37 protein-coding genes and 4 tRNA genes are annotated in these 41,614 nt (G+C 73.2%); 14 read left to right on the forward strand and 27 right to left on the reverse strand.

Features of this window, described 5'->3' with window-relative positions; genetic code table 11:
- Positions 1–132: 132 nt before the first annotated feature.
- From ACFY32_RS32750 to ACFY32_RS32760, 3 genes are all read right to left on the reverse strand, one after another.
- A complete protein-coding gene (locus tag ACFY32_RS32750) occupies positions 133–2,070 on the reverse strand; it encodes a galactose oxidase-like domain-containing protein (RefSeq protein ID WP_390676221.1) in 1,938 nt (645 codons plus the stop codon).
- Positions 2,067–3,944, reverse strand: coding sequence for a glycosyltransferase family 2 protein (locus tag ACFY32_RS32755; RefSeq protein ID WP_390676222.1), 1,878 nt, complete (start codon positions 3,942–3,944; stop codon positions 2,067–2,069). The genes ACFY32_RS32750 and ACFY32_RS32755 overlap by 4 nt, the downstream gene beginning before the upstream one ends.
- A gap of 273 nt (positions 3,945–4,217) precedes the next feature.
- Positions 4,218–4,291, reverse strand: a tRNA-Lys gene (locus tag ACFY32_RS32760).
- 186 nt (positions 4,292–4,477) lie between these two features.
- On the opposite strand from ACFY32_RS32760, the gene ACFY32_RS32765 reads away from it, so the two are divergent.
- The 3 genes from ACFY32_RS32765 to ACFY32_RS32775 all read left to right on the forward strand — a co-directional run bounded on the left by ACFY32_RS32765 (position 4,478) and on the right by ACFY32_RS32775 (position 7,689).
- A complete protein-coding gene (locus ACFY32_RS32765; RefSeq protein ID WP_390676223.1) occupies positions 4,478–5,773 on the forward strand; it encodes a peptidoglycan-binding protein in 1,296 nt (431 codons plus the stop codon).
- A gap of 45 nt (positions 5,774–5,818) precedes the next feature.
- Positions 5,819–6,949: an SPFH domain-containing protein gene (locus ACFY32_RS32770; protein ID WP_390676224.1), complete on the forward strand. Its 1,131-nt coding sequence runs from the start codon at positions 5,819–5,821 to the stop codon at positions 6,947–6,949.
- A 131-nt stretch (positions 6,950–7,080) separates the two neighbouring features.
- Positions 7,081–7,689, forward strand: coding sequence for a lytic polysaccharide monooxygenase (locus ACFY32_RS32775; protein ID WP_359192409.1), 609 nt, complete (start codon positions 7,081–7,083; stop codon positions 7,687–7,689).
- 65 nt (positions 7,690–7,754) lie between these two features.
- Here the strand turns inward: ACFY32_RS32775 and ACFY32_RS32780 are convergent.
- The 5 genes from ACFY32_RS32780 to ehuB all read right to left on the reverse strand — a co-directional run bounded on the left by ACFY32_RS32780 (position 7,755) and on the right by ehuB (position 11,015).
- Positions 7,755–7,828, reverse strand: a tRNA-Lys gene (locus ACFY32_RS32780).
- 143 nt (positions 7,829–7,971) lie between these two features.
- Positions 7,972–8,757 carry an ectoine/hydroxyectoine ABC transporter ATP-binding protein EhuA gene (gene ehuA / locus ACFY32_RS32785; RefSeq protein WP_390676225.1) on the reverse strand — a complete coding sequence of 262 codons (786 nt, stop codon included), beginning with the start codon at positions 8,755–8,757 and terminating at the stop codon, positions 7,972–7,974.
- Positions 8,747–9,397: an ectoine/hydroxyectoine ABC transporter permease subunit EhuD gene (gene ehuD, locus ACFY32_RS32790; RefSeq protein WP_359192399.1), complete on the reverse strand. Its 651-nt coding sequence runs from the start codon at positions 9,395–9,397 to the stop codon at positions 8,747–8,749. The genes ehuA and ehuD overlap by 11 nt, the downstream gene beginning before the upstream one ends.
- Positions 9,394–10,098, reverse strand: a complete 705-nt coding sequence (gene ehuC / locus ACFY32_RS32795; protein ID WP_390676226.1) for an ectoine/hydroxyectoine ABC transporter permease subunit EhuC — start codon at positions 10,096–10,098, stop codon at positions 9,394–9,396. Before ehuC ends, ehuD begins: the two co-directional genes overlap by 4 nt.
- Positions 10,095–11,015, reverse strand: a complete 921-nt coding sequence (gene ehuB, locus ACFY32_RS32800; protein WP_359192393.1) for an ectoine/hydroxyectoine ABC transporter substrate-binding protein EhuB — start codon at positions 11,013–11,015, stop codon at positions 10,095–10,097. The genes ehuC and ehuB overlap by 4 nt, the downstream gene beginning before the upstream one ends.
- A gap of 273 nt (positions 11,016–11,288) precedes the next feature.
- Here ehuB and ACFY32_RS32805 point away from each other — a divergent pair, with 273 nt between their 5' ends.
- The 3 genes from ACFY32_RS32805 (at position 11,289) to ACFY32_RS32815 (ending at position 14,604) form a co-directional block, all read left to right on the forward strand.
- Positions 11,289–12,020, forward strand: a complete 732-nt coding sequence (locus ACFY32_RS32805) for an aspartate/glutamate racemase family protein (protein WP_359192390.1) — start codon at positions 11,289–11,291, stop codon at positions 12,018–12,020.
- 326 nt (positions 12,021–12,346) lie between these two features.
- Positions 12,347–13,156, forward strand: coding sequence for a hypothetical protein (locus tag ACFY32_RS32810; protein WP_359192387.1), 810 nt, complete (start codon positions 12,347–12,349; stop codon positions 13,154–13,156).
- A gap of 311 nt (positions 13,157–13,467) precedes the next feature.
- Complete coding sequence (locus ACFY32_RS32815) at positions 13,468–14,604, forward strand: LLM class flavin-dependent oxidoreductase (protein WP_359192384.1); 1,137 nt, start codon at positions 13,468–13,470, stop codon at positions 14,602–14,604.
- Here the strand turns inward: ACFY32_RS32815 and ACFY32_RS32820 are convergent.
- Positions 14,580–16,427 (reverse strand): bifunctional diguanylate cyclase/phosphodiesterase, encoded by a 1,848-nt coding sequence (locus tag ACFY32_RS32820; RefSeq protein ID WP_359192380.1) that lies wholly within the window; start codon positions 16,425–16,427, stop codon positions 14,580–14,582. The genes ACFY32_RS32815 and ACFY32_RS32820 overlap by 25 nt on opposite strands.
- Positions 16,428–16,807: 380 nt before the next feature.
- Between ACFY32_RS32820 and ACFY32_RS32825 the strand changes: the two genes are divergently transcribed.
- Positions 16,808–18,106: a M6 family metalloprotease domain-containing protein gene (locus tag ACFY32_RS32825; RefSeq protein ID WP_390676235.1), complete on the forward strand. Its 1,299-nt coding sequence runs from the start codon at positions 16,808–16,810 to the stop codon at positions 18,104–18,106.
- Between the two features lie 66 nt (positions 18,107–18,172).
- On the opposite strand, the gene ACFY32_RS32830 is transcribed toward ACFY32_RS32825, so the two are convergent.
- The 7 genes from ACFY32_RS32830 to ACFY32_RS32860 all read right to left on the reverse strand — a co-directional run bounded on the left by ACFY32_RS32830 (position 18,173) and on the right by ACFY32_RS32860 (position 24,397).
- Positions 18,173–18,246, reverse strand: a tRNA-Lys gene (locus ACFY32_RS32830).
- Positions 18,237–18,803, reverse strand: a complete 567-nt coding sequence (locus tag ACFY32_RS32835; protein ID WP_359192377.1) for a hypothetical protein — start codon at positions 18,801–18,803, stop codon at positions 18,237–18,239. The genes ACFY32_RS32830 and ACFY32_RS32835 overlap by 10 nt, the downstream gene beginning before the upstream one ends.
- Positions 18,804–18,916: 113 nt before the next feature.
- Positions 18,917–19,285, reverse strand: coding sequence for a hypothetical protein (locus tag ACFY32_RS32840; RefSeq protein ID WP_359192375.1), 369 nt, complete (start codon positions 19,283–19,285; stop codon positions 18,917–18,919).
- A 118-nt stretch (positions 19,286–19,403) separates the two neighbouring features.
- The gene (locus tag ACFY32_RS32845) at positions 19,404–20,768 is read right to left on the reverse strand and encodes an AAA domain-containing protein (protein WP_390676227.1); all 1,365 of its coding nucleotides are present in this window, start codon (positions 20,766–20,768) and stop codon (positions 19,404–19,406) included.
- The gene (locus ACFY32_RS32850; protein WP_359192369.1) at positions 20,765–22,372 is read right to left on the reverse strand and encodes a hypothetical protein; all 1,608 of its coding nucleotides are present in this window, start codon (positions 22,370–22,372) and stop codon (positions 20,765–20,767) included. Before ACFY32_RS32850 ends, ACFY32_RS32845 begins: the two co-directional genes overlap by 4 nt.
- A complete protein-coding gene (locus tag ACFY32_RS32855; protein ID WP_390676228.1) occupies positions 22,363–23,535 on the reverse strand; it encodes a hypothetical protein in 1,173 nt (390 codons plus the stop codon). Before ACFY32_RS32855 ends, ACFY32_RS32850 begins: the two co-directional genes overlap by 10 nt.
- Positions 23,432–24,397 carry a phosphatase PAP2 family protein gene (locus ACFY32_RS32860; RefSeq protein ID WP_390676229.1) on the reverse strand — a complete coding sequence of 322 codons (966 nt, stop codon included), beginning with the start codon at positions 24,395–24,397 and terminating at the stop codon, positions 23,432–23,434. Before ACFY32_RS32860 ends, ACFY32_RS32855 begins: the two co-directional genes overlap by 104 nt.
- A gap of 192 nt (positions 24,398–24,589) precedes the next feature.
- Here ACFY32_RS32860 and ACFY32_RS32865 point away from each other — a divergent pair, with 192 nt between their 5' ends.
- Positions 24,590–25,186 (forward strand): histidine phosphatase family protein, encoded by a 597-nt coding sequence (locus ACFY32_RS32865; RefSeq protein ID WP_359192363.1) that lies wholly within the window; start codon positions 24,590–24,592, stop codon positions 25,184–25,186.
- Positions 25,187–25,199: 13 nt separating this feature from the next.
- Here the strand turns inward: ACFY32_RS32865 and ACFY32_RS32870 are convergent, their stop codons facing one another.
- Entirely contained in the window at positions 25,200–26,603 is a 1,404-nt protein-coding gene (locus ACFY32_RS32870) for a hypothetical protein (protein WP_390676230.1), read from the reverse strand.
- Positions 26,604–26,903: 300 nt separating this feature from the next.
- Here ACFY32_RS32870 and ACFY32_RS32875 point away from each other — a divergent pair, with 300 nt between their 5' ends.
- Together ACFY32_RS32875 and ACFY32_RS32880 are read left to right on the forward strand one after the other, a co-directional pair.
- Entirely contained in the window at positions 26,904–27,293 is a 390-nt protein-coding gene (locus tag ACFY32_RS32875) for a hypothetical protein (RefSeq protein ID WP_359192666.1), read from the forward strand.
- 33 nt (positions 27,294–27,326) lie between these two features.
- Positions 27,327–28,196, forward strand: a complete 870-nt coding sequence (locus tag ACFY32_RS32880) for a fused MFS/spermidine synthase (RefSeq protein ID WP_359192357.1) — start codon at positions 27,327–27,329, stop codon at positions 28,194–28,196.
- A 4-nt stretch (positions 28,197–28,200) separates the two neighbouring features.
- Here the strand turns inward: ACFY32_RS32880 and ACFY32_RS32885 are convergent, their stop codons facing one another.
- Positions 28,201–28,731: a hypothetical protein gene (locus tag ACFY32_RS32885; protein ID WP_359192353.1), complete on the reverse strand. Its 531-nt coding sequence runs from the start codon at positions 28,729–28,731 to the stop codon at positions 28,201–28,203.
- A 98-nt stretch (positions 28,732–28,829) separates the two neighbouring features.
- Here ACFY32_RS32885 and ACFY32_RS32890 point away from each other — a divergent pair, with 98 nt between their 5' ends.
- Both ACFY32_RS32890 and ACFY32_RS32895 read left to right on the forward strand, forming a co-directional pair.
- Complete coding sequence (locus ACFY32_RS32890; RefSeq protein ID WP_390676231.1) at positions 28,830–29,534, forward strand: response regulator transcription factor; 705 nt, start codon at positions 28,830–28,832, stop codon at positions 29,532–29,534.
- The gene (locus ACFY32_RS32895) at positions 29,531–30,943 is read left to right on the forward strand and encodes an ATP-binding protein (RefSeq protein ID WP_390676232.1); all 1,413 of its coding nucleotides are present in this window, start codon (positions 29,531–29,533) and stop codon (positions 30,941–30,943) included. Before ACFY32_RS32890 ends, ACFY32_RS32895 begins: the two co-directional genes overlap by 4 nt.
- Before the next feature lie 118 nt (positions 30,944–31,061).
- Here ACFY32_RS32895 and ACFY32_RS32900 read toward each other — a convergent pair whose 3' ends face one another.
- The 4 genes from ACFY32_RS32900 to ACFY32_RS32915 form a co-directional block, all read right to left on the reverse strand.
- On the reverse strand, positions 31,062–32,504 hold the full coding sequence (locus ACFY32_RS32900) for a GH1 family beta-glucosidase (RefSeq protein WP_390676233.1): 1,443 nt from the start codon (positions 32,502–32,504) through the stop codon (positions 31,062–31,064).
- Positions 32,505–32,630: 126 nt separating this feature from the next.
- Positions 32,631–33,542 carry a carbohydrate ABC transporter permease gene (locus ACFY32_RS32905; RefSeq protein ID WP_359192341.1) on the reverse strand — a complete coding sequence of 304 codons (912 nt, stop codon included), beginning with the start codon at positions 33,540–33,542 and terminating at the stop codon, positions 32,631–32,633.
- Between the two features lie 12 nt (positions 33,543–33,554).
- Positions 33,555–34,565 carry a sugar ABC transporter permease gene (locus ACFY32_RS32910; protein ID WP_359192664.1) on the reverse strand — a complete coding sequence of 337 codons (1,011 nt, stop codon included), beginning with the start codon at positions 34,563–34,565 and terminating at the stop codon, positions 33,555–33,557.
- Positions 34,566–34,570: 5 nt separating this feature from the next.
- Positions 34,571–35,896 (reverse strand): extracellular solute-binding protein, encoded by a 1,326-nt coding sequence (locus tag ACFY32_RS32915; protein ID WP_359192338.1) that lies wholly within the window; start codon positions 35,894–35,896, stop codon positions 34,571–34,573.
- A 352-nt stretch (positions 35,897–36,248) separates the two neighbouring features.
- Between ACFY32_RS32915 and ACFY32_RS32920 the strand changes: the two genes are divergently transcribed.
- Positions 36,249–37,304 carry a LacI family DNA-binding transcriptional regulator gene (locus ACFY32_RS32920; protein WP_359192335.1) on the forward strand — a complete coding sequence of 352 codons (1,056 nt, stop codon included), beginning with the start codon at positions 36,249–36,251 and terminating at the stop codon, positions 37,302–37,304.
- Between the two features lie 329 nt (positions 37,305–37,633).
- On the opposite strand, the gene ACFY32_RS32925 is transcribed toward ACFY32_RS32920, so the two are convergent.
- Positions 37,634–37,849 carry a helix-turn-helix domain-containing protein gene (locus tag ACFY32_RS32925; protein WP_390676234.1) on the reverse strand — a complete coding sequence of 72 codons (216 nt, stop codon included), beginning with the start codon at positions 37,847–37,849 and terminating at the stop codon, positions 37,634–37,636.
- 105 nt (positions 37,850–37,954) lie between these two features.
- Positions 37,955–38,596: an HAD family hydrolase gene (locus ACFY32_RS32930; RefSeq protein ID WP_359192329.1), complete on the reverse strand. Its 642-nt coding sequence runs from the start codon at positions 38,594–38,596 to the stop codon at positions 37,955–37,957.
- Positions 38,597–38,731: 135 nt separating this feature from the next.
- Between ACFY32_RS32930 and ACFY32_RS32935 the strand changes: the two genes are divergently transcribed.
- Positions 38,732–39,271, forward strand: a complete 540-nt coding sequence (locus ACFY32_RS32935) for a flavoprotein (RefSeq protein ID WP_359192326.1) — start codon at positions 38,732–38,734, stop codon at positions 39,269–39,271.
- Positions 39,272–39,367: 96 nt separating this feature from the next.
- Here ACFY32_RS32935 and ACFY32_RS32940 read toward each other — a convergent pair.
- The 3 genes from ACFY32_RS32940 to ACFY32_RS32950 form a co-directional block, all read right to left on the reverse strand.
- A tRNA-His gene (locus tag ACFY32_RS32940) sits at positions 39,368–39,440 on the reverse strand.
- A 97-nt stretch (positions 39,441–39,537) separates the two neighbouring features.
- A complete protein-coding gene (gene orn, locus ACFY32_RS32945) occupies positions 39,538–40,140 on the reverse strand; it encodes an oligoribonuclease (protein ID WP_359192323.1) in 603 nt (200 codons plus the stop codon).
- A gap of 130 nt (positions 40,141–40,270) precedes the next feature.
- Positions 40,271–41,512, reverse strand: a complete 1,242-nt coding sequence (locus ACFY32_RS32950) for a helix-turn-helix domain-containing protein (protein WP_359192320.1) — start codon at positions 41,510–41,512, stop codon at positions 40,271–40,273.
- Between the last annotated feature and the right edge of the window lie 102 nt (positions 41,513–41,614).

Below are 41,614 nucleotides of genomic sequence, written 5' to 3' on the forward strand. Positions count from 1 at the left end.
CACGATCCACGGCCGCGACTCCCGCTTCCCCACGACCCGACCAACGAGCAGACAGGCTGATGGTTACTTGATCAATAACTTCTGTTAGGACCTCTTAGGGGGCGAACCGCGCACCGGAACGGCCGTGCCCCGCTAGGGAACCTCCACCCACCGCGCCTCGCTGGGCACCCCGTCCTCGTCCGTCACGAACAGCATGTACCACCCGGACCGCACCAGGTTCCTGTTCCGGGGCACCGTCACGGACACCTGGTCCCCGGACACCTCGAAGTCCAGCGCGACGGACCGCTGGTCCACGTCGGTGACATGTGTGGACACGCTCGGCCGGATCAGCCGCACCCTGTCGATGGACGCCGCCGCCTTCGACGTGAAGGTCCCCGACTCCCCGCGGGAGATGGTCCGCGGCCCGCCCGAGAGGTCCGGCCGCTTTCCGCCGTACAGGTACGGCGGCGTGTAGATCTCGATCCGCTGCTCGAACTTCCCCGGCCGGGTGTTCGCCTTGTCCCCGTACAGGGAGTCCGATCCGAAGAACATCACCCGCCCGTCGGGCAGCAGGACCGACCCGGAGTGGTAGTTGCGCCCCACCAGCGGATCGGCGACCCGCTCGAACGTGTTGGTCGCGGGCTCGTACAGCCGCGCCTGGCGGATGTCGGAGCCGCCGCGCCCCCGGTAGTCCTCGGAGCCCCCGGACACCAGCACACTGTCGTCCGGCAGCACGGACGCCTGCGGATACCGCGTGCCCTTCTCCAGGGCCGGCCCGTCCACGAACCCGGGGTCGTCGGCCTTGAGGTCGACGATCCGGGTGCGGTTGCTCGACGCCTTGGACTCGCCGACCCCGCCCCCGCCGATCACCATGTACTTCTCGTCCTGCGCCGGGGGCAGCGGCACCGTGCCGGAGGTCTCCATCAGGTGCGGGTCGCTCAGCCCGGGGACCTCGGTGAACTCGTTGGTGGCGACGTCCCAGACGCCCGGGTCCCGCCCGACGTCGTGCTGTCCGTACCCGGCGTTCGACCCCGAGTAGAAGACCTTGCCGTTCTGCATCAGGAACAGCGCCGGATACGTCGGGAACCGGCGGATCGTGTCCAGGTAGGACCACTTCTTGGTGTCCGGGTCGTAGACCTCGTTCTTGCCCGGCACCAACTGCCCGATGTCGTCGAGCCCGGAGACGCTGAGCACTCGGCCGTCGCTCAGCGTGGTGAGTGTCGGGTACCAGCGGGCCTCGTGCATCGGGTCGACCTTGATGTACTTCTCGGCGACCGGGTCGAACTCGTAGGCGTCCCGGATGCCTTGGAAGTCCTTCTTGTCCAGGGCCAGTTTCTCCGCGATGCCGTACGTGTTCTCCGCCTCGGCGCCCTTCAGGCCCTGGACGCGGTAGTTGTCCTGCGTGCCCGTCTCGTACTCGGCGCCGCTGCGCTGGGCCTCGACGTAGATCCGGCCGATGCCGGGGTCGTTGCGCAGGAACGCGCCGGTCCTCTTGTCGAAGACCTTTTCGGCCCGGGGGACCAGGACCGGGTCCTTGGAGACGAACGTCCGGCCGTTCTCCTTGCCGGTGAACTCGGTGCCCGCGGGCAGGGTGACCGGCTTGTCCGGGTTCTCGTTGTGCACCACCATCAGGCCGCCGGCCTTGGTGACATCGCCCTTGAGCTTCTCGTACCGCTTGGTGCCGCCCGCGATCAGCAGATTGCCGTCGGCGAGCTGGGTGTGGCCGGTGCAGAACAGGTCGGTGGGCGTCGGCACCTTCTTGACGGTGCCCTCGACCGGGTCCCAGACCCGGGTGTCGAACCGCTTGGCGTCGAAGTTCCCCGGGTTGTTGCCCGACCCGGCGACGAGCAGCACCTTGCCGGTGCGCAGCAGCGCCGCGTGAATGGTGTTCTGCCGGTACTCCTCCGGGAAGTCGACGATCTCCCAGTGGCCGTTCGCCGCCTTGTACCGCGGGCGGTCGATCGAGTACTGGTGGTATTTCTCGGTGCCGAAGCGGTACAGCCACGGCCCGTTCATCCCGGCCAGCGCGAGGACCACCACCGCGCCGATCGTGAGCCGACGGGCACGACGGCGGCCGGCCTGGTGCTTCATTCCTCACGTCCCCCCGGTCCGCCAAGGGCGATCCGCGTGGCCGGGTCGTCCTCCCGGTCGGCCGCCGCACGGTCGGGCCGCCGCCTCGTCCTGCGCAGCTCGTGCCGCCAGGCGGCCATCGGCGAGGCCGTGACCAGCAGCGCGAACGCCGCCCAGACGATCATCGCGGGATGCGAGTGGCCGTAGACGGAACCGGCGGCGATCGACGCACCGAAGATCCCGATGAAGTACCAGTGGTACCGGAAGGTGCCGAACAGCGTGTCCGGGCTGGCGGAGTCGCCCTTGGGCGTCACCACGAACCCGCTCCCGCGGCGCAGCACGGCGTCGATCAGGGCCTTGGCGTACAGCGGCGCCGACAGCGCGGACATGATCATGCCGGCCACCCCGCCGGAGCCCTCGGGCTCGTGCGGGGAGATGTTGTGCCGGCGGTTCCAGAGGTAGAGGCCGATCTGGAGCGCGGAGGCGTTGCCGTAGAGCATCAGCCAGACCGCCGGGTCGATGTCGACGCCGGAGGCGCCCAGGCCCAGGAAGAGCGCGCAGCTCAGGGCCGCGAGAATCCAGTTCAGGGCCGACATCGGATAGAATATGATCATCATCGTGTAGTTGAAGAGCCTGCCCGGCGGCAGCGAGCGGAAGCCCTTCCAGTACTGCGTGAGGATCGTCTCGTACGTCCCGCGCGACCAGCGCATCTGCTGGGTGAAGAAGTCCGTCCAGGCGCTGGGGCCCTCGCCGACGGCGAGCACGTCGGGGGTGTAGACCGAGCGCCACCGGCGTTGCGTGGCGGGGTTGCGGTGCCGGTGGATCTCGAACCCGGTCGCCATGTCCTCGGTGATCGAGTCGTACAGCCCGCCGATCTGCTTCAGCGCCCTGATCCGCACCGCGTTGGAGGTGCCGACGAACATGGGGGCGCCGTAGCGGTTGCCGGCCCGCTGGATCAGGGCGTGGAAGAGGAACTGCTGGGACTCGGCGGCCTTGGTGACGGGGTTGTCGTAGTTGCCGTAGACCTGCGGGCCGATGACGAAGGCGACGTCGGGGTCGCGGAAGAAGCCGAGCATCCGCTCCAGGTAGTTCGGCAGCGGTACGTGGTCGGTGTCGACGGAGGCGAAGAAGTCGTAGTCGTCGCCGTGGGCGTCCAGCCAGGCGTTGTAGTTGCCGTGCTTGGTCCTGGCGCGGTGCGGTCCCTCGGGCCGGTTCCACCTGGCGACGCCCTTGCGGGAGAAGTGGCGCACGCCGAGCCGCTCGCAGACCGCCCTGACCCCGGGGTCGTCGCCCTCGTCGAGGAGCCAGACGTGCAGCACGCCCCGGTGCCGGACCCGGACGGCCGCCTCCAGGGTCCTGGTCACCATGGCGAGGGGCTCCTTGCCGGGGACGAAGGAGGTCAGGAAGGCGACCCGGGTGCCGGTCTCGGGGACCACCGGGACCGGGTCGCGGGCGACCAGGGTGGCGTGCGCGTTGGACAGCACGTTCAGACAGCGGAACAGCTCGATCAGGCCGATCGAGACGAGCATCACGACGTCCAGCGCGGGCAGCCAGTCGAAGGCCGGGTAGTCGCGCTCGGTCCAGTGCGCGGGCTGGAGCAGCCAGACCAGCAGCGACACGGAGAGCAGCGGGGCCGCGGCCAGCATCAGGGCGACCCGGAAGCGGTGCGGCTCCCGGGATATCAGCGAGCGGTAGCGCACCCGGTACGGCCGGTCGGGGTCGGGCCGGGTGAGGGGGCCCGCGAGCCGGCTGTGGTGCTCGTAGTCGTACCGCGGCAGGGCCGTCCTGATCCGGCTGAACGCGCCGGCGGTGCTCATCCGGTGGGCGGGCACCCTGAGCTGGGTGTTCCGGGACGGATCGAAGTCCGGCCCGGCGCCGTCCGGCGTCGACGTCATCACTCATCCCCCCACACGCGGCGAGCGCGTGTCTCCGTCGCTTGCGCCGCCCGCTCCCCGGCTCCCTCGACCGGGTCGCGGACAGTGTCCCTTCGGTGGCTGACCGTCACCACGCCACCCACCCTATAGACACGGGAAGGGGCACCTCCGGTTGCGGCCGTCCGGTCCTTCCCCCGCAACTCGGCCAGGGTTCTGCGGCGTTCGGCGTGATCGCAACACGGTGCCGGATACACCGAAGGCCCCCCGCGTGAACGGGGGGCCTTCGGTTGTCGGTGCGCCGCCAGGGACTCGAACCCCGGACCCGCTGATTAAGAGTCAGCTGCTCTAACCAACTGAGCTAGCGGCGCCTGCTGACACGGAGAACTCTACCGGACCCCGGGGAGTGCTCCGGACCACCCGGGGCGGGCCCCGGGGGACGCTCCGGGGCGGCGTACATCATTCGGACCGTCAACATGCGCGCGGACAAGACGGTTGAGAAACTGACCGATGTGTACCGCCGCGGACATTTCCACCTGGAGTGTGAGGGGAATCTCATGGAGACGCCGGTATTCGAGGAAATCGACCCGGCGGACGACTGCGACTGCCCCGGCTGCCAGTACCGCCGACGCCCCCCGCCGTACCCGCCGGCCGGGCGCCCCGCTCCCGGCCACCGCGCCCTCGCCGTGACGGCCGCGACCGCCGCCGCGCTCGGCGCGGGCTCCGCCGGAGCCCTCCCGGCCGCCGCCCACGCACCCGGCCGCCCGGGTGTCACCGCAGGTGAGGAGCCCGACACCCCGCAGGGCAAGAGGTCCCCGCTGCACGGCCCCGACGGCCGGCCGTTGCCCGACACCGCCCCCGACCCGCTGCCCGGCATCACCCGCGCGGAGATCATCGACCGCGCGCAGACCTGGGTCGACGCGAAAGTCCCGTACAGCCTGACGGAGTACTGGTCCGACGGTTACCGGCAGGACTGCTCGGGTTATGTCTCGATGGCCTGGAAACTGCCCGGCAACGAATGGACGGGCAGTCTCGCCTCGTACGCGGACCGCATCACGAAGGAGGAACTCCAGCCCGGCGACATTCTGCTGTTCCACAATGCGGCCGACCCGGAGAAAGGCTCCCACGTGACGATTTTCGGCGGCTGGACGGACTCCGCGCGGACCGAGTACACCGCCTATGAGCAGACCCCGCCGCACACCCGTCGGCAGGCCACGCCGTACGCCTACTGGAGCAATTCCGCGAGTTTTCTGCCCTACCGCTACAAAGGCGTGACGACCGGTGCGGCCGGGGCGCCGCGGGGCGGCGACCGGCCGGGGGAGAGCACCTTCCCGGGGGCGGCGGCCTTCGGGCCGGGCGCGGACAGCGCGGACGTCACCCGGCTCGGCCGCCTGCTCGTCCGGCGCGGCGGCGCCCGCTTCTACCGCGAGGGCCCCGGCCCGCGCTGGACGGACGCGGACCGCAGGGCGACCCGGGCGTTCCAGCGGGCCCAGGGCCGGCGGGGCGCGGAGGCCGACGGGCTGCCGGGCCCGCACACCTGGGCGCTGCTGGTCACCGGCGGGGGCCGGGACATCCCGCCCGGCCGGGAATCCGCGGCACCCTCCTCGCACGGGGTGCCCGGCTACCCGGGCCGCGCGCTGTTCCGGCCGGGCGCGGTGAACGACCACGTCACCCGGCTCGGCCGGAGGCTGGTGGCGAAGGGGTACGGCAGGTACTACACGTCCGGGCCGGGGCCGCGCTGGGGCGAGGCGGACCGGCGGGCCGTCGAGGCGTTCCAGCGCGCGCAGGGCTGGCGCGGCGGCGCGGCGGACGGCCACCCGGGCCCGGAGACCTGGCGCCGCCTCTTCCTGTGACATCCCCCTGTTCATGACGGATCTGGCGCGGAGGCTGGAGCACGCATGAGTACGACCTCGTCGACGACCACGTCACCCACCCCCGAGCCCGGCCGGTCCGCCGCACAGGCGCCCCGGCCGGCCCGGCTCATCCAGAACGAGTCCACCACCGAGATCCCCGTCCACCTGCTGTTCCGCGACGACCCCGACCCGGCGCCGGTGCCGGTGCGCCCCGCGGTGGTCGCCCGCCGCCGGGGCACCGGCGAGCAGCCCCGGCTGCGGCGCCCGGCGGCCGGGCCCCGCCCCGCGCCCGAGGTGGACCCCGAGCTGAGGGAGCGCCCGGCCGGGGTGCTGCCGGGCGGGGCGGGCGTCCTGGCCGGCGCCTGCGGGGTGCTCGGCTGCGCGGTCACCTCCTGGTGGGCGGGGGTGCTGCCGCCGCTGGCCCTCCAGGCGCTGCGGCTGCCCGGGTTTGCGGGGGCGGGGCTGGGCCCCGGGCAGTGGGCGGCGTACGCGGGGGCCGGGGCGCTGGGGCTGTTCGGGTTCGGCGGGCTGGCCCGGGGGCGGACCGGGCGGGCCTGGGTGCTCGGCCTGTTCGGGCGGTACCGGGGGACCGTGCGGCGCACCGGCCTGCTGTGGCTCAACCCGCTGCTGCTGCGCCGCCGGGTGGACGTGCGGCTGCGGCACTGGCGCGGCGAGCCGATGCCCGCGGCCGACGGCGACGGGGTGGCGCTGCGGGTGGTGACGCTGGTGGTGTGGCGGGTGCGGGACACCGCGCGGGCCGTCCTCGGCGTCGAGGACCACGAGCGGTATCTGCGCGAGTGCGTGGAGGCGGCCCTCGCCCGGGTGCCGGTGGAGGCGCCGGGTGCCGCGCGGGGCCCGGCGGACGCGGCGGCCGAGGCGCTGACCCGGTCGGTCGCGGCGGACGCGGGGGTGGTGGGCCTGGAGGTGTTCTCGGTCCGGCCGGTCCGGGTGGAGTACGCCCCCGAGGTGGCCGCCGCGATGCACCGCCGCCGGATCGCCGCGCTGGACGCCCGGCACCGGGCGAGCGTGCTCGGCTCGGTGGTGGACTCGGTGGAGGACACGGTGACCCGGCTGACCGTGCGCGGCCTGGTCGACCTGGACGACTACGAGCGCAAGGCGCTGGTGAAGGACCTGACGGTGGCGTTCTGCGCCGGCCGGGGGGAGGCCGGTCCCTGACATGATCGCGGCCGGTCCCGCAGCCGGTTCCGAGATTGGTATGGACATGTTCAACTAGCGGCAATAATCTGAGCCTTGGTCTAGACCTGCACGCCTCACTGAAACTCCCCACGTTCCCCAGGAGCGGCAGTATGCGCAAAAAGACCAAGCTCTACGCCTCCGCGGTGGGCCTGGCGACCACCGGAGCCCTCGTGCTCACCACCGGTGGCACGGCCAGCGGCCACGGCTACACCGACCTGCCGGTCAGCCGGCAGAAGCTCTGTCAGAACGGGTCCGTGAGCAACTGCGGCGCGATCCAGTGGGAGCCGCAGAGCGTCGAGGGTCCGAAGGGCTTCCCGTCCTCCGGTCCCGCCGACGGGCGGATCTGTTCCGCGAACAACGTCGGTTTCGCCCAGCTCGACGCCCCGAAGACGCCCTCGGGCGCCGCCTGGCCGACGACCAAGGTGACCGGCGGGCAGAACTACACGTTCCGCTGGCAGTTCACCGCCATGCACGCCACGACCGACTTCAAGTACTACGTCACGAAGCCGGGCTGGAACCAGAACCACAACCTGGCCCGTTCCGACCTCAACCTCACGCCGTTCCTGACGGTGCCCTACAACAACCAGCGGCCGCCGTCCACGCTCTCCCACAGCGGTGCGCTGCCGAGCGGGCTGAGCGGACACCACGTGATCGTCGCGGTGTGGACGGTCGCGGACACGGGCAACGCGTTCTACGCGTGCTCTGACGTCACCTTCTAGGGACGTCGTTCTTCCGGAGGCTCAGCGAAAGGGCCCCTCGCGCGGCGAGGGGCCCTTTCGTCAAGTGCGCCGCCAGGGACTCGAACCCCGGACCCGCTGATTAAGAGTCAGCTGCTCTAACCAACTGAGCTAGCGGCGCATGACTCCCGCCACCCGCTTCCGCGGCCGGCGACGAAGAAAATACTACCTGGTCCGAAGGGGTGGTCCCGACCGGCTGCCACCCCCGCCCGCCCCGACGTCCCGGCCTCGGGCTCCGGGCATCGGGGCGGGCGCACGCCGTGGTCACAGGACCGCGCTGAGGAACTCCCGGGTCCGGTCGTTCTCCGGTTCGCTGAAGATCCGCTCGGGCGGTCCCGCCTCGATGACCCGGCCGGAGTCGAACATCAGGATCTGGTCGGAGATGTCCCGCGCGAAGTTCATCTCGTGGGTGACGCAGAGCATCGTGATGTCGGTGGAGCGCGCGATGTCCCGCAGCACGTCGAGCACGCCCGCGACCAGCTCCGGGTCGAGCGCGGAGGTCACCTCGTCCAGCAGCAGCACCTTCGGCCGCATCGCCAGCGCGCGGGCGATCGCGACCCGCTGCTGCTGGCCGCCGGACAACTGGGTGGGCCGGGCGTCCCGCTTGTCGGCCAGCCCCACCAGCTCCAGCAGGCCCCGGGCCCGCTCCTCGGCCTCGTCCTTGGGCATGCCGAGCACGGTCACCGGGGCCTCGGTGATGTTGCGGAGCACGCTCATGTTCGGGAACAGGTTGAACTGCTGGAACACCATCCCGATCTTCTTGCGGACCTCGCGGACCTGCTTCCCGGGCGCCGGGAACAGCCGCTGCCCGTCCACCGTGATGGTGCCCTCGTCCGGCTCGGCCAGGGTCATCAGCAGCCGCAGGATCGTGGTCTTGCCCGACCCGGACGGGCCGATCAGCGTGACGTGCTTGCCGGCGTCGACGGAGAAGTCGAGCCGGTCCAGGACGGTGTTGTCGCCGAACCGCTTGGTCACCTGCTCCAGGCGTATCAGCTCGCCGGACGGCTTCTCGGGGCTCTGCTCCGGGGTGGGGAGGGTGTCAGTGGGCAAGGCGTCGCTCCAGGGCTCGCAGGGCAAGGGAGGCCAGGTAGGAGATGACGATGAAGGCCAGGCCGATCACCGTCAGGGGTTCGGTGAAGCGGAAGGTCTCCTGGGAGAACAGGCGGGCCTCCCCGAGCATCTCCAGCACGGTGATCGCCATCAGCATCGGCGTGTCCTTCAGCATGGAGATCACGTAGTTGCCGAGGGCGGGGACCACGCGGCGCACCGCCTGCGGCAGGATCACCGCGGTCCAGGTCCGGCGCAGCGGCAGGTTCAGCGCCGTCGCGGCCTCCCACTGGCCGACGGGCACCGCCTCGATGCCGGCCCGGTAGACCTGCATCGTGTACGTCGAGTAGTGCAGGCCGATGCCGATCACGCCGGTGGTCAGCGCGGAGGCGGTCACGCCCCACTCGGGCAGCACGTAGAACAGGAAGAACAACTGCACCAGCAGCGGGGTGTTGCGCACGAACTCGGTGACGATCCCCACCGGCCAGGTCACCCAGCGCGAGGGCACCCGCGTCAGCAGCGCCCACACCAGGCCCAGGACGAAGGAGATGACCGAGCCGAGGACCAGGATCTGCAGGGTGACCAGCAGTCCGTCCCAGAAGTGCGGCATGAAGTCGGAGACGGCGCTCCAGTCCCAGTTCATCGCACGCCCCCGATCTCGGCCGGCTCCGGCAGCACGCTCTTCCGCTTGCGCGGCGCCTTGCCCACCTGTGCCTTCAGCTTCTTCTCCAGCCCGCGCATCACCCGCGTCAGCAGGAACGCGATGACGAAGTAGATGAGCAGGATGTACGTGTAGATCTCCGCGCTCTCCTGGAGCGCGAGCCGCACCAGGTTGCCGCTGAACGCCAGGTCGCCCATGCCCATGACGGACACCAGCGCGGTGCCCTTGAGCAGTTCCACCAGCAGGTTGGAGAAGGGCGGGATCATCTCCGGCACCGCCTGCGGCAGCAGGATCAGCCGCATCCGCTGCCAGGGCGTGAAGCTGAGCGCGATCCCGCCCTCCTGCTGCGCCGGGTCCACGGCGGCCAGCGCGCCGCGCACGATCTCCGCGCCGTACGCCCCGTAGGTCAGGCCGAGGGCGAGGGTGCCCGCCCACAGCGGGACCAGTTGCCAGCCGAAGGCCGGGGGCAGCACGAAGAACACCCAGAAGATCATGACGAGGGCGGAGGTGCCGCGGAACACCTCGGTGTAGAGGCCCGCGAGGAAGCGGACGATCCACAGTCGGTGGACGCGGGCCACGCCGACCACGAAGGAGACCGCCGTCGCCAGCAGTCCGCTGAGCACGAGCAACTGGACGGTGACCCAGACGCCCTTGAGTACCAGTTCCCACAGTCCCGAGGTCATCCGCCGCACAGCTCCTTCGCGGTCAGCTCGGTCATCTCGTCCTCGGTGAACCCGAAGGGCCGCAGGACGCGCAGCAGTTCGCCGCTCTTCTTCAGCTCGCGCAGTTCGGTGTTGAAGGCGTCGCGGAGCCTGGTCTCGGTGGGCCGGAAGGCGAAGCCGCCGCCGTCGACGTGCGGCCGGCCGTCGACGATCGGCTTGAACGCCGGTGTCACCTCGGCCTTGGTGGACTTCTTCACCACTTCGCGGGTGGTCAGCGCGGTGCCCGCGAACACGTCGACGCGGCCCGCCTCGACGGCGTTCAGCCCGGCCACCTGGTCGGGCACGATGAGGATGTCGCTCTCCTCGTACCCGGCCTCGACCGCGTAGGCGATCTCCGCGTAACCGGTGCCGGTGGCGAACTTCGCCTTCTTCTCCACGACGTCCCGGTAGTCGCGCAGGCCCAGCGGGTTGCCCTTGCGGACGATGAAGGAGTCGAGCATCTGGTAGTCGGGGTCGGAGAAGATGACCTGTTCGCAGCGCTCGGGGTTGATGTACATCCCGGCGGCCACGACGTCGAACTGCTGGGAGTTCAGGCCCGGGATGAGCGAGCCGAACTCGGTCGGCACCGGCTGCACCCGGTCCACGCCGAGCCGCTTGAACACGACCTTGGCCAGTTCGGGTGCCTCACCGGTCAGTTCGCCGTTCTTGTCGATGTATCCGAAGGGGATCTCACCGGCGATGCCGAGCCGGACCACGCCCTGGGCGCGGAGCCGGTCGAGCAGCTCACCACCGTCGGTGCCGGAGGCGGTGGCCACCCGCGAGCAGCCGGCGGCCCCCAGTGCGCCGAGCGCCGCGACCCCCGCGAGCAGCGACCGGCGGGTGGGCCCGGATATGCGGTCGAGTTGTCCCCGTGGCGGGGTCCTGTGTGGTGGAGCCATGGGCGCGCGCCTTCCCGAAGCCGGGAGAGTCATGCCGGTCGTTTTCGGCCCGGTACGGGCCGTCCGCGCCCGGCGCGGCGGCGGGCCGCGCGGGCCCGGTGATCTCGGCCAACCAAGTGACGAGGTGGGGCGGCGCCGCGCCGACGGGGTACCCGTGCCCTGGAGCCGTGCCGGGCGCCGGTCGATCCGGCGGCGTGGCACGGGCCGGTACCGCCGGGCGTCCCGGACGCCCGGGAGGTTCCGAACGAAGAGCACGCAGCGGGAAGGGTGGACATGACAGCACTGGGATTCCTGTACCCGGGCCACTCCGGCGAGGACGACTATCCGCGCATCGAGCAGCTCCTGGGCAGCGACATCCGGGTGGACCTGGTGCACACCGAGAGAAGCGCGGACCCGCACCGGGTGGACGCCCTGCGCGAGCTGGGCTCCCCGGAGCGACTGGCGGCGGGCGTGCAGGAACTGCGGCACGCGGGCGCCGAGGCGGTCGTCTGGGCGTGCACCAGCGGCGGCTTCGTGCACGGCTGGGACGGGGCGCAGGAACAGGCCCGGTCCCTGGCGGCGGCGGCCGGGATGCCGGCCTCCTCGACGTCCTTCGGCTTCGCCCACGCGGTCGGTGAGCTGGGCGTGCGCCGGGTCGCGGTGGGCGCGACGTACCCCGAGGACGTGGCGCGGCTCTTCGCGGAGTTCCTGCGCGCGGCCGGCCTGGAGGTGACCGGCGTGCACGGCGTGGTCACCGGTACGGCGGCCGAGGCCGGCACGTGGGGCGAGGCCGAGGTCCTGGCGCTGGCTCGGGCGGCCGACTCCCCGGCGGCGCAGGCGGTGCTGCTGCCGGGCACGGCCCTGCGCACGGTGGCGCACATCCCGGCCCTGGAGAAGGCGCTGGGCAAGCCGGTCCTCACCGCCAACCAGGTCACCGTCTGGGAGGCGCTGCGCCTGACCGACCGCCGGGTGAACGCGCCCAGCCTCGGCGCGCTGTTCACCAGGGAGCCCCTGGTCCAGGTGTGAGAGGGCACCGCGACACGCGAGAACCCCGGCGCCGCTTCCGCGATGCCGGGGTTCTCCTTGCTGGAGCGCCGGGCAGGCCTTGCACCTGCATCTCCCCGCAGGAAGCGGGGCGTCTTTCCTTGGACCACCAACGCACTGCCGCCCTCCGGGAGTTGCCCCGGCGACCGGTGTGAGAAGACCGTACATCAGATCGCCGCCGCACGCACATCGAGACCCCGGCGGCCGTTCCCGCAGGTCAGTACAACCTTGTCGGGGTCATGTCGGTCTTGCCCGGGTGAACCCTGTGCCGCACCTGTGCACAGGGCGTTGATCAGGGAGATGCAGTCATGCGAGCCACCGCCGTCCGCCGTACCGTCCTGACCGCCTCGGCGGTCGCCCTCGCCCTCATGGTCACCGCGTGCGGTGGCGGCGACGGGGACGGCGACGGCGACTCGAAGGCGAAGGCCGGTTCGGACACCGCGGCCGCGAAGCCGGCGGCGAAGGCGCTGACCGCCGCCGAACTGGAGAAGGCCGTGGTCACCACGGCCGACGTGAAGGGCCACGAGGTGAAGAAGCCGGGCAAGGACGACGTCTTCGCGCCCGGCGCGGTCAAGACCGGCAAGGCCGAGTGCGAGCCGGTGGCGCTGGTGATGTCGGCGCTGCCCGCCGGGGAGCCGGCGGCGAGCGTCCAGCGCGTGGTCACCGAGAAGCACACCGGGGCCGAGGGCGGCCCGTCCGTGGAGGACCTCGCCGGGATGACGGAGGAGGAGGCCGAGCAGGCGATGCTCGACTCCCTCGACCTGACCAAGACGATGACCTCGCTGTGGTCCTACGAAGGCGACGGCGCGCGGGAGACCCTCGCCGCGCTGCGGGAGGCCGGCCAGAAGTGCGCGGGCGGCTTCCCGGTGACGGTCGCCGGTGACGAGCAGCGGGTCACCGAGGTCGCCGAGGACGAGTCCGGGGCGGGCGAGGAGGCCGTCGCCTGGACGGTGACGTCGGAGGCGAAGGACGGCCCGGTCGAGACGAAGGTCGTCGTCTTCCGCCAGGGCTCCACCCTCGCCGGCTTCTCGGCCTTCAACATCGCCTCCGTCGCCCGGGGCGAGTCCTTCGAGGCCCCGACGGCGCTGATCGAGGCCCAGGAGGCGAAGCTCGGCTGACCCGGGCGGGGAACGGAGGAACCCCGGTACCGCCTCCGCGGTACCGGGGTTCTTTCTCGCTGGAGCGCTGGGCAGGCCTTGCACCTGCATCTCCCCGCAGGAAGCGGGGCGTCTTTCCTTGGACCACCAACGCAGTGCCGGTCGCGGAGAGTTGCCCGCACCGACCGGCGCACCATGATCGTACCGCATCGGACGGACCGCTTCCGCCGGCCACCGGACGGGACCCGCCGCGCCCCCACCAGGAATAAGCCCGCCGACCCTCCTGTTGACCCCGGGGCGGAACGACACCCAGAGCCAGGAGGCAGCGCACCATGTCCGATGACGTCGCAGGGGAGATCAGGGGCACCAGGCGGGGCACCGCTCCCGTCCCCCTCTCCGTCCTGGACCTGGTCACGGTCGGGGCCGGGCGGACCGCGTCCGACGCGCTGCGCACCAGCGTGGAGATCGCGCGGCTGGCGGAGGCCCGGGGCTACCACCGGTACTGGGTGGCCGAGCACCACTCGATGCCCGGCGTCGCCTCCTCCTCACCCGCCGTGATCCTCGCCCACCTCGCCGCCCACACCGAGCGGATACGGCTGGGCTCGGGCGGCGTGATGCTGCCCAACCACGCCCCGCTGGTCATCGCCGAGCAGTTCGGGACCCTGGAGGCCATGGCACCCGGCCGGGTCGACCTCGGCCTCGGGCGCGCCCCCGGCACCGACGGAGCCACCGCCGCCGCCCTGCGCCGCACCGACCTCCCCCACTCTCAACTTCGTTCGAGCGGGGGGACCCCCATTCACTCGGGCGCCGACGACTTCCCCCAGCAGCTCGTGGAGCTGACCCGCTTCCTGGACGACGACTTCCCGGACGGGCACCCGTACCGCCGTATCCACGCCGTTCCCGGCCCGGTCCAGGCCACCTCGCCCGGCGGGGTGCAGTCGCCGCACCGGCCGCCGGTCTGGCTGCTCGGCTCCTCCGGCTTCAGCGCGCGGCTGGCCGCCACCCTCGGACTGCCGTTCGCCTTCGCCCACCACTTCTCGGCGCAGAACACCGTCCCCGCGCTGGACCTCTACCGGGAGACCTTCCGCCCGAGCGAGATCCTGGACGAGCCCTACGCCCTCATCGGCGTCTCCGCGCTCGCCACCGAGGACGAGCGGGAGGCCCGGCGCCAGGTGCTCGCCGCCGCGCTGAACATGGTCCGGCTGCGCACCGGCCGGCCGGGCCTGGTCCCCACGCCCGAGGAGGCCGAGGCGTACGACTTCAGCCCGATGGAGCGCGACTTCGTCGAGTCCTGGAACGCCAACGTCGTCCACGGCACCCCGGACGCCGTCCGGGCCGGCCTCGACGACCTCCAGAAGCGCACCGGCGCCGACGAGCTGATGATCACCGCCAACGCCCACGGCGGCGACGTGCGCCTGCGCTCCTACGAGCTGATCGCCGACGCCTACGGCCTGCCCGCGACCGGCTGAACCAGCAGCTCGGAGATGCGGTCCGGCGGGACGGGGCGGGAGTAGAGCCAGCCCTGTCCCGTGTCGCAGCCGATCCGGCGCAGCCGGGTGGCCTGGTCGGAGGTCTCCACGCACTCCGCGGTGACCGTCAGCCCCAGCTTGTGGGCGAGCTGCACCATCGCCTCGACGATGACCTCGTCCGCCGGACTGGTCCGGTCCGCGTCCCGCTCGGCGCTGCGCGCGTCGTACTGGAAGCCGCGCACGAAGGAGCCGTCCAGCTTCAGGACCGACACCGGCAGCCGGCTGAGGTAGGCGAGGTTGGAGTAGCCCGTGCCGAAGTCGTCGATGGCGATGTGGACGCCCATGTCGCTGAGCGCCTTCAGGGTCTGCAGGGGGCGCCCGGCGGAGCCCATCACGGCCGACTCGGTCAGCTCCAGTTGCAGCAGCTCCGGCGCGAGGCCGGTCTCGGCCAGGGTCCGCGCCACGTCGGCGACCAGGTCGGAGTCCCAGACCTGGCGGACCGCCACGTTGACGCTGACGAAGATCGGCGGCTCGCCGGGGCGGTCGAGCTGCCAGCGCCGGGCCTGCTCGCAGGCGGTGCGCAGCACCCAGCGGCCGAGCGGGACGATCGAGCCGTCCTCCTCCGCCAGTGCGATGAACCGATTCGGCGCCAGTGTGCCGAACTGAGGATGATTCCAGCGGATGAGCGCCTCCACGCCCCGCAGCCTGCCGTCCGCCATGCCCACCAGCGGCTGGTACTCCAGTGCGAACTCCCCGCGTTCGACGGCCGCGCGCAGGGTGGCGGCGAGGGCCTGCCGGGTCATGCGGTGCGCGTTGCGCTCCGGGTCGAACAGCGTCCAGCGGTCCCGGCCGTCGGCCTTCGCCCAGTACAACGTGGTGTCCGCGGCCTGCACCAGCCCGGTCGGCGTGGTCCCGGCGGCGTGCCGCTCGACGACCCCGATGGACGCGGTGACCGACACCCGCCGCCCGGAGAGGTCGAACGGCTCGCGCAGCGCGCCGCGCACCGCCTCCGCCAGCTCCGCGAGCTGATCGGTGCCCGTGGAGTCCTCCACCAGCAGCGCGAACTCGTCCCCGCCGAGCCGGGCCACCAGCGGCGCGCCGGCCCGGGGGTGGGCGGCCTGCTCCGCGCAGCGGGTCAGGCGCCCGGCGACGGCCGCGAGCAGTTGGTCGCCGACGCGGTGGCCGAGGGTGTCGTTGACGGCCTTGAAACCGTCCAGGTCCAGATGGCACAGCCCGATCCGCCCGGTGCCGCCCTGGTACGACTCGGGCTCCAGGGCGCAGGTGAGGCGCTCGAAGAACAGCGTCCGGTTGGGCAGCTTCGTCACCGGGTCGTGCATCTGCAAGTGCCGCAGCTTCGCCTGGAGTTCCCGCCGGGCGCTGATGTCCGCGACCGACAGCAGCAGGCCGGGCGCGTCCCCCGCCAGCGGCGCCACCGTGACCTGCGCCCACAGCGACTGCCCGTCGGCGCGCTTGAGCCGCCGGGTGCAGCGCAGCCGGGACTGGTCGCCGCCGAGCACCGCACGGTACGCGTGCCAGGTGGGGGCGTCGGAGGCGAGGTCCACCAGATCGGCCGCCGCGCATCCGGCGAGCGCCGCCGGGTCGGTGCCGAGCAGGGTGCCGAGGGTGTCGTTGGCGCTGACCACCAGGCCCTCGGGGTCCACGACCGCCATGGCGAGCGGGGCCGTGGTGAAGGCCGAGCGATAGGGGGGAGGCCCCGCGCCGGGGACACCGATGGTACGAGGAGCCATCTCTACGTCACTCTCTGTCACGGCGGACCCGTCGAGGTCTGCCGCGGGCGCCGGCCCTTCGGACGTTCCGCTCACCGCTCGCTCCCGCAGTGCCTCGATCTCTGTCCGTGCAGGAAAGTGTGCCGATCATAGAGGGTGACCCCCGGCCCTTCCAGCTTCACAACGGCCCAGGAGACCGGCGAACCCTCCTGACAGATCGTTTCTGCTCGTACCGGGTCTGGTTCTAAACGCCTTCGACCAGTTGTGACGTTCCGTGAACACCCCGGGTGACGTCCGTCGGCGGATTCTCCGTACGACTCACCCGTCCGATGCAGGCGAACAGGACGCGGTACGACAAATCGCCACAAGCTGGGTGCGGTGTCCCGCAACCGCTTCCGGAGGTCTCCGTGCCGCGCCAGCTTCCCCTGAGGAGACTTCCCCGCGCGGCCGTCGAGGAACTCCGCGCGGCCCGCCGGATGAGCCCGCCCGGGGTCCGGCCGAAACTGCGCGGCGCGGCGGCGGTGTGCACGACCATGTCCGCGCTGGCCGCGACCTCCATGGTCACCGCCCCCTCGACCGCCGAGCCGTTCTCCCCCGCGCCCTGCGCCCTGACGCGCACCGGCGCCCACCACTCCGAGGGGGTGGACACCTGGAACGCCGCCTATCCGCGCCCCGCCCGGTCGCTGGACGCCGTGCTGGTCTTCCTGTCCTTCCCGGACTCCCGGCCGCTGACCGCCCCGCGCGAGCTGGCCGGCGACCACTTCCCGGCCACCAGCCGCTTCTTCCGGCGCGCCTCCTACGGTGCGTTCACGCTCCGCGCGCACCCGCTGCGGCACTGGATCGCCATGCCGCGCCCGTCCACCGAGTACGCCATACAGCGCGACTGGAGCGCCGAGCACCGGGCCGCCTACCTCCGCGACGCGCTCGCCGCGGCCGACGGGGCCGTGGACTTCTCCCGGTACGACGTCGTGTACTTCGTCGCCGACCCGGACGCGCCCGGCGTGGACTCGGACGCCACCAAGGTCGTCAACCTGGACACCCCGCTGCGGGCGGACGGCACCGACATCCGGCGGGTCGTCACGGTGTTCGAGAACCATCCCCCCGACCGGCTGGTCCTCGCCCACGAGACCGGGCACGTCTTCGACCTGCCCGACCTGTACCACCGGCCGGCGGACGGCCGGGGCGACTGGGACACCCACGTCGGCGACTGGGACCTGATGGGCAGCCAGTTCGGGCTGGCACCCGACCTGTTCGGCTGGCACAAGTGGAAGCTCGGCTGGCTCCGGCCCCGCCAGGTGGCGTGCGTGCGGGGTGCCGGGCCGGTCCGGCTGACCCTGGAGCCGCTGGGCGCGGGGCCGGGGGCGGAGGCGGCCGGTGCGGCGGGGGCGGCCGGCGGAGCGGGGGCGGCCGGTGCGGCGGGGGCGGCCGGCTTCGGGCTCGGCCGGGGCACCAAGCTGGCGGTGGTGCGCACCGGCGCGGGCGACGCGCTGGCCTTCGAGGCGCGCGGCCCGGTCGGCAACGACGGCGCGGCCTGCCGGGCGGGGGTGCTGGTGTACCGGGTGCGCAGCGAGGCCGCGTCCGGGAGCGGGCCGATCCGGGTGATCGACGCCCACCCGGACACCGCGGCGTGCTGGGAGGAGTCGGTCTACCCGCCGCTGGCCGACGCCCCCGTCGCGCTCGGCGAGAGCTTCACGGTGCCGGGGGAGGACGTACGGGTGAAGGTGGAGGGGCGGACGGCGTCCGGGGCCTGGACGGTGCAGATCACCACCGGGTGACCTCCGGCGGCACGGCCACGGCACGACGAAGGCCCCTCGCTCTCGCGAGGGGCCTTCGTCCGTCGGTGCGCCGCCAGGGACTCGAACCCCGGACCCGCTGATTAAGAGTCAGCTGCTCTAACCAACTGAGCTAGCGGCGCCTGCTGACGTCGTAGACCTTAGCACCCTGGTCGGGGGGAGGAAAAATCGATATCCGCACGGCCGCGCGGGCCGCCCGCACCGCCGCCCACAGCAGGATCTCGGGACCGGGCAGCCACGGCTGCCGGGTGTCCGGGGCGACCAGCCAGCGGGACCCCGACCGCCCGGACGGACCCGCCAGGGCCGGTACGGTCACCGCGTCACCGGTGCCGTGGCACAGCAGCGCCGGGACCGTGCTCGTACGGCCGGTCCACTCCTCCCACTCCAGCAGCGAGGGCAGCCGCTGGGCCGTGCCGGGGGCGGCGAACAGCAGCATGCGGCCCCGGAACTCCGCCACCGGGCCCGACCCCGGGCCCTCGGCCCACAGCTTGTCCAGCATCCGCCGCCCGAACATCGCGGAGGCGCTGACCACGTCGAACGCCACACCGCAGGGCAGGACGAGCGGGGCGTCCGGCCGCTCCTGCCGGTGGGTGAGCGTGCCGCGCGGATATCTGCCCGCCGAGGCCAGCCAGGCGGCGCCCTCCGAGGTGACGTGCGAGACGTTCGGTGTCCTGCTCATGGACGACAGGTCTACCCGCTGTGAGCACCCGGCTCCACACGGTTGCCAAAATCCGGGACACGGAAGGGCGGGACCAGGTAACCTGCCCGCGCTTCTGGCATATGCCGGGGTGCTCAGACGGGATCGGCGTGCCCGTGGCCGTCCTCGCCGCCGCGCATCAGGTCCCGGCCGAACTCCACCATCTTCTTCGCGTAGTCCTCGGTCCACTCGGCCCGGTCCGCGATGTCCGCGGTGGTCAGCCGGTCGAACCGCCGCGGGTCCGCCAGTTGCGCCGCGGCCATCGCCTGGAACTCCACCGCCCGGTCCGCCGCCGCGCGGAACGCCTGCGTCAGCTCCGTCGCCCGGTCCAGCAGGGCCCGGGGGTCGTCGATCGACTCCAGGTCGAAGAAGTGCTCCGGATCGGCGGCGGCCGCCGCCGGCTCGAAGAGCAGGGGCGCGGGGCGTAGCCGCGGTTCGTGGTGACGCGGCGTGGGCTCCGCCATGTCTTCTCCTCCTCGTACGTCGTCGAAGACCCGTCGGCGCACCTGGGTGCCCGGGGCCACCGTCCATTGTCCCGCGCCCCCGCAAGGGGGCCTCCGGCCTCGCCCCGGACCGCCCGACTCACGGCTCCCAGGGGACGCGGTGGCCGGCGAGGTGGGCCAGGACCGCGTGGTTGGCCTCCCAGCCGTCCGGGAATTTGACCGCCGTGCCCAGTTGGACCGGTTCCGTGGACGGATAGTCGTCGAGGAGGGCGTCGACTCCCGCGCGGCAGACCACGATGCAGGCGTGCCGGTGGCGGGAGGTCAGGACGCAGAGGCGGCCGGTCTCCAGGTGGAACGCCGTGGCGTCGGGGCGGCCGGAGAGGGGATGCAGGACGACCGTCACGTCGTACTCGCGGCCCTGGAGCCGGTTGGCCGTGTCCACGGTCACGCCGGTGACGCCGAGGGCGGCCAGCGCCGCGCGGACCGCCGCCGCCTGGTCGCGGTGGGCCGTGCCGACGGCGATGCGGGCCGGCGTCAGGGGCGCGGGGCCGGACGGGCGCTCGGAGAACGCCGTGCCGTCCCGCTCCAGCAGCCGGCGGACGACCGCCGCGACCGCCGCGACCGCCTCCGGGTCCGTGCGCGGGGTGTGCCCGGGGGGCAGCTCCAGCAGGCCCCAGCCGGAGGCGGCGGCCTCGTCGATCACCCGGTCGGGACCGGAGCCGTCCGAGGGGACGGCGAAGGAGAGCGCCCGGTCGCCGGGCCCGGTGCCGCTGCGGAACGGCGTGAACGGGTAGAACGCGTCCGACACCAGGGGCGCCGCCGACGCCGGCAGCCGCCAGGACACCGGCAGCCGGTGCTGCGGCAGACCCGGGTTGTGCGCCAGCAGCGTCGTGACGGCCGAGGCCGAGGGGTCGTACGACAGGCCCGCCCACTGCTCGCTGCCCACGATCGCGAACGGGTCGAGCTGCCCCGGGTCACCCACGAACAGCGCCCGCTCGAACAGCCCCGCCACGGCCAGCAGCGCGTCCGACCGCATCTGGTACGCCTCGTCCACGATCGCGTGCCGCCACGGCTCGTCCACCGTCACGTGCGCCCACTTCGCGGCCGTCGACAGCACCACGGCCACCCCCGCCAGGTCGGCCGCCTTCGCCGACTTGCGTACGTTGTCCAGCGCGTCCAGCGCCTTGTCGTACGGGTCGGCGTCGCTGCTGTGCAGCCGGCCCACCGGCAGGTCCGGGTTCCGCTCGGCGAGGCGCAGCACCAGGTCGTCGACCTGGGCGTTGGTCTGCGCGACCACCATCAGCGGGCGCCCGGCCTCAGCCAGCTCCAGCGCCGCGCGGACGACGAGGGTGGACTTCCCGGCGCCCGGCGGGGAGTCGACCACGACCCCGCGCTCGGTGCCGTGCAGGGTGTCGTCGAGGATCGCGGCGGTGGCCCGCGCCGCCTCGGCGCCGGGGTCGAAGTCCGCGGCGGCGTCCGCACGCCGTACCGCCTCGGTGGTCACAGGACGTCCTCCTCGGTCAGCGGGTCGGGTCCCTCCGGTACGGCGGCCCGCTCGCCGGGCGGCCCGCCGTGGGTCCAGGGCGTCCGCTCCGGGTCGGGCAGCTTCGCCCCGCCCCGCTGCTCGTGCTCGAACAGGGTGAAGCAGACCCGGTCGCCCTTCTCCGGCACCGACCCGGCCTCCGGCTCCTTGCCGCGGCCCATCTTGTCCACGATCCGCAGCACCACAAGGTCCGCGGCAGCCCGCTGGGCGAACTCGACGAACTCGGCGGCCTGCGGCTTCCCGCCCAGCGACCGGTACACCTTCACCCGCTCGCCCAGTGGCGGCCGGTCCTCCGTACGGACCGTGACCAGCGGGCGCGGGCTGGGCCGCCTGCCCTCGCTGTACGTCATGACCACGTCCGTGACCTCCCCGGCGAACGCCTCCCCGGCCAGCCGCCGCCCGGCCATCACCAGCGGGTCGTCCAGGGCCTCCTGCGCCTCCAGACGGGCCTGCTCCCGCTCCCGCGTCGCCAGCTTGTTCGCCGCCGTCACCGCGTCGTCGCGGCGGGGCTGCGGGGGCTCACCGGCCAGGACCCGGTCCCGGTGCCCGGTGAACGACCAGCGGTCGCGCGTCCACCGCTCCTCGACGTGCGCCCCGACCGGCAGCTCCCGCAGCAGGTCCAGGCCCCGCCACACCGCGTCCCAGGTGGGCCGGGTACGGCTCGCGACCAGGGCGCGGATCTCCCGCTCGGCGGCGGTCAGCGCGCCGAGCCGCTCGTCCGCCGCCGGGCCGTCCTCGGCGGCGGCCAGCGCCGTACGGGCCCGGTCGTAGCGCTCGATGGCCGGGGCCAGCAGCCGGTTGTCGAACGCCGGGTCGGTGGCCGGGCCGGCGGGCGGGCACAGCAACTGGCCGTCCGCGTCCCGGGCCAGCTCCGCGCGCAGCGCCGCCTCCGCCCCGGACGGCGCGTCCCCGGGCGGGTCGATCCAGGCCAGCAGCGCCCCCAGGTGCTGGTCCTCCAGCGTGGACTGGCCGGTCACCCAGTGCCGGCCCAGCAGGTCGGTCGCGGCGAGCAGCAGCGAGGAGCCGGGCACCCGGGCCCGCTCGCCGTAATGGGTCAGCCAGCGGCCGAGCAGCGGCACGCGCGGGGGCGCGGGATACGGGGTCTGCGGGTCCTGCTCGGCCGTCCGCCGGAACCGCATCGACCGGCCCAGCAGCCGGACGAAGTCGACGCCCGCGCGGCTCGGCACGATCAACTGGGCGGCGTCCGCGCACAGCTCGACCTCGACCTTGACCCGCTTGCCCGTCTCCGGGTCGGTCTCGGTGCGCTCGGCGGCCTCGACGGCCTCGGTGTACGACTCCACGTACGGCAGCACGATGTCCGCCAGCTCCGCCAGGAACGCGAAGCGCAGATCCCGGTCGCGGGGCTGGGGGACGGCCAGCAGGCGCGGCGCGTCCCGGTCGGTGCCCACCAGCGCGCCCAGCGGGGCACCCGCCTCACCGGCGGTGGTCAGCGGCACGAACACCAGCGGCCGGTCCGACAGGTGCCGGTGCCGCACGGTCGCGACGGGCCGCGCCCGCCCGGCCCGCACGGCCTCCAGCCGAGCCAGCGTCCCGATCAGCGACACGCCGCCTCCAGGGCCTCCGCGCGCAGGGCCGCCGCGCGGCGCAGGGCCGCGACCGCCGGGTCGGCCGGATCGCCCGCCTCGCCGTGGGCCGCCGCCAGCACGTCGTCGACCGTGGCCAGCCCGCCCAGCTCGGCGCGGGCCGAACGCCCGAGCGCGGTCACCGCGCCGGCCGCGCGGGACCGGGCGCGGCAGTGGAAGGCCAGCTCACAGGCGGACAGGCACTCCGGCGCGTAGGTCGCCGGGACCGCCTCGACGGACGCCGTCAGCTCCTCGGCCGGCCGGTCCGGGGCGAAGCAGGCGCCCTCGGGCAGGGTGTCGGCGATCTCCTCGATGCGGGTGAGCCGGTCGAGCTGCCGGCGGGTCACCGCGCGCTGCTTGCGCACGTCCACGGCGGACGCGGTGGGCAGGTTGGAGAAGTCCCGGGGGCAGACCAGCAGCACCCGGTCGCGCACCCGGGGCGCGGGGCCCAGCTTGGCGGCGACCTCCTCCAGCGCCAGCACGTACACCGCGGCCTGCCGGGCGGCGGCGCCGACCTTCGCCGGGTCCGCGGAGCCGTCCAGCATGGGGAAGGACTTGATCTCCACGACCGTCCAGCTCCCGTCCGGGTGCACCACCACCGCGTCCGGCTCCAGGAAGGCGGGCGAGCCGGCCACGTCCAGGGCGAGCATCGGATGGTCCAGGAGGGTCCAGGCGGCGGCCCCGGTCGCCTCGCGCAGCGCCAGCTCGGTCCGGGCGGCCCGCCCCTCGGGGCCGGTCGCCGCGAGGTCGGGCACGCGCGCCTCGGCCGGCGGCTCGGCGCCCCGGTCCAGCCTCTCGTGCACCAGGCGCAGCAGCTCGGTGCCGCCGTCCGCCTTCACCCGGGCCTCGAACGCGTTGCCCCGCATGAACGCGAACTGGGACTGCCCGAAGGCCGACGGGGCGCCCAGCGCGCTCGCCAGCGCCGTCTTGTCCACGCCGGCGCCGTCCAGGATCGCGCGCCGTCTGCACCCCGGGTTCGCGGCCAGGGCGGCCAGGGCGCGGGCGTCCAGCGCCTTCGCCGGGACCTCGGGACCGCGCAGCTCAGCGAGCCGGTGCCGGAGCCCCGTCGCCCGCGTCCGCGGGGGAGGCGTCCGGTCCGGCCGGGGCGGGGGACCGCTCTTCGCGCTGCCGTGGAAATCGTTCACCCGGGGAAGTCTGGCATCCCCCACTGACAACGGGGGCGCCCGCGCCGCGCGAGGCCGACGGGACGGGTGCGACGCGGGAGGCGACGAACGCCGCCATCGCCGTCCGCGCCCGGTCCGCCCGGCGCAGCACGTACGGCGTCAGCAGCAGGCCCGCGCCCATCACGGCGGCGCCCGCCACCGCGTCCAGGAAGTAGTGGTTGGCGGTGCCCATCACCACGATCGTCGTCACCAGCGGGTAGATCACGCCCGCCGCCTTGGCCGTACGCGTGCCGCCGTGGCGCCAGAGCATCACCCCGCACCACAGCGACCAGCCCACGTGCAGGCTGGGCATGGCCGCGTACTGGTTGGTCATCCCGCCCAGCCCGCGCGGCGCGCTCGCCTCGCCGCCCCACCAGCCGTACGAGCTGTAGTGCGCCATCGTGTCGACGAAGCCGTGGCCCGCGTCCAGCAGGCGGGGCGGGCAGGTCGGCAGCAGGGTGAAGCCGATCAGGCCGATGAACGTGGACGTCATCAGCCAGGTGCGGGCGGCCCGGTAGTGCACGGCACGCGACCGGAAGACCCAGATCAGCACCAGGGGGGTGACCAGGTAGTGCAGCGAGGCGTACCAGAAGTCGGCGGGCACGCCGAGCCACGCCTCGCGGGTGAAGAGACGGTTCAGCGGATGCTCGGCGTTGAGGTGCAGCGCCTTCTCCACGCGCAGGATCGCCAGGCCGTGGCCGACGGCGTCGGTGACGTCGCCGCGCACCAGCAGCCGGCCGGCCGAGTAGCAGGCGTAGACCAGGACGATCAGCGGCAGCTCCGTCCACCAGCGCGGCCGGGTACGCGGGAACGCCCCGGTGCCTGGTGTCTCGGTGTGCGGCATCCGATCGCCCTCCCCCTCCGTCGCTCGCGTACCCCGCCGGTGCCGGGCGAGTCACTCTACGACGTACGCGGGCACGGGACGGGGAACGCCCCCCGGCCCGGATAGACGCCGGTTCCGCCCCCCGGGTTGCCCGCTCCGGCGGTGCGCGATGATGGAGAGGTCAGCCGACATTCCTCCCGGAAAGGCCCCTCCATGGCACCGCGCATCCTGCTGGCCCGGCACGGACAGACGGAGTGGTCGCTGTCCGGCAGACACACCGGCCGGACCGATGTGCCGCTGCTGGAGGAGGGCCGGCGCGGCGCCAAGCTGCTCGGCGAGCGCCTGCACCGGGCGCCGTTCGACGGCGTGCCCGGCGCCGAGGTCCGCACCAGCCCGCTCGTCCGCGCCCGCGAGACGTGCGAACTGGCCGGGTTCGGCGACCGTGCGCGCACCTGGGACGCGCTCATGGAGTGGGACTACGGGTCGTACGAGGGCATGACGCCCGCGGAGATACAGGCGGTCCGGCCGGGCTGGCTGATCTGGCGCGACGGCGTCCCCGGGGGCGAGGGCACGGCGGAGGTCGCCGCACGCGCGGACCAGGTGGTCGCCTGGGCCCGGGAGGCCGACCGGGACGTCCTGGTCTTCGCCCACGGCCACATCCTGCGCTCCATCGGCGCCCGCTGGCTCGGCCTGCCGCTGGACTTCGCCGCCCGGATACGCCTGAACCCGACCTCCCTGTCGGTGCTCGGCTGGGCGTACGGCGAACCGGCGATCGAGCAGTGGAACGACCTGGGCCACCTGGCGGGCTGACGCCCCCGGCGGATCACACCGGGCGGGCGAGGGCCGCGTGGCGGTGCAGGAAGTCCGCCACCCCGGGCGACCGCCGGTACGGCAGCAGCACCCGGGCGGTACCGGCCAGCATGGTCCGCACCCGGCAGGACTGCACCTCGCCGAACAGGTCCAGGACCCGCGTCCCGGCCGCCGCCGCCTCGTCGGGCCGGCCGCCGCGGGCGAGGTCCTGGGCGAGTTCCGCCGAGTACAGGGCGATGTTGCGGGTGAAGTGCGGGTCCTGGAGGTCCCGCGCCCGCCGCGCGTGCCGGGCCGCCCGCGGCCAGTCGCCCAGCGCCGACCAGCACTGCGCCTCCAGGCCCGCCAGCTCCGCCTCCCCGAAGAAGGTCATCCACTCCGGGTCGGCGTCCGAGGGGCCCCTCTCGAAGCGGGCCTGCGCGCGGGCGAGCGCCTGAGCGCAGGCGGCGCGGTCGGCGAGCCCCGCCCAGCTTCCCGCCTCGCGCAGCGCGAGCAGCGACAGCAGCCGGTCGGAGCCCAGCGAACGCGCGGCGCGCTGCGCGGCCTGCGTGGCCCGCAGCGCCTCGCGGGGCCGCCCGGCGTCCCGCGCGAGGAACGCCGTATTGCAGAACGCGTGCGCCTCCAGGGCCGTGTCACCGGTCGTCCGGGCGGTCGCCAGCGCCTCCGCGTAGTGGGAGCGCGCGTCGTCGAGACGCCCCGAGTCGTGGGCCAGCCAGCCCACCGAGACGGACAGCCCACCGGCGGCCGCGGCGAGCCGGTCCGAGGTCGCCTGCCGCGTCGCACCGGCGTCCAGCAGCGCGTACGCGGCGCGCAGCGGTCCCCGGGCGCGCCGGTACAGTCCGTCGGCGCCGTGCCGGTCGTCCAGCAGCCGGAGCCGGCGGACGGCCGCCTCCAGGGCGCCCGCGTCGCTCGCGCCGGGGCGGCGCACGGGGTGCCGGGCCGCCGCGGCGTCCAGGGCGAGGCCCAGCGGGCCCAGCGAGGCGGCGGCCACGGTGGCGCCGCCGGTCATGAATGCGCGACGCAGCACGTCGCTCTCCTCGTCGTCGGGGTGCGGGATGTACGGCTTGCGCGGGGCGAGCGGGCTGTACGGGTCGCGGGCCCCCGGTGTCTCACCGGCGGGCCGGGCCCGGCGGCCGCGGACCGACGCCCGGGGCTCGAACCCCAGGTCGGTGAGCGTGCTGCCGGGGAACATGTGCAGGAACACCCGCTCGTACGCGTAGTTGGGGCAGCGGATCTCGCCCGACTCGACCCGGCCGACGTAGCGGGCGTCGCAGCTCACCCGCTCGCCGATCTCGCGTGCGGCCCGGCGCACCGCCGCGGCGAACTCGGCCGGTGAGCGCCGGCCGCGCAACTGCCGGAAGACGAGGTTGGGCCGCGCTGGCCGCTCGGGCTGGTGGGACGTCACCGACGACGACGCCATGGCCGGGTCCTCTCGTGCGAACCGAACCGTCGAACCGTGCCGGATGCGGCGTGAGTCGGGGGAATCCGCCCTGGAGCCGCCCTGTTCCCGGCGGAGAAGAACGTACCGGCTGTGACGGCTCCGGCACACGTTGTTTACCTACAAACCGGATATCTCACCTGTGATCTGCCATGAAGTGCCATTTTTTGCGACGCGTTCGTGCCGTTGCCGTTGCCGCTCCGACGCGTTGAACCCGGTGGACCGGGAGACCCTCGACTCCCGGCCGCTCGTCCCGGGAGGGGTTGCGTGGTGGAGGCCGTGATGGAGACCAGCCGGATCAGCGGACCCGGAGGCGGCCGTGCCGCCTGCGAGGTCGTCACCGTGCCGGCCCGGCAGGGACTGGAGGCCGTCGACATCCTCAGACGGGGGGCGGCCGGCGAGGCGGAGGTGGGCCCCGTCCTGCACGACGACGACTGCGACACCCTGGGCTTCCTGGTGCCCCCCGGCACCGCCGCCGCGTGGAACATGCCGGGCAGCACCTGTACGGAGACCGACGGCCGGGCGGTCGCCCCCGCCCCCCGCCCCCCGGTGGCCGGCGCGCAGTGGCTGCTGCCGCCCGACGAGGCCGACCCGGCCACCGATCCGGCCGTGCTGCGGGCGGCGCTCGGCGAGGCGGCCCGGCTGATCGAGGCCGCGGACAACTGCCGCTGAGGCCCTCCCGGCGGGTGCCGGGATAATGGCCGGATGGGAAAGTCAGGGAAGGACCGGCGCGGACGCGGTGCCGCCGACACCGTGGTCGAGCAGGTCGACGGCGGGCTCGCCGAGCTGGTCCCCGACCGGGACCGGCCGCGCGCCCGGACCCTGCTGATCGACGGCGCCCCGCAGTCCCACGTGGACCTGGACGACCCGGCCCGGCTGTCCTTCGAGTACCAGCGCCGCTTCGGCCACGTCGTGGACCTGGCCGCGCCGCCGGGCCGGCCCCTGCGCGCCGTGCACCTGGGCGGCGGCGCGTTCACGCTCGCCCGGTACGTCGCCGCCACCCGGCCCCGCTCCACCCAGCAGGTCGTCGAACGGGACGCCGCCCTCGTCCGGTTGGTCCGCCGGGAACTGCCGCTCGACCCCGGCGCCCGAATCCGGGTCCGCTCCGCCGACGCCCGCGCGGGACTCGCCAAGGTGCCCGAGAGCTGGGCCGGGCTGATCGTCGCCGACGTGTTCAGCGGGGCCCGTACCCCGGCCCATCTGACCTCGACCGAGTTCCTGGACGAGGTCCGCCGGGCCCTCGCGCCGGACGGCGTCTATACGGCCAACCTCGCCGACGGACCGCCCCTGGCGCACCTGCGCGGCCAGATCGCCACCGCCGCCGGCCGCTTCGCCCACCTCGCGCTGATCGCCGACCCCGCCGTGCTGCGCGGCAGACGCTTCGGCAACGCCGTCCTGGTCGCCTCCGACGCGCCCCTGCCGCTCGCCGAGCTGACCCGCCGGGCCGCCTCCGACCCGCACCCCGCGCGGGTGGAGCACGGCAGGGCGCTGACCGACTTCACCGGCGGCGCGGTGCCCGTCACCGACGCCGCCGCGGTGGCCTCGCCCGCGCCTCCGGACTCGGTGTTCCGCTGAGCGGTCAGTAGGTGCCGATCTCCACCCGGGGCGGCCCGTCGTGCCAGGTGCAGAACACCGAGACGCGGTCCGCGCCCGAGGCGAACTCCACCCGGACCCACTTCTCCGTCTTCCACACCCGCATCGACCAGTCGGCGGCCGGTGTCGCCGACACCAGCGACGCCGAGGCCCCGCCCAGGTCGAACACCGCGCGGCCGCCCTCGGTGTCGTAGCCGCGCACCCCGTCCGAGGGGCCGGGGGAGGGGGCCGGGGACCGCGAGGGGGACGCGGCCGGGGTGCGGGAGGGCGCCGGGTCCGGGCCGGGGGCCGTCACGGCGGGCGTCGGGTCCGGGGCGGGCGGCGGCGCCGGCCGGCTGGTCGAGGACGCCGCCGGCGCCGACTCCCGCGCGCTCGCCTCCACCGCCGTGACCGGCAGCGCGCGGGGCGGGTCGTACGCCGTGTCCGCCATGACCGTGTGCACGCCCCACCACGACAGCGTGGCCGCCGCGCCGGTGGCGAGCAGCCAGGCCAGTACGTGTACGAGTCCTCTGCGCATCGCGGCCATCCTGCCGCACGCGCCTCGCGACTGTCGCCCGCCGGGAGCCGTCCACAGGCCGGCACCCGCTCTTCCCGGCATGGCGTACGGTGCCGCCCATGGCAAGTGTGCTCGTGGTCGAGGACGACCAGTTCGTACGCTCCGCGCTCATCCGGCACCTGACCGAGGCCACGCACACCGTGCGCAGTGTCGGCACCGCGCTGGAGGCGCTGCGCGAGGTCGCCCATCTCCGCTTCGACGTGGTGATCCTGGACCTCGGGCTGCCCGATCTCGACGGGTCCGAGGCCCTGAAGATGATGCGCGGCATCACCGACGTCCCGGTGATCGTCGCCACCGCCCGCGACGACGAGACGGAGATCGTCCGCCTGCTCAACGCGGGCGCGGACGACTACCTCACCAAGCCCTTCTCCGTGGAGCACCTCTCCGCGCGGATGGCCGCCGTACTGCGCCGCGCCCGCTCCGGACCCGCCGAGGCCCCGCCGTCCACCGTGCTCCGGGTCGGCGGCCTCGCCGTCGACCCGCTGCGCCGCCAGGCCGAGCTGGACGGCGTCCGACTGGACCTGACCCGCCGCGAGTTCGACCTGCTGGCCTTCCTCGCCGGCCGGCCGGGCGTGGTCGTGGCCCGCAGGGAACTGCTCGCCGAGGTCTGGCAGCAGTCCTACGGCGACGACCAGACCATCGACGTCCATCTGTCCTGGCTGCGGCGCAAGCTCGGCGAGACCGCCGCCCGGCCGCGCTATCTGCACACCCTGCGCGGCGTCGGCGTGAAGCTGGAGCCGCCCGGCGGGGAGCCGCCGCGATGAGGTGGGCCCTGGTCAAGGTGGCGCTGGCGGTGACCGCGATGGTGGTGGTCGCCTTCGCGGTGCCGCTCGGACTGGTCGTCCGGGAGATGGCCCGGGACCGGGCGTTCGCGGGTGCCGAGCGGGAGGCCGCCGCCGTCGCCCCGGCGCTGTCCATCACCACCGACCGGGACCAGTTGGAGCGCGTGGTGGCCGCCGCCGGCTCCGACGGCGCCCGGATGGCCGTGCACATCCCGCCGGCCGGGGCCGCCCGGGACGGCGTCGGCATCGGCCGCAGCCGTGCCCCCGCCCAGGACATCACCGCCGTACGGAAGCTGGGCCGCGCCTCCACCACCGAGGTGCCCGGCGGGTCCACCCTGCTCCAGCCGGTCGCCATCGGCTCCGGCGAGATCGCCGTCGTCGAGGTCTACGTCCCCGACTCCGAGGTCGGCGACGGCGTGGGCACGGCCTGGGCGGTGCTCGCCGCGGTCGGTGCCGCGCTGATCGTCGGCTCGGTCGCGGTCGCCGACCGACTGGGCGTGCGGATGGTCGGGCCCGCGCGGCGCCTGGTCGAGGGGGCGCGCGAACTGGGCGAGGGCAGGCTGGGCGCCCGCGTGCCCGAGGAGGGGCCGACCGAACTGCGCCTGGCGGCGGTCGCGTTCAACTCCATGGCCGACCAGGTCGTCGGACTCCTCGCCGGCGAACGGGAACTGGCCGCCGACCTCTCCCACCGGCTGCGCACCCCGCTCACCGTGCTCCGGCTCAACGCCGCCTCGCTGGGCGGGAGTCCGGCCGCCGAGCAGACCCGGGCCGCGGTCGAGCAACTGGAGCGCGAGGTCGACACCATCATCCGCACCGCCAGGCAGGCCAAGCCGCGCACGGCCCCGGCCGGACCCGGCGCCGGGTGCGACGCCGCCGAGGTGGTCCGCGAACGCATGGGGTTCTGGTCGGCGCTGGCCGAGGACGAGGGCCGCACCTGGCGGATGGCCGGCGCCGACCGGCCGGTGCGGATACCCGTGGCCCGCGCCGACCTGGCCGCCGCCCTCGACGCCCTGCTCGGCAACGTCTTCCGGCACACCCCGGAGGGCACCGCCTTCGCGGTCGACGTGCACAACGCCGAGGACGCGGTGATCGTCCTCGTCTCGGACGCGGGGCCCGGCATCGCCGACCCCGGGGCCGCGATGGCGCGCGGCCGGGGCTCGGGCACCGACGGATCGACCGGCCTCGGCCTGGACATCGCGCGCCGGCTCGCGGAGTCCACCGGCGGGGACGTGCGGATCGGCTCCTCCGTGCTGGGCGGCACCGAGGTACGGCTCTGGCTCCAGCTCGACGGCCGCGCGGCACCGGTGCGGAGGGGGCACCGCGGGGGCGTGCGACGGCGCCGGCGGTTCCGCCGGACCGGCACCTTCGACCGCTCCCGGTCCCTGCCCTGAGCGCGCCCCGAGATCACCGGTCGCCGCCCGGACCGGGCCCGCCGCCGCGTACGTACGGGGCGCGGCACCCCCGCCGGATGCCGCGCCCCCTTCCCCCGCTCCCCCCGGTGCGGTGGCTCTATTCGGCCGCGTCGTCCAGCGGCGGCAGCGTTCCCGTCCGGGCGGCGCGGCTGTACCACAGGGCGCTGGCCTTCGGCGTGCGCTCCATGGAGACGTAGTCGACGTAGACCGCGCCGAACCGCTTCTCGTAGCCGTACGCCCACTCGAAGTTGTCCAGCAGGGACCACAGGTAGTAGCCCCGCACGTCCGCGCCGTCGGCGATGGCCCGGCGGACCGCCGCGAGGTGGCCGCGCAGATAGGCGACCCGCTCGGGGTCGTTGACCTGGCCGTCGGAGTCCGGCTTGTCGTCGTAGGCGGCGCCGTTCTCCGTGATGTAGAGCGGCAGCCCGGGGACCTCGCGGGTGTAGCGCATGATCAGCTCGTGCAGGCCGGTCGGGTCGACGGTCCAGCCCATCTCGGTCTGCTCGCCCGGCGTCTGGTGGAACGCCACGTCCTCCGCGGCCGGCCACGGCGAGAAGGCGCTGTCCCCGTGGCCGTCGGACCGCGGACCGCGGGCGTCCGCGTCGGCGGCCGACACCAGGGTCGGGGTGTAGTAGTTCAGGCCGAGCGCGTCCAGCGGCTGGCGGATGGTGGCGAGGTCGCCGTCCTGCACGTAGGACCAGTCGGTGACCGACGCGGTCGCCTCGAAGAGGTGCTCGGGGTAGGCGCCGTGCAGGATCGGGCCGTGGAAGATGCCGCCGGACAGGTCGTCGATCTTGCGGGCCGCGACCAGGTCCTCCGGGCGCCGCGACAGCGGCCGGACCACGGAGGTGTTCAGGCTCAGCGCCACCGTGTTGCGGGCCGGCATCGCCGCGCGCAGCGCGACCGTACCCAGCCCGTGCGCCAGGTTGAGGTGGTGGGCGGCGCGCAGCGCGGCCGCGTGGTCGGTCCGGCCCGGGGCGTGCACACCGGAGCCGTAGCCGAGGAAGGCGCTGCACCAGGGCTCGTTGAGCGTGATCCACTGCTCCACGCGGTCACCGAGCGCCTCGCCGAGGATCTGCGCGTACTCGGCGAAGCGGTACGCCGTGTCCCGCTCGGGCCAGCCGCCGGCGTCCTCCAGCTCCTGCGGCAGGTCCCAGTGGTACAGGGTGACGGCGGGCTTGATGCCCTTGGCCAGCAGCTCGTCGACCAGCTTGCGGTAGAAGTCCAGGCCGCGCTGGACGGCGGGGCCGCGCCCGGTGGGCTGCACCCGGGACCAGGAGACGGAGAAGCGGTAGGCGTTCAGCCCCAGGTCCGCCATGAGCGCCACGTCGTCGCGGTAGCGGTGGTAGTGGTCGACAGCGATGTCACCGGTGTCGCCGCCGGCCGTCTTCCCCGGCGTGTGGCTGAAGGTGTCCCAGATCGACGGGGTGCGGCCGTCCTCGCGCACCGCCCCCTCGATCTGGTACGCGGAGGTCGCGGCGCCCCAGAGGAAGGCGGGCGGGAAGGTCACCGGGGTCTCCGGCGTGGCGGAATCAGGCATGGAAGCGCTCCCATAAGAGGTCGGTGAAGACCGGCGAATTACAGAGGGGGGAGGGGAGGGAGAGAGGAAGGAAGACAGGGGAGGGAAGGGGCCGGGGCGACTCTGGCCCGGCCCCGCACGCGGGCGTCAGCCCTTGACCGCGCCCTGCATGATGCCGCCCACGATCTGCTTGCCGAAGATCGCGAAGACGAGCAGCAGCGGCAGCGTACCGAGCAGCGCGCCGGCCATGATCAGGGACTGGTCGGGCGTGTAGCCGCGGCCGAGGCCGGCCACCGCGACCTGCACGGTCGGGTTGCCGTTCTGGGTGAGCACCAGGAACGGCCAGAGGAAGTCGTTCCAGGTCTGCACGAACATCAGCATGCCCAGCACCGCCATCGCGGGCCGCGCCGCCGGGAACACCACGTGCCAGATCACGCGCCAACTGCTCGCGCCGTCCACCCGGGCCGCCTCGATGATCTCGTCGGGCAGCGCCTGGAGCAGGTACTGCCGCATGAAGAACACACCGAAGGCGCTCACCAGCGACGGCAGGATCACCGCCTGGAGCTGGTCGGTCCAGTCCAGCTTGGCGACCATCATGTACAGCGGGATGATGCTGAGCTGCGGCGGCACCATCATGGTGCCGATCACGATCAGCATCAGGGCGTTGCGGCCCTTGAACCGCAGCTTGGCGAAGGCGAACCCGGCGATCGTCGACAGGAAGACGATGGTCACCGCCGAGACGCCCGCCACGATCGTGGTGTTGAGGAACGCCTCGCCCAGGTTGGCGTCGGTCCAGGCCATCTCCAGCTTGTCGAACAGGTTGCCGCCGAACCACAGGGGCGGCGGCGTCTGCGCGAGGCGCTGGTTGTCGCGGGAGGCGGCGATCGCCGTCCACACCAGCGGGGCCAGCGAGCCGAAGGTGAACAGCGCCAGGATGATGTACGCGATCGGACCGGCGTGCATCTGTCCGCCCGCGCGTGCCGCCTTGGAGCGCCGGCCGCGCTTCGGCGGCGGGGGCGGGGCCGGATCGGCCGGGGGTTTGGTCAGGGTCGTCGTCACGGCCGGTTCTCCTTAACTACTGGCGCGCAGCCGGCGCGAGATGACGGAGTTGATGACCCCGATCACGATGAGGATCAGGAACATCGTCCAGGCGATCGCGGAGGCGCGGCCCAGGTGCTGGTTGACCCAGCCCTGCTCGTACAGGTAGAGCCCGAGCGTCTGGAACTGGTGCTGGGAGCCGCCGGAGGCCCCCTTGTTGGCGTCGAACAGCAGCGGCTCGCCGAAGACCTGGGAGGCGCCGATGGTCGAGACGATCACCGTGAACAGGATCGTCGGACGCAGCGAGGGCAGCGTGACGTGCAGGAACTGCCGCCACCGGCTGGCACCGTCCAGCGCCGCCGACTCGTACAGGTCGTGCGGGATCGCCTGCATGGCGGCCAGGTAGATCAGCGCGTTGTATCCGGTCCAGCGCCAGATGACGATGGAGGAGACGGCGAACTGCGAGGACCAGTGGCCGTTCTGCCAGTCGATGTTGTCGATGCCGACCAGGCCGAGCACCCAGTTGATCATGCCGTAGTCACGGCCGAACAGCAGCACGAACACCAGCGAGGCGGCGGCGATCGACGTCGCGTACGGGGCCAGCATGACCACGCGGTAGAACGTCGAGCCGCGCAGCTTGTAGTTGAGGATGTGGGCGAGGCCCATCGCCATCAGCAACTGCGGCACCGTGGAGATGATGCCGATGGTCAGCGTGTTCTTCGCCGCGTTCCAGAAGAAGTCGTCGTCGAAGATCCGGGTGTAGTTCTTCAGGCCGACCCAGCTCATGTCGGTCGGCGCGGTCAGCTCCACCTGGTGCAGCGAGGCCCAGCCCGTGTAGATCAGCGGGAACAGACCGAAGGCGATGAACAGGAGGAAGAACGGCGAGACGAACGCGTACGGGCTCCAGCGCATGTCGCGCTGCCACCGGCGGGAGAGCCGGGCCCGCTTCTTCGCCGACTCGGCACTCGCCCCGGCGGCCGGGGGGCGGCCCGGGGCCGCGCCCCCCTCGACGGGGGGCGCGGCGGTGTCGTGCTCGGTCGTCATTCCGGTCACTGGTCCAGGTTGTTGTCGATGGTCTTGGTGGCCGTCTCCCAGGCCTCCTTGGCGGACTTGCCCTGGGTGACCAGGACGACGCCGTTGTCCGTCAGACCCTGCTGGATGATCTGGTCCTTCGGGCCGATCACCTGGGCCGGGATGTCCGCGGCGGCCTTGGCGAAGATGTCACCGATCGGCGCGTCACCCGTCATGGTGTTCTTGGCGCCCGTGACCTGCGACAGCTTGTACGCGCCCGGGGCGCTCGGGAAGCTGCCCTGCACGGCGAAGAGCTTGGCCTGCTGCTCCGGCGCGGTCAGCCAGGCGACCAGCTTCTGCGCCTCCTCGACGTGCTTGCCGCTCTTGGGCACGCCCAGGAAGGTGCCGCCCCAGTTGCCGGACTTCGGCGCCGCGGCCACGTCCCACTTGCCGGCGGCGTCCGGCTGGGACTTGCCCTTGAGGTAGCCGAGCATCCACGGCGGGCAGACGACGGAGGCGAACTTGCCGTTCGCGATCGTCTGGTCCCAGGCCGGCTGGAACTGGGTCTGGGACTGGACCAGGCCCTCCTCGGCGGCCTTCGCGGTCAGGTCGAACGCCGACTTGACGGCCGGGTTGTCCTTGTAGATGACCTTGCCGGAGGCGTCGTAGAACTTCTCGGACTCACTGCTGAGGATGGCGTTGAGCAGACCGCCGGGGGAGTCCATGAAGGCGGTGCCCGAGGGGGCCTTCTTCTTGTAGTCCTCGCCCGCGTCGACCAGCTTCGACCAGTCGCCCGCCCACAGCTTGCCGACCTCCTCGCGGTCGGTCGGCAGACCCGCCTTCTCGAAGAGGTCCTTGCGGTAACAGATGGCCATCGGGCCGATGTCGGTGCCCAGACCCACGGCCTGGCCGTCCTTGGTGGCGCCCTGCTGCCACTTCCAGTCGAGCCAGTTCTCCTTCTTCACACCCTCGGCCTTGGACATGTCCACGAACTTGTCGGCCTGGGTGTTGACCACCTCGGCGATGTTGCCGACTTCGATGGCCTGGACGTCCTGGAGGCCGCTGTTGGTGGTGAGGTGGTTGACAAGAGCGGGGTAGTAGTTCTCGTTCCGCTCGGTGACGTTCTCTTCGATCTTGATATCGGGGTTGAGCTTCTCGTACTCCTTGTACAGGCCGGCTTCCTTGAAGCCCTGGGTGCCGAACAGGCCGAGGGTGATGGTCGTCTTGCCGCTGCTGTCACCGGACGACGAGCTGGAGTCGTCTCCGCCGTCGTCGGCACAGCCGGCCAGCAGCCCGGCGCCCAACGATGCGACGGCCGCGATGGCCAGCGCCCGGCGGGCGGTTGTCGTGCGTGCTGCTCGCATTGCGTCCTCCTGTTGCCCTGACGTGCCGACCCCCCGGCCAACTGCATTGTTGGGCCCGTTTGTTCATCGTCGTTCTTCGCTGCGGCTCGGGCGGGGAACGTGCGGGATGTGTATGTGCCAGGTACTGTGGGAGCGCTCCCACAAGTGATGTGTTGAAGAGTCGCGGGTCCGAGCGGGGGTGTCAAGGGAGCGGACGCGAGGAAGTGCGTTCAGTTATCGGCCTGTTAACTGGACGGTGATGTTGGTGTGCGAGGCCCGGCCCGGATCGCCGTCCCGGTCATCACACCGGTCGGGCCTGTTAAATTCCAGGCCAGCCGCAGAGAGTGCGGGGAGTCGACGGGAGGCGGAGCCGATGGCAGGCCACGGGGCGCGTGGGCGGAGCGGTGGCCGGCCCACCCTCGAAGAAGTGGCGGCACGTGCCGGGGTCGGCCGGGGCACCGTCTCGCGGGTGATCAATGGCTCCCCCCGGGTGAGTGACGCGACGCGTGCGGCGGTGGAGGCGGCGGTCGCGGAACTGGGTTACGTCCCGAACACCGCGGCCCGCGCCCTGGCCGCCAACCGTACCGACGCCATCGCCCTGGTGGTGCCGGAGCCGGAGACCAGGTTCTTCGCCGAGCCCTACTTCTCGGACATCCTGCGGGGCGTCGGGGCGGAGCTGTCCGACACCGAGATGCAGTTGCTGCTGATCTTCGCGGGCAGCGACCGGGAGCGGCAGCGGCTCGCCCAGTACCTGGCCGCCCACCGGGTGGACGGGGTCCTGCTGGTCTCGGTGCACGCCGACGACCCGCTGCCGGACCTGCTGGCCCAACTGGAGATACCGGCGGTGATCAGCGGCCCCCGGTCGGCGGCGGAGCGGCTCGCCTCGGTCGACTCGGACAACTACGGCGGCGCCCGCTCGGCCGTCGAGCACCTGCTCTCCCGGGGCCGGCACCGGATAGCCCACATCACCGGCCGCCTGGACGTGTACGGCGCCCAGCGCCGCGTCGACGGCTACCGGGACGCCCTGCTGGACGCGGGGCACGGCGCGGACGCGGGGCTGATCGAGGCGGGGGACTTCTCCGAGGAGGGCGGCAGGCGCGCGATGGCGGCGCTCCTTGAGCGCCGCCCGGACCTGGACGCGGTGTTCGCCGCCTCGGACGTGACCGCGGCCGGTGCCCGTCAGGTGCTGCGCGAGGCGGGGCGGCGCATCCCTCAGGACGTGGCGCTGGTCGGCTACGACGACTCGGCGATCGCCCGGCACATGGAGCCGCCGCTGACCAGTGTGCGGCAGCCGATAGTGGAGATGGGCCGGGCGATGATCGATCTGCTGCTGACGGAGATCGCCGACCGCCGTCCGGCGGCCTCCCGGGGCCTGGAGCGGCAGCAGGTGGTGCTGGCCACACGGCTGATGGAACGGGCGTCGTCCTGAGCGGGCGCCTCCGGCGGGGGCGCGAAAGGGCTGGTGAGGGGCGGGCCCGCGGTGCCGGTCGGAGAGAACGGCTGGGTGAGGGGGCGGACGAGATCCGCCGCCCGACGGTGAGCGCGTGGGACGGCTGGGGGTGGGCTCGTGGGACGGCCGCGCGGAAACGGCCGGATCGGGACGAGTGCGCGAAACGGCCGGTGGTCTTCTTGAGTTCGATGACGCCGGATGACGCGGATGAGACTTCGTGTTCCTGCCCTTTGAGCATGTTCGGCGAGCGTGGGCGTGTACCACGCCCTACTTCGCCTGACTCCGACCGTTGAGCGGAGCGGGGCCCGTCACCGGCCGGGCGGGCTGTCCGGTGACGGGCCGTGCGTCCATCCACGACGGGGCGCGTGGACGGACGCGCCCGCTGGGCGGGCGCCCCGCTCGACGGCCTTGATCATGGGGAGGGAGAGGAAGGCGGCGCGGGCGAGCTGCTTCTGCGTCATCCGGCGGGTGCGGCGGATGGTGGCGATGCGCTGGCCTACCTCGCGCGGGCTGAGGCTGGGCATACCGGCTCCGTTCGTGCGTCCACTCCGAACGGTAGTCACGCGGTGACGCCGCGGGTGTGCGAACGGCCCTGCCCAGTCTGAAAGGGCTGGACCGTTCCGTTGCCGCTACTCGCGCACGAGGGCGGAGAGTTCGTCGAGGCTGCCGATCCGCCAGTCCGCCGTCGCCACGACCTCCGGGTCGTCAGCCCACAGGTGTCCCCACGGACCGCGCCGCAGGTGCGCGGTGCGCAGCCCGGCCGCCGCCGCGGGCAGCGTGTCGTTGGCCGGGTGGTCACCCACGTACAGCGTCTCGCCCGGCGCCGCCTGCCCGGCCTCGACCGCGCGCCGGAAGAACTCGGGGTCCGGCTTGGCCACGCCCCACTCCCCGGACGTCGCCACCACGTCGGCCGGCAGGCCCAGCCCGCGCAGGAGTGCGCCCGCGCGGGCGGTCTGGTTCCCGGCGACGACGATGCGCAGACCGAAGTCGCGCAGCGCGGCGAGGGCGGGCCGGACGTCGTCGTACAGGTCCCTGTCGTCCAGGTACTCGCCGCGGCCGGCGGCCTCTCGTGCGGCGTACTCGGCCGGGATGTCGATGCCGGGCCGGATGAGACGCAGCGCGTCGGCGTTGTCCTGTCCGCGGGCGACGACGGCGCCGACGAGGGCGGAGACGGTGTGCCGGGGGACGTCGAGCCAGTCGGCCCAGGCTGCCCAGTACCGGTCGTCGCGGGTGAGGGTTTCGCCGATGTCGAAGATCACTGCGCGAATCATGCGGGCAGCGTACCCAGGCGTGACAGAACTGCGGTTCCGTGTTCCCGCCGTTCCCACAGCGCCGGGACGAGATCAAGGTCTGGCCCGTTTCCACAGGGGTTTGCGCGCGCTGGCCGAGCGCTGTGGACTGCGCGCATGACCCGAGTGCTCTACCTCATCGCCTGCGCCGCCGGCCCCACCCAGTACGTCGATGAAGGGGTGTGCGCCGCCCAGGCCGACGGCTGGGACGTGTGCCTGATCCTCACCCCGTCCGCCGCCGCCTGGTGGGAGTCGCGGATGCAGGAACTGGTCGGGCTGACCGGGCATCCGGTGCGGTCGCGGTACAAGCTGCCGTGGGAGAAGGACGTGCTGCCGAAGGCAGACGCGATGCTGGTGGCGCCGATGTCGTGCACCACGCTGAACAAGTGGGGGGCTGGAATCAGCGACACCCTGGCGATCGGTGTCCCGTCGGAGGCGGTGCACATGGGGGTGCCCGTCGTGGCGATGCCCTACTTCAACCAGGCACAGGGCTCACAGCCCGCAGTGACTCGCTCGATCGCCGTGTTGCGGGAACAGGGTGTTCTCGTCCTCGACGGGCCGGACGGGTACGAGGCGCATCAGCCGAAGCGGGGGAACCCGAAGTCGTACCCCTGGGACAAGGCGCTTGCCGGCGTGCGGCGGCAGGCGGGTCTCTGACCGTCGAGCATGACGGAACGGCGCCAGCCGTTCCCGAGGCGCTGGAACGCGATCAAGGTCTGACCCGTTTTCACAGGCCAGACCTTGATCGATCAGGGTGAGTGACGGGACTTGAACCCGCGACTTCCTGGACCACAACCAGGTGCTCTACCAGCTGAGCTACACCCACCATGACCGGTACCGGGACTCCGTGGTGGTTTCCCCTACCGGCCGAGAAAAAGTGTACAGGGTCCGAAGGGGTGCTCGCGCCCGCCTTCTCCGGGGCCCTACCGGGCGGGCAGGACGTGCTTGGCCGCGATGGCCTTGGCGGTCTCCGAGTCGGGGCCGGGCTGCGGGACGAAGACGGCCTCGCGGTAGTAGCGCAGCTCGGCGATGGACTCGCGGATGTCGGCCAGCGCGCGGTGGTTGCCGTTCTTCTCCGGACTGTTGAAGTACGCCCTCGGGTACCAGCGGCGGGCCAGCTCCTTGATCGAGGAGACGTCCACGATCCGGTAGTGCAGGTAGTCCTCCAGGGTCGGCATGTCCCGCAGCAGGAAGCCGCGGTCGGTGCCGACGGAGTTGCCGCACAGCGGGGCCTTGCCGGGCTCCTTCACGTGCTCCCGCACGTACGCGAGGACGCGCTCCTCGGCGTCGGCCAGGGTGGTGCCGGCGTCCAGCTCGGCGAGCAGACCGGAGGCGGTGTGCATCTGGCGCACCACGTCCGGCATGGTCCGCAGGGCCTGGTCCGGCGGGCGGATGACGATGTCGACGCCTTCGCCGAGGATGTTCAGCTCGGAGTCGGTGACGAGGGCGGCCACCTCGATGAGCGCGTCGTCGGACAGCGAGAGGCCGGTCATCTCGCAGTCGATCCACACCATGCGATCGTTCATGCGAACACCCTACGGCCGGTGTTCCCCTTTCCGGTCCCCGGCGGTCGCGCGGGCCCCGGACCCCGGGCGCGCGGGCCCCGGACCCCGGGCGCCGGACGGGCTGGAAGGTCCCGTCCGGCGCCCGGCGGATTCACGTCGCGCTGCGCTGCCCCGGCAGGCTGGGGCGGCTGCCCGCGTACGCCTCCCGGCCGGTCTCGGCGGCGGAGGCCGCGGCCGGGACGGCGGACGGATGGCGGCGGGACTGGAACGGCACCGCGTTCTCCGGGTGGAGCGCGGCGGGCTGCTGCCCGGCCGGTTCCGCCGGCGCCGGGGAGCGGCCGGTGCCCTCGCCCGCCTCCGCCGGGCGGTCGCCCTGCGGGCGGCGGGCCCGGTACGCGGCCCGGTACGCCGCCGGGGACGAGCCGAGCTGGCGGCGGAAGTGCCCGCGCAGCGCCACCGGCGAACGGAAGCCGCAGCGGCCCGCGACCTCGTCCACCGAGTAGTCGGACGTCTCCAGCAGCCGCTGCGCCTGGAGCACCCGCTGGGTGATCAGCCACTGCAGCGGCGCGCTCCCGGTGAGCGAGCGGAACCGGCGGTCGAAGGTACGGCGGCTCATGTACGCGCGTGCGGCCAGCGTCTCCACGTCGAACTGCTCGTGGAGGTGCTCCAGCGCCCAGGCGACGACCTCGGCGAGCGGGTCGGCGCCGATCTCCTCGGGTAAAGACCTGTCGAGGTAGCGCTCCTGGCCGCCGGACCGGCGCGGGGGGACCACCAGGCGCCGGGCGAGCGCGCCGGCCGCCTCGTTGCCGTGGTCCGTGCGCACGATGTGCAGACAGAGGTCGATCCCGGCCGCGGTGCCCGCCGAGGTCAGCACGTCGCCGTCGTCGACGAACAGCTCCCGCGGGTCGACGTGCACCGACGGGTAGCGCTTGGCCAGCGTCGGCGCGTACATCCAGTGCGTGGTGGCGGGACGGCCGTCCAGCAGCCCGGCGGCGGCCAGCACGAAGGCGCCGGTGCACAGCCCGACGATGCGGGCGCCCTCCTCGTGCGCGCGGCGCAGCGCGTCGAGCGCCTCCTCCGGCGGTGGCGAGGTGATCGACCGCCAGGCGGGGACCACCACGGTCCCGGCCCGGGAGATCGCTTCCAGGCCGTGCGGCGCGGTGAGTTCCAGGCCCCCCGTGGTCCGCAGCGGGCCCTCCTCGCCGGCCGCCACCAGCAGCCGGTAGCGGGGCACGCCGGCGTCCTGGCGGTCGATGCCGAACACCGACAGCGGTATGGAACTCTCGAAGATGGGGCCGCCGCTGAACAGCAGCACCGCGACGATCTCCTTGCGGCGTCGCCCGGAGAGCTTCCGGGCCGCGGCTTCCGGCGCGGCAGCGGAGTCGTGGCTCATACTGCTAAGACCGTGTCCTACGTGGTGAGGCGTCGTTGAGTTCGGTATGGGGCGGGGTACGTGGAGTTGGATTGTTCCGGACGGGTTGTGGGAGATCGCGAA

Origin of the sequence: Streptomyces sp. NPDC000134 (genome assembly GCF_042899225.1) — a bacterium.
Lineage (GTDB): Bacteria > Actinomycetota > Actinomycetes > Streptomycetales > Streptomycetaceae > Streptomyces.

Bases quoted from the DNA above. Each gene is read 5' to 3' on its own strand.
- ACFY32_RS32750 (WP_390676221.1), bottom strand. From the start codon at position 2,070: ATGAAGCACCAGGCCGGCCGCCGTCGTGCCCGTCGGCTCACGATCGGC.
- ACFY32_RS32755 (WP_390676222.1), bottom strand. From the start codon at position 3,944: ATGACGTCGACGCCGGACGGCGCCGGGCCGGACTTCGATCCGTCCCGG.
- ACFY32_RS32765 (WP_390676223.1), top strand. From the start codon at position 4,478: ATGGAGACGCCGGTATTCGAGGAAATCGACCCGGCGGACGACTGCGAC.
- ACFY32_RS32770 (WP_390676224.1), top strand. From the start codon at position 5,819: ATGAGTACGACCTCGTCGACGACCACGTCACCCACCCCCGAGCCCGGC.
- ACFY32_RS32775 (WP_359192409.1), top strand. From the start codon at position 7,081: ATGCGCAAAAAGACCAAGCTCTACGCCTCCGCGGTGGGCCTGGCGACC.
- ehuD (WP_359192399.1), bottom strand. From the start codon at position 9,397: ATGAACTGGGACTGGAGCGCCGTCTCCGACTTCATGCCGCACTTCTGG.
- ehuC (WP_390676226.1), bottom strand. From the start codon at position 10,098: ATGACCTCGGGACTGTGGGAACTGGTACTCAAGGGCGTCTGGGTCACC.
- ehuB (WP_359192393.1), bottom strand. From the start codon at position 11,015: ATGGCTCCACCACACAGGACCCCGCCACGGGGACAACTCGACCGCATA.
- ACFY32_RS32805 (WP_359192390.1), top strand. From the start codon at position 11,289: ATGACAGCACTGGGATTCCTGTACCCGGGCCACTCCGGCGAGGACGAC.
- ACFY32_RS32810 (WP_359192387.1), top strand. From the start codon at position 12,347: ATGCGAGCCACCGCCGTCCGCCGTACCGTCCTGACCGCCTCGGCGGTC.
- ACFY32_RS32815 (WP_359192384.1), top strand. From the start codon at position 13,468: ATGTCCGATGACGTCGCAGGGGAGATCAGGGGCACCAGGCGGGGCACC.
- ACFY32_RS32825 (WP_390676235.1), top strand. From the start codon at position 16,808: ATGAGCCCGCCCGGGGTCCGGCCGAAACTGCGCGGCGCGGCGGCGGTG.
- ACFY32_RS32835 (WP_359192377.1), bottom strand. From the start codon at position 18,803: ATGAGCAGGACACCGAACGTCTCGCACGTCACCTCGGAGGGCGCCGCC.
- ACFY32_RS32840 (WP_359192375.1), bottom strand. From the start codon at position 19,285: ATGGCGGAGCCCACGCCGCGTCACCACGAACCGCGGCTACGCCCCGCG.
- ACFY32_RS32860 (WP_390676229.1), bottom strand. From the start codon at position 24,397: ATGCCGCACACCGAGACACCAGGCACCGGGGCGTTCCCGCGTACCCGG.
- ACFY32_RS32865 (WP_359192363.1), top strand. From the start codon at position 24,590: ATGGCACCGCGCATCCTGCTGGCCCGGCACGGACAGACGGAGTGGTCG.
- ACFY32_RS32870 (WP_390676230.1), bottom strand. From the start codon at position 26,603: ATGGCGTCGTCGTCGGTGACGTCCCACCAGCCCGAGCGGCCAGCGCGG.
- ACFY32_RS32875 (WP_359192666.1), top strand. From the start codon at position 26,904: ATGGAGACCAGCCGGATCAGCGGACCCGGAGGCGGCCGTGCCGCCTGC.
- ACFY32_RS32880 (WP_359192357.1), top strand. From the start codon at position 27,327: ATGGGAAAGTCAGGGAAGGACCGGCGCGGACGCGGTGCCGCCGACACC.
- ACFY32_RS32885 (WP_359192353.1), bottom strand. From the start codon at position 28,731: ATGCGCAGAGGACTCGTACACGTACTGGCCTGGCTGCTCGCCACCGGC.
- ACFY32_RS32890 (WP_390676231.1), top strand. From the start codon at position 28,830: ATGGCAAGTGTGCTCGTGGTCGAGGACGACCAGTTCGTACGCTCCGCG.
- ACFY32_RS32895 (WP_390676232.1), top strand. From the start codon at position 29,531: ATGAGGTGGGCCCTGGTCAAGGTGGCGCTGGCGGTGACCGCGATGGTG.
- ACFY32_RS32900 (WP_390676233.1), bottom strand. From the start codon at position 32,504: ATGCCTGATTCCGCCACGCCGGAGACCCCGGTGACCTTCCCGCCCGCC.
- ACFY32_RS32910 (WP_359192664.1), bottom strand. From the start codon at position 34,565: ATGACGACCGAGCACGACACCGCCGCGCCCCCCGTCGAGGGGGGCGCG.
- ACFY32_RS32915 (WP_359192338.1), bottom strand. From the start codon at position 35,896: ATGCGAGCAGCACGCACGACAACCGCCCGCCGGGCGCTGGCCATCGCG.
- ACFY32_RS32920 (WP_359192335.1), top strand. From the start codon at position 36,249: ATGGCAGGCCACGGGGCGCGTGGGCGGAGCGGTGGCCGGCCCACCCTC.
- ACFY32_RS32925 (WP_390676234.1), bottom strand. From the start codon at position 37,849: ATGCCCAGCCTCAGCCCGCGCGAGGTAGGCCAGCGCATCGCCACCATC.
- ACFY32_RS32930 (WP_359192329.1), bottom strand. From the start codon at position 38,596: ATGATTCGCGCAGTGATCTTCGACATCGGCGAAACCCTCACCCGCGAC.
- ACFY32_RS32935 (WP_359192326.1), top strand. From the start codon at position 38,732: ATGACCCGAGTGCTCTACCTCATCGCCTGCGCCGCCGGCCCCACCCAG.
- orn (WP_359192323.1), bottom strand. From the start codon at position 40,140: ATGAACGATCGCATGGTGTGGATCGACTGCGAGATGACCGGCCTCTCG.
- ACFY32_RS32950 (WP_359192320.1), bottom strand. From the start codon at position 41,512: ATGAGCCACGACTCCGCTGCCGCGCCGGAAGCCGCGGCCCGGAAGCTC.